The sequence below is a fragment of the Streptomyces sp. UG1 genome, from assembly GCF_049974585.1.
Lineage (GTDB): Bacteria > Actinomycetota > Actinomycetes > Streptomycetales > Streptomycetaceae > Streptomyces.
This window is the reverse complement of record NZ_JBNGGG010000012.1, coordinates 112012-168447: the sequence shown is the minus strand read 5'-3', so window position 1 is coordinate 168447 and position 56436 is coordinate 112012. Positions and strand designations below refer to the sequence as shown.

Sequence of the window (56436 nt, the reverse complement as noted above, 5' to 3'; positions counted from 1 at the left end):
CGCGGGAGGCCAGTTCGGCGGGGTCGATGAGGTCGCCCTGGAGGTGGAACACCGAGCCCTGTTCCAGGCCGCTGCCCATTTTGTGGATGCTGGTGACGCAGATGTCGGCGCCCGCGTCCATGGCCCAGGCCGGCAGATCGTCGTGGAAGGGCAGGTGCGCTCCCCATGCCTCGTCCACGATGAGGGGCTTTCCGTGCCGGTGGCAGACCTCGGCGATGCCGCGGAGGTCGGCCGCGGCTCCGTACGGTGTGGGGCTGGTGACCAGCGCCCCGTCGGCGTCCGGATGCTCCGCGAACGCCTTGTCGAAGGTGGCCGTGGCGGGCGGGTGGGCGAGGTGCCGGGCGGCGTCCCACTGGGGTTCCACCCACACCGGGTCGACACCGGACAGGATGAGTCCGGCCACCACCGACTTGTGCGCGTCGCGTCCGACGAGGAGCTGGTGGCCGGGGCAGGTCACCGCCAGCATGGCGGCCTTCACCGACAGGGAACTGCCGCAGGTCGAGAAGAAGGTGTGCTCCGCGTGCACGGCGTCGGCCATGAGTCCTTCGGCTCGCGCCAGCACCTCGCCCCGGGTGAGCCGGTCGTCCAGGCCCCCGTTGGCCAGGACGTCGCCGTAGAACACGGCGTCGCCCAGCACCGCGCGGGCGCGTGGATCCGCGCCGCGGGCCTGTTTGTGCCCCGGAGGCGTGAACGCCAGCTCGTCGGCGTCGCGGTAGCGGATGAGCGCGTCCAGAATCGGGGCCTCGGCGTGGTTCACACCCATGGCTGCCGGGTTCCCCACGGCCCGGCGGGCATGCGGGCCGCCACCTGGCGATGGCGGGCGCGAGCTGCTTCGGCGCGGAGGCGGGCGGGGGCGGGGCGGGCGTGGCTACGCGCGGTGCCCGGGAGCTGACCGGTATGCCGTCCGGGCGAGGCCGCTCTGCCGTCCAGGCGAGGCCGTATGCGATCCAGGCCAGGTCTTACGGCGTCCAGGCGAGGCCGCTCTGCCGTCCAGGCCAGGCCTTATGGCGTCCTGTCGGCCCAGGTCCGGCGCAGGCCCGCGGGCGGATCGCTTCGGCGCGGCGACGAGGGTGGGGCTACGCGCCGTTGCCCCAGAGTCGGCCGGTACACCGCCGCCCCGCCGTGACACCCCCTCGCGGTGCGGCGCCCGGCTCAGCAGCCGGGTGTCGGTCTGCGAGGGACAGCCTCCTCGTGAGGCCAGGCAGCGGGACCAGGCAGCGGACCCAGGCAGCCGGGGGGCCGGGCAGCCGGGGGGCCGGGCAGCGGGGCCAGGCAGCGGACCCGGGCAGCCGTGGGGCCGGGCAGTGGGGCCGGGCGGAGGCGCCGAGGGCTTCGGCTTCGGCGTCGGCTGCCACGGAGGCGTTTCTCAGTCCTCGCCCCGCACGATGTTCCACTCGGCGCTCGTATGGGCCGAGGGCGGGGAGCTTCTGTCGTCCTCAACGGCTGCGACGCAGGTGCGGATCGTCTTGCGGCGCAGATGACGGGCCTTGGTCCAGCCGGTCTCGGGCACGTTCAGGACTTTTCGTTCGGCGGTGCGCGCGGTCACGGCGCTTCAACTTCTCTCTGATCCGGCTCTCGCTGACATGCCACCCCGGGTTCCCCGCGACCCGGGGTGGAAACGGCGACCGCTCACGGCCGTGACCGCTCTCGGCCGTGACCGCCCTCGGCTACTGCCGCCAGGCCCAGTGCAGTCGGTCCAGTCCGCTCTGGTTGTTCACCTTCAGGGTGAGGTCGGTGCCCGTGCCCTGGAGGGTGGTGAGGGAGTAGGTGTCGCCGTTGCGCAGACCGGGCCAGTAGACCGAGCCCAGGCCCAGTTCGCGGATGGTGTCGGTCGCCGCCTGGATGTAGGCGATCTCGTGGGAGCCGTCGACCGGGCCGTTGTAGTTCAGCCCGGAGGTCATGGTGGCGCCGAACTCGTCCAGGACGGTGCGCGAGGCGCAGCTGCCGATGCGCTCCTTGAAGTCCTGCTTCCACTGGTCGTAGCCGGTCCAGTCGGTGTGCCAGAAGCCGTAGTTGTGCAGGGCAAGGCGGGTGCCGTCGAGCCGGCGGTCGGCGCATACGGGCTTGACGTCCTCGCTGTATTTGATCCCGCCGATGAGGATCCGGTCGCGGGGGACGAAGCGGTGGCCCGTCACCCACCGCGCGGCGATGTCGCGCCACTCCTGGGAGGTGTAGCCGAACGGCTCGTTCATCGGCTCGAAGTACACCTTGGAGTCACGCGCGTAGGCGGAGGTGAGCCGCGTCCACATCCGGTTCCAGTCCGCCCGGTCGTCGATCTTGCCGTCCTTGGCGTTGTCGGCCTCCCAGTAGCCCAGGATGACCTTGAACCCCTGGTCGGTGGCGGCGTCGATGGCTCCCCGGTACGACTTCCAGAAGGGGCCGTTGACGGAGGACGGATTGACCGGCAGCCGGACCGTGTTGGCGCCCAGCTCGGCGAACCCGGCGATGATCGCCTCCGACTTGGCGTAGGTGGTGGCGTAGCCGTCGGAGGTGGACAGCCCCGAGGGTACGACCTCGTCGTGGGCGAAGTTGTCGCGCGGGTCGGCCCAGTTGACCCCGCGGAAGTCGCTGACCGGCGGCACCGCGGTGGGGCCGTACGCGGACGCGGGGGTGGCGAGCGCTCCCCCGAATGCCGTGGCGCAGGCCAGCAACGCACCGAGGCAGGCTGTCCGGCGATTGTTCTCTCGTGGCACGGCATCCCCTTCTGAGCAGGCGCGTTCCGAAATCCCGAACACGGACCGACAGGTCGATTGGTTCGATGGGCCAATTGGCTCCCGCAAGCTAGAAGATGATCCGAACAGAGGTCAACACATCTGCACACAAGGGTCCATGCGCGCGGTTATGGCCCGTGAGGTCAGTGCGCCCGGCGCAGGCCCGCGATGAGGAGGTCGACCAGCCGGCGTGCGTCGTAGCGGGGGTCGCTGTCCGCGCCGACGCAGAGGTTCCCGACGCCGCGCATCAGTTCGTAGGCCTCGATGCCGGAGCGGATCTCGCCGGCGGCGGTGGCGGCCTCGAGCAACCGGGCGCACACGGGCACGAGGCGGTCGAGGAAGTAGGCGTGCAGCGCGTCGAAGCCGGCGCTGTCGGACCGCAGCACGGCGGCGAGTCCGTGCTTGGTGACCAGGAAGTCGACGAAGAGGTCGATCCACTGCCGTAGCGCGGCGTACGGGGTCGCGCTCGTCGTCAGCAGGGCCGGCCCCGCCTCGGCGCAGGCGTCGACCTGGTGCCGGTAGACGGCGATGATGAGATCCGCCCGGGTCGGGAAGTGCCGGTAGATCGTGCCCAGCCCGACGCCGGCCTCGGCCGCGATGTCGCGCACCGGCGCGTCCACGCCCTTCGCGACGAACACCGCGGCGGCCGCGTCGAGCAGCGTCTCCTTGTTGCGCCGGGCGTCCTTGCGCTTGGGCGCGGCCGTGCGCCCGGCGCCCTCGTCGTCCTTCACCGAGCCACTCCCTGTGCCGTCGCGCCGCGCCCTCACGCCGCGCCCTCACGCCGCGCCCTCTCAAGGTACGCCATCGCGCTTGCCAAAGCGGAACACGGTTCCGTATCGTCAATCCGGAACGGGGTTCCGCTTTCGCTTCTTCATTGTGTTCCGCTTGATCATGAGGAGATACGGTCATGCAGTACCGCACCTTGGGCCGCACCGGTGTACAGGTCAGCGCCCTCGCGCTCGGCGCGATGAACTTCGGCCGGATCGGGCGCACCACCCAGCAGGAGGCCACCGCCCTCGTCGACGCCGCTCTCGAGGGCGGGATCAACCTCATCGACACCGCCGACATGTACGGCGCCGGGGAGTCGGAGGAGATGGTCGGCAAGGCCATCGCCGGCCGCCGCGACGACATCGTGCTGGCCACGAAGGCGTCCATGCCGATGGGCGAGGAGCGCAACCACCGCGGCGGTTCACGCCGCTGGCTGGTCACCGCGCTGGAGGACAGCCTGCGCCGCCTCGGCGTCGACCACGTCGACCTCTACCAGATCCACCGATGGGACCCGAGCACCGACGACGAGGAGACCCTGTCGGCCCTCACCGATCTGCAACGCGCGGGAAAGATCCGCTACTTCGGCTCCTCGACGTTCCCCGCCCACCGCATCGTGCAGGCGCAGTGGGCCGCCCGCGAGCGTCACCTGAGCCGTTACGTCACCGAACAGCCCAGCTACTCGATCCTCCAGCGCGGCGTCGAGACCCACGTCCTGCCCGTGACCGAGCAGTACGGGCTCGGGGTGCTGGTCTGGAGCCCGCTGGCCTCGGGCTGGCTGTCCGGCGCGGTCCGCGCGGGCCGGCCCGTCACCACCAGCCGCTCCACCTTCATGCCGGACCGCTTCGACCTCACCCTCCCCGCCAACCGGGCCAGGCTCGACGCCGTCGAGCAGCTGGCCGGGGTCGCCGACGAGGCCGGCCTGACCATGATCCAGCTCGCCCTCGGTTTCGTGACCGCACACCCCGCCGTGACCAGCGCCCTCATCGGCCCGCGCACACCGGACCACCTCCAGGCGCAGCTCGCCGCCGCGGACACGGTGCTCTCCGACGACGTACTGGACGCCATCGACGCGATCGTCGCCCCCGGCACCGACCTCGCACCCCACGAGAAGTACGACATCCCACCCTCGCTGCTCGACCCTTCGCTGCGCCGCCGCCACTGACGTCCGAGGGAGACCAGGAACCCATGCCAGACCCACTCCACCCCACCTTCGGCATCATGACCGCACCGATGCAGGTCGGCTACGACGACGTCCTGCGCGTCTGGCGCGAGGCGGACACGATCCCGCAGATCGAGCACGCCTGGCTGTTCGACCACCTGATGCCGATCGCCGACGACCCGCTGGGCCCCGCCTATGAGGGCTGGACGCTCCTCTCGGCTCTGGCCGCCCACACCCGCCGCCTCCGCCTCGGCGTCCTGGTGACCAGCAACCGCTTCCGGCCGCCCGCGCTGCTGGCCAAGATCGCCGCGACTGTCGACATCGTGTCCGGCGGACGGCTCGACTTCGGCATCGGCGTCGGCTCCCGCCCCGGCCACCCGCTGGCCCGGCGCGAGTACGAGGCCCACGGCCTGCCCTTCCACGACACCGAGCACGCCGTGGCAAGCCTCGCCGAAGCCTGCGCGCTGATCCGCCGGCTGTGGACGGAGGAGAAACCGTTCGACTTCCACGGCACCCACCACCACCTCACCGGTGCCTTCGGCAACCCCAAGCCCGTCCAGCGCCCCCACCCGCCCATCCTCATCGGCGGACGCTCGCCCGCGACGCTGCGCGTGGTCGCCGAACACGCCGACCTGTGGAACATCCCCGGCGGCGACATCGAGGACGCCGTCCGCCGCGGCGCCCTGCTGGACCGCTACTGCGCCGAGATCGGCCGCGACCCCGCCGCGATCACCCGCTCGATCCACCTGCCCGTCTCCTACGACCGCCCCGCAGCCACCCGCACCGCGATCGGCGAGGCGCTCGACGCGGGCTTCCGCCATGTGGTCCTGGGCCTGCCGGCGCCGTACCCCGTCGCCGTCGCCCGGTGGCTCACCGACGAGATCATCACTCCGTTCCGATCCCATGTGATTGGCCCTCATATCCCTTGAATCACGGGAAAGTTGAACCGATGCTGTGATCCGGTCCGTGAACTCCTGATTCATGGAGGGACACACGTGTCATCCAACTCCCCACTGCTCCCGCGCGTGAAGGCGCGCGGGAAACTGGCCGTCGGCGCCCTGGTCACCACCTTGTTGGGACAGTTACTCGCGGGGACGGCCGTGGCCGCCGCCCCCACTGCCCCCGCCGCCCCCGGGCGAATAACCTGGGAACCCTGTGAATCCCCCTCCGGCCAGGGCGGGTTCGAGTGCGCCACCGTCGAGGTGCCCGTGGACTGGAGACAGCCGCACGGCGCCACCATCGACCTGGCCCTCGCCCGTCACCGGGCCACCGACCCCGAGCGCCGGATCGGCTCGCTGCTGATCAACCCGGGCGGTCCGGGCGGCTCCGGCGTGAGCTTCGCGTTCGCCGCCCCCGACGCCTTCTCGCCCGAACTGCTGGCGCGGTTCGACATCGTGGGCTTCGACCCGCGCGGCGTCGGCCGCAGCAACCCGCTGAAGTGCGACGCGGACCGGATCGACGCCCAGGAAGCGCTGCTCTACCCGGACAGCCCCGCCTCCTTCGCCGCCCTCCGCGAGGCCAACCGCGCGCTCGGCGAGAGCTGCCGCGACCTCACCGGCCCGCTGGCCGACCACATGGACACCGGCAGCGTCGTCCGCGACATGGACGCCATCCGCGCCGGCCTCGGCGAGCAGCGGATCAGCTACTACGGCGTCTCCTACGGCACCGCGATCGGCCAGCAGTACGCCGAGCGCTACCCGCACCGCGTCCGTGCGATGACCCTCGACTCCAACATGGACCACAGCCTGGGCAACTGGGCCTTCCAGAAGACCGAGACGACCGCGCTGGAGGAGGCGTACGGCCAGTTCGCCGACTGGTGCGCCCGTACGGCGTCCTGCGCGGTCCACGACGAAGACGCCCGCGCCCTGTTCGACTCGCTGTACAAGCGCGCGGAGGCCGGCGACCTGGTCCTGCCGGGCGACCCGCCGCAGACGGTCACCCCTCAGGACCTCCAGTCCTTCGCCCTGGGCCGCATGTACGACCCGGCCTCCTGGTTCGACTTCGCCCAGACCCTCGCCGACCTGGACGCCACCGCCCCCGCGGCGATCCGGCCCCTCCTCGGACACGGCGAGCCGACGCCGTACCCGTTCCTGTCGGTGATGTGCCAGGACTACGACCTCGACGTCCCCTCGTACGCCACCCTCGCCCGCTACGAACGCGCACTCGCCCGCCGCGCCCCCGTCACCCGCTTCAGCACGCTCGGCTGGACGGTCCAGACGGGCTGCCAGAACTGGCCGGCCGAGGTGACCAACCCGCAGCGCAGGCTCGACGTCGACGGCACCCCGCCGATCCTGCTGACCAACAGCCGCTTCGACCCGGCCACCCCGCACGCCTGGGCCGCAGGCGCGGCCCGCCAGATCGGCCGCGAGGCGGTGTTCCTCACCTACGACGGTGTAGGCCACGGCGACTACTGGCTCAGCCCGTGCGCCCGTGACGCCATCGACACCTACCTCACCACCCTCAAGACCCCCCGCAAGAACACCCACTGCCCCGCGGTCTGGCCCACCGCCCCCACCACCCAACGCCAGTCCCCGAACGGCGACCTCGTCAATCCACTGCCGGATCTGGTGGGCACGGGGACGTACCGATGAAGATGCGCAAGCCGTTCACCGGCTGAGTTCACGGTTCGTGTGTGGCGCCGCTTGCCCGGTTCACGGGTGGGCGGCGCCACATGCTTGTCCGGCTCTCCGGCCGATCCCGATCAGGTGCTTCGGGTAGGCCGACGGCCCGGGAGCGCGGCGCGTAGGAGGCGTCGGAAGCGGGTGACGGGCGGTACCTGGTCGTGGACGGTCTTTTCGATCGCTTCGCAGGCCTCCCACGCGGCGTCGGCGTTCGTGGCGTCGGGGCCGCGGTCCGCGTACTCGACCTCGTTGACCAGTGTGGCCAGGGCCGGCAGACGTCGGCCCACGCCGTCGCCCACGTGCTGTGCGCCGAAGGCGGCGATCTCCTGTGCCGTATGTGCTCCCGTGTCGGGCAGGCCGATCTCCGTGAGGCGTTCGGTGATCTGCTGCCAGGCGCCGAGGAGCCGGTGTCGCGCGTCCGGGGCGTTGCGGCGTCGGCTGCGTCGGTTGTACGGCAGCCAGAGGGCGTACAGGACGTATGCCGTGGTGAGCAGGAGCAGTGCGAGAGGGACGGTGAGCCATAGGGGTGGGCCGGCCCCGGGCGCGCCCTCGGTGATGGGGGATGCCTGGTCCGCTGTGTGTGCGGGTGTCGAGGGGCGGCGCGTCGGGGCGGTGCTGTCCCGGTCCGTCTTCCGGGCCGGCTCCTCGGGCTGCTGTGCGGACACCGCGGAGGAGCCGCCCTGCCCGGTCTCGCCGGGCGTCGGGTGGAACGGCACCCAGCCGACACCGCTGAACTTCACCTCCGGCCAGGCCAGTACGTCCCGCCCCCGCACCTGCCAGGTGTCGGAGCCGGTCCGCGTGCCCGGGCGGAACCCGACGGCCACCCGGGTGGGCAGACCCAGAGTGCGGGCCAGCACCGCGAACGACGCGGCGAACTGCTCGGACGTCCCGCCCGCGCCGCCCGCCAGGAAGAACTCCAGGCTCCGGTAGGTGTGGCCGGGCAGCGCCCCGGGGTCGAGGTGGTACGTCGTGCGCAGCCATTCGGCCAGTCGTACGGCCCGCTCGTACGGGTGGGTGCTGCCCCGGGTCACCCGCTCGGCGATCTTCTTGAAGGACCGTACGGAGGGGATGGGTTGCCCGGCCGCGTCGACGCGGGGGAGGGACACCTGCGCCGGGTCGGCGTCGGCGGCGGTGGTTGCGGCTGCGGCGTATCGGAGTCGTTCTGCGTCGTCGTACACGGGGAGCTGGGACGTCGCTGTGTACGTGAAGCCGCGGGGGACCGGCTCGCCCGTGGAGAGCACTCCGCTGGCCGGGTTGACGGACAGGGACGTGCCCTCGGGTGTACGAACGGACGTCGGTCGGTCGGCGACCGGGAGCCAGATGCCGGGCAGCGACTGCACGGTGAAACGCTGGTTGAGCGTCTTGGTGTCGTCTTTCCCGGCTGGATTGGTGGTCTCCTCCGGTGGGACCCGGCCGCCCGTGCGGGTCAGTCCGGCCGTGCTCGTCCACGTCGTGCCGTCGTATGTGTCGAGGACCGCCAGGCGGTAGTTGCCGGGGGCCGCGCCCGAGGTCCGTACCGTGAAGACCTTCTCGTCCCCGTTTCGCATCCAGGCCGCCACCTGGTCCAACGGGCTGGTGGAGCGGGGGCGTTCGGCCGGCGGGGTGGCCGCTTCCCCAAGGCGGTAGGGCGTGCCGAGGCCGGGCAGGTGCGGGCCCAGCAGTGCCGCGACCAGGCCGATCGCGGTCACGGCCGGCAGGCGTAGGGCCAGGGCGCGCGGTGGAAGCCGGGCCGGTGAGCGTACGAGGATCAGCAGCGCGGCCGCGGCGGCCAGCGCGCCCGCGGCCGGGTACGAGGAGCCGGGCCCGTCGGCGCCGAGCACCAGCGGGAAGCCGAAGGCGAGGACCGCGGGGAGGGCCGGGAGCAGCGCGGCGCGGGTGCGCAGGGCGAGTTCGGCGGAGACCGCGGTGGCCGTCCAGACCAGCGCGTGCGGCAGCACCAGCAGTTCGGGGTCGCCGGGGGCCGGCAGGATCGTGGACAGCAGGGTGTGCGGCGCGTCGAGCAGTGCGGACCACGCGGCACGCAGCGCCGGACCGCCGGGCAGGCCGTCGCTCACCTCGCGGAACAGGGTCGCGCTGACGACGACGGCCCATGCGGTCGCGGTCAGCAGCACGGATGGCCACAGCGGGAGGGTGGGGCGGCCGTCCCGGGCGGCTGGGCGGCGGCGGAGCAGCCCCGACAGTGCCGCCGACAGGGCGATCGGCGCGGACACGGCCACCGCCAGTACCGGAAGCAGGTCGGACGGCGGGAAGATCCGGGCGAATCCGTACCCCGAGGCACCGGACAGCGCGGCCACGGGAAGCAGTGACCACAGCCGCCCGGCCCGGTCCCGGTCCGTCTCTCCCGCGGTGCTCGTCGGGGCCGCGGCCGTAGGGCTCATCGCGTGGCCTCCCGGCGCCAACCGGCCAGCAGTTCGTCCAGCGACGTGACGCGCACCTGCGGTACGTCGGAACCGGCGCCGGCGGGCGTTGCTTCGGTGGCGCCGGCGCCGACGCGCACCATGGTCGCCCGGTCGAAGCGGCGCCGTACCCGGTCGACGGCGCCGAGACCCCGGGTGTCGCCGGTGCCGGTGACGACGACCAGCGCCCCGCTGCCGTGGTGGCTCTCCAGGCCGTCGAAGGCGGCGGCCACGGACATCAGTTCCGAGCGGCGCACCACGGCCAGCGCGTCCAGCAGGGCCTCGCCGTCCTGGCCCGAGCCGTCGGTGTGCAGGAGGGCCCCCGCCTCGCTGGTCAGGTGCACGGGGAAGTGGGAGCGGGCGGCCGCGTACGCGATGGAGGCCGCGCAGTCCACGGCCAGCTCGAAGTCGTCCTCCGAGGCGTAGGCGCGCCGCCGGGTGTCGAGCACGAGCGCGGTGTGCGGGAGCGAGACGTCCACCATCTGGCGGACCATCAACGTGCCGGTGCGGGCCGTCGACCGCCAGTGGACCCGGCGCAGGTCGTCGCCGAGGACGTACTCGCGCAGCGCGTGGAAGGTCAGCGTGCCGTCGTCGGCGCTGTCGGAGGCCGGGCCTTCGACGTGGTGCGCCTGCCCGGACGGCAGCACGGGCAGCGGGCAGATCCGGGGCCGTACGAGCAGCGTGTCCGCGGCGTCGTAGGGGCGCATGCGGCGGGCGAGCCCGAGGGGATCGGTACGTTCCAGCCGCAGCGGCCCCACCGGGACGCGGCCGCGGCGGGCGGTCGGCAGCGGGTACCGCACCTCGTGGGACGTACCCGGACGCAGCGGCGGCACCTCGACGGCGATGTCCCGCTCGCCGCACCGGTCGACGGCCCGCAGACCGCGCCGGGTGCGCCCCCCGGTGTTGGTGATCGTGACGACGCCCTCGGCGGGATCGCCCCGGCTCACCCGGCTCGGCGCGATCCGCCGCTCGGTGCCCAACGCGGGTGCGGGCAGCGCCCACAGCACGGCGACGGCGACGGCGAGCAGACAGGCGGTGCCGAGCGCCGCGGCCTCGCCGTACCCGAGCACATAACCGGTGGCGGTCAGCACCACACCCCCCACCAGCGTGCCCCACCCGGTGGCCGACAGCATCAGACGCGTGCCCCGCTCTTCAGCTCCACGGTGGCCAGCACTTCCTCGATCACGTCCGTGCCGGTACGGCCGCTCAGCTCGGCCTCCGGGGTGAGGATCAGCCGGTGCGCCAGAACGGGCCCGGCCAGCGCCTTGACGTCCTCGGGGAACACGTACGGCCGGGACTGCGAGGCCGCCCGCACCCGGACCGCGCGCAGCAGGGCGACGGAGCCGCGCGGCGAGGCCCCGAGGCGGACGTCGGGCAGGGTGCGGGTCGCCGCCACCACCCGCACCACGTAGTCGTACAGCGCGTCGGCCACCTGCACCTCGGCGGCGGCCTCGATGAGCTTCGCGATCTCCCGGGCGGTGGCGACGGGGGCCAGCGACTCGGGGGTGATGTCGGCGCGCGCCTCCTTGAGCACCGCGACCTCGGAGGCGTGGTCGGGGTAGCCGACGGTGATCCGCATCAGGAACCGGTCGAGCTGTGCCTCCGGCAACGGGTAAGTACCGCCCATGTCCACCGAGTTCTGGGTGGCGACCACCATGAACGGGCGGGGCACCGGATGCGTGGTGCCGTCGGCGGTGACGCGGCGCTCCTCCATCACCTCGAGGAGTGCGGACTGGGTCTTGGGTGAGGCGCGGTTGATCTCATCACCGAGCACGATGTTGGCGAAGACCGGGCCGGGGAGGAACTCGAACACACCGGTGTTCTGGCGGTACACCGTGACGCCGGTGATGTCGGACGGCAGCAGGTCCGGGGTGAACTGCACACGCGCGAAGTCGGCCTCGATGGAGGCGGCGAGGCAACGGGCGAGGGTGGTCTTGCCGGTGCCGGGGACGTCCTCGATCAGGAGGTGGCCTTCGGAGAAGAGGCAGGTGAGGGCGAGTTCGATGGTGTCTCGTTTGCCCTTGACGACGTGTTCTATGTTGTCGGCGAGGGTGTGGAAGCACTGGGCGAAGTGCTCGGTGCCGTTGGTGGGGGGTGGGGTCATGTGCAGTCCCAGACGTCGGGGTTGAGGCGGGAGTCCAGAAAGATGTCGGAGAGGTATCCGGTGGTGCTCTCGTAGGTGATGCGGGCCCAGACGTCGGTGTCCACCTCTGAATGCGGAGGCCTGCTGCCTTTCGTCTTGCAGTGGACGGTGACTTCGGGGTTCGTCATACCAGGGATTGAGCCTGCTCGGCCGCCCACCTCGTGGCTGGGCTGGTTGCGGATTCCGACGCTGTCGGCATTGTTATTGTTGCGAATGACGGTCATCGCCTGGCGAGGCGGGATCAGGTTCAACGTCCCGAACGCCGCGGGCCCCGATCCTGCAGCATTGCTCGCCGTCACCGACACCGGGTGGGGGTAGCCGTTCTTCAGATTCTTGTACGTGTGCGTGGCTTCCGTGGTCTGCGCCGTCCCGCCGGGCCCGCTGATCGTGTACGTCAACGAGCCGCCGCCCTGTGGTGCCTGCCATGTCGCCGTGCCGCCGTGTCCGCCCTGGTCGGGGGTCACGGTGAGTTCCTGGGGCGCCCCCGGCGCAATGCACGGCCTCGCGAACGCCGACGGCACGGACTCCTTGTCCGGCCTGCCCCCGCCGTACTCCGCCACCACGGTGAAGCTGTACTGCTCCTCGCACGACCCGCCCCTGACCTCGAAGGCGAACGGGCCGTCGGGCCCTACCGCCTCCGGGGTGACGGTCTGGTCCTGTTCCGCCCCCTTGAGCACATAGCGCTGCGGAGTCGCGCCCAGCGCCTTGGCGAAGGTGATCCGGATGGCGCCCGACCGCGACTCCGCCTGCGGCGCCCCCGGGGCCCCGGGCTCGGGCGCCGGCTGCGTCGGCCCGGGGCCGGGCCCGGGCGCCTCCGTGGACGGGCTGCCGGACGGGCTGCCGGACGCACCGCCGGAGGGGGCACCCGCACCCGATACCGGCGGAGCCGTCGCGCCCGGGACATCAGTCCGAGGTGGAACCTGCGGCGCGGCCGGCGGGCCCGTCGGGACGCTGTTCTCCACCGGCTCGTCCCCGGGCTTGCGCGCGGACGGCGCATCCGTCTCGTACTTGCCGATCCGCCGGACCTCGCCCTCGGCGTCGATCACCGCGGCCGCGGCGCCGTCCTGGTCGTTCACCCACAACAGGCCGTCGCGTACGAAGAGTTCGAGCTCGCCCGCCCCGTCGGTGACCCGTACCGGTTCGGTGAGCGCGGAGAGGGAGGTGTCGTACACCAGGAGGCTGCCGGTGGACTCGTCGGGGATGTAGACCCGCTTGCCCAGGAGCTGGGGTGCTCCCAGGTCGTGGCCTTGGGCCGGCACCCGGGCGCGTGTGGTCTGTCTGCTGCGGACGTCCACGACCACCAACTCCCCGCTGTTGGCGGCGAGCACCGGCACCGCGGAGCCGTCGGTGTCCGTAGGCACCAGGACGTCGGCCGGGTCCGCCCCGGCGAAGGCGCCGCCCAGTTCAAAGGAGCCCTGTACGCCTCTGACCGACAGCACCGTCATCGCGGCGGTGGTCCCGTCGGTCACCACGGGCCGCCCGTCGGCCAGGGTCAGCGCCAGTTCGTGGCCCGCTTCGGCCACCTTCACCGCCGTACCTTTGCGGCCCTCGACGAACGGCACCACCGTGCCCTTGTCCGGAAGCGGAACCCACAGCGTGCCGTCCCCGTCCACCACGGCGGCTCCGGGCTTTCCGCCCAGTTCCACGGATGCGCCCTTGGCCGTCGTCATCGCCGGGTCGATCCGCTGGACGGTGCCCTTCGCGGGGTCGACGACATACGCGTACGCGCCCCCGGAGACCAGTTGCAGCCCGGCCGCGCCGTAGTCCGCCGACTGCGCGGCGGTGAGCTGCGCAGCGTCGATCCGTACGACCCGGCCGGTCCGCTCGTCCAGCACCAGCGTGGTGTCGCCGTCCTGCGCGACCGAGACCGGATGGCCCGCCATCCCGGCCGGCAGCACGGCCCTGCCCTCCACCTCGCCGGTCAGCCCATGCGCGTGGACGACCTCGCCCTTCGCGCTGCTGGCCAGCCAGGCGCCGATGTCGGCGATCCTCGGCCGGGTGTCGGAGGCGCCGGCTCCGACGGCCAGCGAGCTGCCGATGAGCGTGCCGACCGCGCAGACGGCCAGGTAACCGGTGACGCGGTTGCCGGTCGGCCGCAGCCTTGCCCGGGCAGCGGTGACCAGTGCCGTGCAACGCTGTTGAACCCCCGGCATCTTCGCCCCCATTGGTGGTCAGCCAACCCTGCTTGGAGGCAGGGTAATTGACGTAACGCGAGGTCTCCCCGACAACGATGTGGAGGTACGGTCGTGATCCGGCCATACCGGGGCGGCAGGCTACAACGCCGCGCGCTGGAGCGCAGGTTGCCGGTGCCGCCACACCTCCTCCAGTCGCGACAGCGTTGCTTCGGGCTGCTGTCGCAGGAAGGCCACACGCCTGGAGTGGAACGGCAACGGCGGGCCGGTCGTGGGACCGGCCCGCGCTCTGTTGTCGTGGTGGATCACGGGGCCAGGGTGGCCTGGTGCAGGTCGCCGTTGGGGGTGGTGGCTGCGGCGATGGTGACGATGCGGCCGCTGGGGTCGGAGACGCTCGCCCCGGTCCACTGGCCGTCGGTGCCCCGCATGTTGTGGAAGACCCGGCCGTTGAGGAGTGTCAGCACGTGCAGGCGGCCGTCGCGGTCGCCGGCCGCAGCGATGTCGGAGATGGCGCCGTTGTCGTCGGCGACTTGGGCGCCGGTCCACTGGCCGTCGGTGGTTCGCATGTTGTGGAAGACGCGGCCGTTGAGCAGCGTCAAGACGTGGAGGTCATCGTTGGACGTGGTGGCCGCAGCGACTTTGGAGATGGCGCCGTTGCCGTCGATGAGGCTTGCTCCGGTCCATTGGCCGTTGGTGCCTCGGACGTTGTGGAAGACCTGGCCGTTGAGGAGTGTCAGCACGTGCAGGCGGCCGTCGCGGTCGCCGGCCGCAGCGATGTCGGAGATGGCGCCGTTGTCGTCGGCGACTTGGGCGCCGGTCCACTGGCCGTCGGTGGTTCGCATGTTGTGGAAGACGCGGCCGTTGAGCAGCGTCAAGACGTGGAGGTCATCGTTGGACGTGGTGGCCGCAGCGACTTTGGAGATGGCGCCGTTGCCGTCGATGAGGCTTGCTCCGGTCCATTGGCCGTTGGTGCCTCGGACGTTGTGGAAGACCTGGCCGTTGAGGAGTGGCAGCACGTGCAGGCGGCCGTCGCGGTCACCAGCCTCGGCGGTGTCGGTGATCTCGGCATTGCCGTCGACGAGACCGGCCCCCGTCCAGTTGCCGTCCGCAGCTGCACGCAGGTTGTGGAACACCCGCCCCTTCGTCGTCGGGGTCTGCACGCCGGTGGGTTTGACGTAGCCGGAGATCTTCAGGCTGTCCACTCCGCTGGTGGTCCTGCGGGGGTCGACGGTGCGGCGGGCGACCTTGTCGCCGTAGTTGCCGTCGACGGTGGTGAGGGTGCCATTGCTGTGCACTGCGGTGATGACCCCGATGTGCCCGCCGGTGGCGTTGGCCGGGGTGCCGTAGACGGCCAGGTCACCGACTTCGGGGTTGCCGATCCCGTCCGCGGGCCGAGGGCTGAACTGGCCGCGCTCTTGAGCCCACAGCCCGACTCCGCGGGCTGCGTAGGTGTCCGGCAGTTCGGTGATTCCCGCGGTCTTCCACACCCACTTGGTGAAGTAGGCACACCACGGCGTGGTGGTGCACGGCCCGAACTTCAGGCAGCTGCCGTCCGCCTCGTTCTTGCCGACCTCCGCCTCGGCGATCTCGGCGATGCGGGCGCGGGTGGTGGCCGCATCGCTGGTGCCGGTCCCGGCCACGAGGCCGGCAGTGACGATCGCCAGCATGATGGCGAGGTTGATGACGATCCGCGCGGCTCGGGCGAGTACGGGGGTGGCAGTCGGCGGGGCGGTGGCGATCGGGGGTGTCGTCTGCGGGGGGCGGCTCGCGGATATGTGCTGCGAGCTCGATGTTGTGATCATGACAGCTCTTGACAGCTCTCTCTTGGATACCGGAATACGCATTGATGGCTCTTTCCTGTTGGCCTGTTGGCCTGGTTGGTCATCGTGTGCCGGCTCGGGCTTCGCACGTTGAGCGGGCAGCGTGGTTCTTCAGCGGGCGGCCCGCCGGGTCTGGACGGTTCAGCAGGTCATCCAGCGGCCACGCCGACGCTCGCAGGGCGTTTCGGCGGCTGGCAACGAATCGCCGTCCGGTGGGATGCTGGGACGCCGAAACGTGTGGTGACCTTGCACTTCAGTCGGCCCGCTGGGACGCCGGTGGGACGGCGCGGTACGGCGGGTGGGCGCCGAGGGGGAAGAGCGAATGGGATCGCAGCCCGTGGAGTTCGACGAGTTCGCGGCCTGCCTGCGGGCGCTCAGGGAACGGGCGAACCTCAGCTATGACGCGCTGGCCCGCAGGACGCACATAGGCAGATCCAGCCTGCACCGGTACTGCTCCGGCTCGCACGTCCCGCAGGACTACGGCTCGGCCCACCGCATCGCCACGGCCTGCGGCGCGTCACCGGAGGAACTGCGCCGATTACACCGGCTCTGGGCCCTGGCGGACGCCGCCCGGGAGCCCGACCGTGGCGCGGACGAGGCCGCCCCGGCGCCGACCCCGGGCGTCGAGGCCGAGGAGAGCCCGGCTCCGGGCGCGGCCCAAGAGACGTCCCCGTCCACAGACACGCCCCCGTCCCCGTCCCCGTCCACAGACGAGCCCCCTTCCCCGACCCCCGCACTCACCCCCCGCCCACCCCGGCACCGCAGAAAGCCGTCGCCCCTCGCCGTGCTCGCGCTCGTCCTGGCACTGGGCGCGACGGCATGGGCCCTCGGATCCGCCCTCGGCGGTGGCGGCACCGCCGAGTATGAGGACGGCCTGTTGTTCTCGGCGGAGTGTGCCGAGCCGGTGAGCATGGGCCAACAGGGGGCCTGTGTACGGGAGGTGCAGCGGCTCCTGGGCCGGGCCGGGGCCGAGTTGGACGTCGACGGTGAGTTCGGGCCGGAGACCCTGCGCCGGGTGACCGCCTTCCAGGCGCTGTCGCGCATCAGCGTCAACGGGGTGGTGGACGAGGAGACGAAGAGGGCGCTGTACGCACCGGAGGTCCGGATGGACACCTGGTCGGCCGGGAAGGTGCGGGAGCGGGTGCGCAAGGTGTTCCGCGAAGTGCCCGACCACGCGGCCGCCATCGCCGACTGCCAGTCGTCCCTCGACCCGCTGTTCATCGTGCCGAACCCCAGCGGCACCCGGAACTGGGGCGTGTTCCAGATCTCCGACGCCACGCTGCTCAAACTCGGCGGCACCCCTCGCGAGGCGATGGACCCGGAGTGGAACATCCAGGCCGCGCACCGCCTGTGGAGCCGGGCGAAGAGCTTCGCCGACTGGCCGCACTGCGACGACGCGACCTCTCCCGAGGCCGTCGAACCGGCCCTGGTGCAGGCGGTCGGCGACCGGTCGGCACCGTCGGCGCACGACGACTCCTCGCCCGCGCCGTCCCCCACCGGCGCCTGCCCGGAGCCGGGTCAGCGGTTCAAGACGCCCACCGACGACCGGGTTTACCTGGTCGGCCCCGGCAGCCGCCTCTACTACATCCCCGACGCGACGGTCTACTTCAACCTGTGGAACGACTGGAACGGCGTCGCCGTCGTCAGCGGCGGCGTCTTCACCGACTGCGGGTGGGACAAGGCCCGCGAGTTGGCCAACGGGTTCCTGGCCAGGAAGAGCGGCAGCTCGCAGACCTACATCTGGGACGCGTGGTACGGCTACCGCGCGATCAGGGAGCGGGCCGTCTTCGACACGTACGGGTTCTCGGCGGCGAAGATCCAGACACGGTCGTCGCTGTCCCCCGTCAGCAGCGGCGCCCGATGGCAATGAGCCGTCACCACACGGGAAGCCGAAGGTGTGCCCCTGCTGCTTCAGCCACGGCAGGATCTCGCGCAGGGCGGCGACGGTCTGGGAGCGGTCTCCTCCGCCGTCGTGGAAGAGCCATCAGCGCTGCCGCAGCGTGGTGGCGTCGTCGAGCGAATGTTCCGGGCGTCACGGAGCAGGGTCGAGATCGCCCTGGCTTCTCCGGAGCCTGGCGGATCACCCCCGACGTCGCCGCCGTGGCAGATCGAAACGGCGTCCTATGCTGTGCCGTGATCTACGCCGGGAGGGGCAGCGTATGGCGACCTGGGGACTGATCGTCGAGACCACCGTGGGCATGGGGCAGAGAAAACACGTCGAGACGCAAGTGATGGCGCATGTGGAGGGTGCCCGAGAGGATGCTCTTGCGGAACTGGAGAAGCGTGCCCGGAACTACTCTCCGGAGCACCCCGGCAGTCCCCGGCGCCGTCGGCTCTTCCGGCACAGCGATGGCTTCGTCCTCGTCGTCGACGGTGCTTGGCAGTCCTTCGGTACTCGGTTCACGGTCGCGGAGTTGCTGGCCGACGACGCAGGGCTGTAGTGGGCAGAGCCGACGACGATGACCTGCTGTGTTCCGTCGGTCCGGGCGGCTCCCGGCCGCCCGCACAACATGCACGGCCGTGGCGCGAGCGCTGACCGGGAACCGGCGCAACGCGCCTGAGAAGCCCTGGACCTGGAGATCGCGTCCAACACCATCATCAACAACAACCGCCTGAACTCAGCAGCTCGTCGAACGCGGAATCCCGTCCGAGACCGGACATGATGCGCGCCCTGCTGGCGCCCGGACGCATCGGCGCCACGCCTGGACCTGCCAGTACACGAGGGCCGGCCGACGACCCGCGTGCGCTGCACCACCTTTCCTGCGAGCCTCTGGGTATGCCACACATCAGCCCGGCGGGGGCCGTCAACATCGAGTACAGCCACTTCTCCATCGGGGAGCTGTGGGAACCGGGCTTCGAACGACGGGATGTCAGGCCGGACTTTCAGACGAGCGAAGCGGTCGTCGTCCCTGGCCGCATCATCGTGAGATCACGAGTGCAGGAACACACCGCGCGCGTTGTCCTGGCCCTCGGCGGACAGCACGGCCAGGTGCCGGGGGCCGGGTGGGAACTGCTCGCGTCCGTGGCGTACCAGCCTGTCTACACGGGCCGCGTGGCTGCGTTCGACACGACGAACGGCCAGGCACGGAGTGCCGGCGAAGCTGTCAGGGTGTTCGGTCAGCAGGTCGACCCGGGCGAGCCGACCATCGAACTGGATCCGTCGCGCACGTATGACGTGCAGGTATGGGCTCAAGGCCGCTCCGACTCCCGCGAGCGGTTCGACGCTGCCGCGCCGGGCGCGGATACCGAGGGTTTCTCCGGCCTGGAGACGTATCTGATCGTGTTCACTCCCTCCGGCACTCAGGAACCCCTGCCACCAGCCGTCCCCGAGAGCCGACGAGACCGGCTGGCCCGTACTCATGGAAAGCCGCCCCTCAACTCCCGCTGACACGTCGTGGGAACGATGAGGGGGAGCACCCGGCGGGTAGTGCCCGAGCTCAAGAAGGCTTGCGGACAGCTTCTGTTCCCAAGCTCGGTGACTTGCTCTGACACGCGCTGGCTTCCTGCCGACCGCCTACCACCAGGGGGTGCAGGTGATGCCGGTGTCCCTGACGACGCTGGTCAACCGGCCGCACTGGATCCACGACGCGTTGTTGTCTGTCGCCGACGTTGCCCGTCTGCATCGCGTAGGAGACGACGGCCTTGGGTTTGCCGATGATCATGTCGTCACGACGGTTGCTGCTGCTACCCGACCGGAGCGTTCATGTCGCTCCTGCTCCAGCCGCCGTAGCGACCCTGACAGATGTCAGGGTGTGGCGCACGCCTCCTGGCCGCCACGGTGCACCGGAGCCGGGAATGCGATCGCCGGTTGACCTGGCAGAACAGCGGTCGCTGGTGCACAACCTTCGAGGTCTCCCGGACGTCCAACACCCCACCCGGTGCTACCCCATGGCGCCGGAGTTCTTACCCACGCATCCGGGAGATGCCATGAGTTCTGTCCCCGTCGGCCGTATACGGCGGCGCGGAGTTTGTGTCGCGGCCATTGGTGGTCTGGTGCTGGCCGCGCTCGGCGGCGGGGCCGCCGTCGCCGATGATGAGCCGCAGAGCGATCAGCTGTGGATCGAGGCGCCTTACGAGCAGACGGTCACCGTCGCTCCGGCGGGCGGCGTCGCCGCCTGGCGGTCGCTTGCGCTGGGGCTGTACCACGACAACAACAACTTCACCGTCACCGATGGCCGCATCAACGTCGACATCTCCGGGCTGGCGGGGGTCGCCGAGGTGGCGTGGCCCGACAACTGCACGGCTTCCGACGCCGGCACCACGGCCGTGTGCGTCACGGGGGACGTGCCCGTCGTCGCGAAGACGTCGTTCGAGGTGAAGGTGCGCGCCGTCGAGGGCGCTGCCCCGGGCGCCGAGGGCCTCATCAGCTACTCGGCGGAGGCCACCGGTGGTCCCGAGGGCAGGCTGAGCACGCCGGAGGGTTGGTCCGAGACGACCGTGCGCGTCGGCTCCGGCCCCGACCTGGGCATCGAGAACCCCGAGCGGCTCAAGGACGTCGCCCCCGGCACCGTCCTCACCGCGCCGTCCGCGATCACCAACACCGGCAACGAGCCCGCCCAGGGCTTCACCGTGTGGATGGCGGCGACGTACGGCATCGACTTCGTCACCAAGTTCCCCGAGTGCAGCTACCCCGAGGCCGGGGAGAGCGGTGATATGAAGCAGGTCAACTGCTCCTTCGACACCGTCGTCGAGCCGGGCGCCACCGTCGAGTTGCCTGAGCCGCTGAAGATCGCGGTGAACTCCCACGCCCTGTACGACCGTCTCGACATCAGCGTCCAGCCGGGTGGCGACGCCTCCGACCTGGACGGTCGCGACAACTACCGTGCCTGGGGCATCGACGCCAGCAACACCGCCGACTTCGCGGTGCGCGGCAGCAAGGTGAGCGGGGCGGCCGGGACGACCGTCGACGCCGGCTTCCGCTTCGTCAACCGCGGTCCGGCCTGGGTCTCCCACGTCTTCTCCGGTGACGCGCCCGCGCTGATCGACTTCACCGTGCCCGAGGGCACCACCGCGACCTCGGCCCCCGAACTGTGCCAGCCGCGCACCCTGGACGGCGCCTGGATCGGGCAGCGTCTCGGCGCCCCGCGCTACACCTGTTACCTGCCGTCGGCGGCCTTCCCGGGCCTCAACGTCGACTACGCGTTCAAGCTGCGCGTCGACCGTGTCGTCCCGAAGGCCACCGGTCGGGTCGTCGCCCACTCGGAGCGCGGCCTCGACGTCCCGTTCCCCTTCGACCCGACGCCGCGCAACAACACGGCCAAGGTCGTGGTGAACCCGTAGGCGCGAGGAGTGGGACGGCCGGGGACCCCGGTCGTCCCGTTGCCCACGTACGCGCCTACGGCGCCTTGAACAAGGCGCTTCTCGGGGGGCCTTGGAGGTGAATCGGGGGGCTTGAGCCGTCACCGCACGGGGAAGCCGAAGGTGTGCCCCTGCTGCTTCAGCCACGGCAGGATCTCGCGCAGGGCGGCCACGGTCTGGGAGCGGTCTCCTCCGCCGTCGTGGAAGAGCAGGGTCGGGCCGTTGGAGATCTCGTTCTTGACGGTGGCGACGATGGCGTTCGTGCCGGCGCGCTCGAAGTCCTTGGAGTCGATGTTCCAGCCGAGCGGGCGCATGCCGTGGGAGGCGGCGAGGTGGCGGCTGTAGGGCGTGAAGGCGCCTCCCGGGGCCCGGTAGTACAGCGGGCGGACGCCCCCGGACGCCTCGGTGATCATGCGCTCGGCGTCCAGGATCTGCTGTGCCTGGTAGGCCTCGGGCTTGCCGTCCATGGTGACGTCGTGCGAGACCGTGTGGTCGCAGAGGCGGTGCCCGGCCGCCACCACCGCCTTGACCAGGTCCGGGTGGGCGCGGGCCTGCGGGCCGATCATGCAGAACGTGGCCTTCACCCCGTTGTCCCGCAGTACCTGCAGCATCTGCGGGGTCCAGGTGGGGTCCGGTCCGTCGTCGATGGTGATGTTGACGCTACGGGCACCACCGTCCGAGGCGTGCGCGATGTCCGCCGAGACGGGCGCCGCCTTCCGGCCGCCCTGCGGCTGAGCGGGCGCCTTGGCAGGGGGCGACGATTTGCCTGCCTGGGCGGGCTGTCCCTCGCCGGAACCGGAACCGAACTGCCCGTTCCAGAACGCGGTCAAGACGGCCACCGCGATCACCCCGAGCGCCGCCGCGAGCACCTTGCCGAACCATCCCCATCCGCCGCTTCGCGCCATGTCTTCTGTTCCCTTGCCGTTGCTGTGGGGCCTTTGCATCCGGCAAGAGGGGGGAAAGGGGCCGAGGGATCCATCTGTTACCGATCACGGACAATTCCCCATGACGGTCCCGGCACGCTGCCGGTCCGACTCCCAGCGGATCCACAGACGTACCTCAGCTCAGCCTCAGCTCGGCGCCTGAGGATTGTCCCCGAGCTCGACCCGGGGGACAGCCAGGCACCGGAGCCCGGTCGCCGCGCCCACGCGAGCCGCCGTAACTTCACGCGCAAGGTCTTCTTCGCCTCCGGTGCCTGGGCCGCGATGGCCGACGACACCACGGGTACGGCCGAGGCGTTTTCTTCGGCCTGACCACCGACGGCAAGCGCATGGACGACCTGTTCACGGGCCACTCCACCGGCGTCGCGACCGCCACCGGTGAGGCGCACGGTCGATCGCCTCGGCCCGGCGACGGGCGGAGCGCTGGTCAGTGGTGCGTCGCCGCGCACCGCGCCAGTCGCGTCGCGAAACGGCCGTGCGGGGCCAGCGCGGCCACCGCGTCGGCGTCGGCGGCCGTGTCGACGTCCCGCAGGCGGGGCAGGTCGCGCACGCGCAGCCCGGCGGCGACGAGCCGCTGCCGCTGTACGGCCCCCGTCGACGGCGTCGACATGGGCACGCCCCGCAGCAGCGCGGGGTCGGGCTCGGCCAGTCCGAGGGCCCAGAAGCCGCCGTCCTGCGCCGGGCCGAAGTACGCGTCGCAGTCGGTGAAGTCGACGTCGAGCAGGTCGGGCGTCACCTGGGGGGTGTCCATGCCGATCAGCAGGGTGGGCCGCCCCGCGCATCGGGCGAAGGCGTCCGCGAGACGTTCGTCGAGGCCGCCCGTGCACTGCGGCACGACGTCGAAGCCGGGCGGCAGCCAGTCGCCGGGCTCCCCGTCGAGCATCAGCACCCGCTCGCGGACCGGCGCGGCCGCCACCGCCCACAGGGTGTCCTCGAGCGCGGCCTGGGCCAACTCCGCGGCCTCCACCGGGGTGAACGGCGGGGTGAGCCGCGTCTTCACCCGACCCGGCAGGGGCTCCTTGGCGATGACGAGGAGTGTGGTCATCGCATGCTCTTTCCGGCGGCCGTGGCTTCTGCCGGGGTGAGCCGGAGTTTCGCGTGGCCCGGCGGGGGTTCTTGGGTGATGGCGAGGGGCGTGGTCATCGCACGCCCTTTCCGGCGGCCACGGTCTCCACCGGGGTGAGCCGGAGCTTCACGCGGCCCGGCAGGGGTTCTTCGGCGATGACGAGGGGCGTGGTCACCGCACGCCCCTCCCGGCGGTCGGAGCCGTGTCCTTGCTGGGCACCTCGGCCAGGACGTTGCTCATGTCCCGTACCGCCTGCCAGGTGCCGCGCCAGGTGCCCGTCACCTTCGAGGTGCCGGTGCGCGGCAGGTACGGCACGTCGTGCTCGGCGATCCGCCAGCCGTCGTCGGCCGCGCGGACCACCATCTGGAGCGGATAGCCGCTGCGCCGGTCGGTCAGGCCGAGGGCGAGCAGCGGCTCGCGGCGGGCGGCGCGCAGCGGTCCGAGGTCGTGCAGCCGCAGCCCGGTGCGGCGGCGCAGCATCCGCGAGAGCGCGAGGTTGCCGGCCCGGGCGTGCGCCGGCCACGCGCCCCGGCTCTGCGGTCGGCGCCTGCCGAGCACCAGGTCGGCCTCGCCCGCCCGCACCTCGCGGACGAAGGGGACGAGGAGCGACGGGTCGAGGGAGGCGTCGCAGTCGCAGAAGCACACCACGTCGGCGGTGGCGGCGGTCAGCCCGGCGTGGCAGGCGGCGCCGAAGCCCCGGCGCGGCTCGTGCACCACGGTCGCGCCGAGCGCGCGGGCGACCCGGTCCGAGCCGTCGGTGGAACCGTTGTCGACGACGAGGGCGCGCCAGCCCGGCGGGATCCGTTCGAGCACCCAGGGAAGCGCCTCGGCCTCGTTCAGGCAGGGGAGCACCACGTCGACGTCGGGAGATGCGGATGATGTCGTCGCCACGCTTTCACCCTACGAGAGTGAATCGGACATAACGGACCGGCGCTCCTTACGAAACGCGGACGTCGGACGACGAAGCGGAGCCCGGGTGCGGCATCGGCGGCGGCGCGGTGCCAGGCTGGGGGCATGCAGCAGCAGCCGTACGAGCCCCTCGGGGCGCACGCCGCCGACGGGACCCCACGGATCCTGGTCGTCGACGACGATCCGACCGTCGCCGAGGTCGTCGCCGGGTATCTGGACCGCGCCGGTTACGTCGTCGACCGCGCCGACGACGGCCCGACGGCCCTCACCCGCGCCGCCGCGCACTGGCCGGACCTGGTGGTGCTCGACCTGATGCTGCCCGGCATGGACGGCCTGGAGGTGTGCCGGCGGATGCGCGGACGGGGGCCGGTCCCGGTGATCATGCTCACCGCCCGTGGCGACGAGGACGACCGCATCCTGGGCCTGGAGGTCGGCGCGGACGACTACGTCACCAAGCCCTTCAGCCCCCGTGAGCTGGTGCTGCGCGTGGAGTCGGTGCTGCGCCGCAGCCGGCCCGTCGCCACCGGGCACCAACTGGGCGCGGCCGGCCTGGCCCTCGACCCGGCGGCCCGCCGGGCCACCAAGAACGGCACCGAACTCGCCCTGACCCTGAGGGAGTTCGATCTGCTTTCGTTCTTTCTCCGGCACCCGGGGCGGGCCTTCAGCCGCGAGGACCTGATGCATGAGGTGTGGGGCTGGGACTTCGGTGACCTGTCCACGGTCACGGTCCATGTGCGCCGGTTGCGTGGCAAGGTCGAGGACGACCCGGCCCGGCCCCGTCTGATCCAGACCGTGTGGGGCGTGGGCTACCGCTTCGAGCCCACGGGAGAGGAGACCGGAGCGTGAGCGACATGCTGCTCATCGCCCTGTACGCCTTCGCCGGCGCCGCCGCCAGCGGCCTGGCCGGGGCGGGTGTGCTGCGCCTGATCCGGCGCCGTTCGCTGACCGCCTCGCTCGCCGTGGTCGCGGCGGTCGGGGTCGTCGCGATGCTCGCGGGCACCCTCGCCGTCGCCTGGGCGATGTTCCTGTCCGCGCACGACCTGAGCGTCGTCACGACCGTCGTCGCCATGGCGGCCGTCGTCTCCCTGGCCACGGCGCTGCTGCTGGGCCGCTGGGTCGTCGCCCGCAGCCGCGAACTCGCCCTGGCCGCGCGCTCCTTCGGCGACGGCGGGGACTTCGCCGCCCCCGTCGGACCGGCGACCGCCGAACTGGAGCACCTGAGCCGCGAGCTGGCGGCCACCAGCGCCAAGCTCGCCGAGTCCCGGGAGCGCGAGCGCGCGCTGGAGACCTCCCGGCGTGAACTCGTCGCCTGGATCTCGCACGACCTGCGCACCCCGCTGGCCGGCCTGCGCGCCATGTCGGAGGCCCTGGAGGACGGTGTGGCGGCCGACCCGCACCGCTACCTCCGGCAGATGCGCACCGAGGTGGAACGCCTCAACGACATGGTCGGCGACCTCTTCGAGCTCTCCCGCATCCACGCCGGCACGCTCGCCCTGGCGCCCACCCGGATGTCCCTGTACGACCTGGTCGGCGACGCGCTGGCGGGCGTCGACCCGCTCGCCCGGGAGCACGGGGTGCGGCTGGTGGGCGGCCGGATCGAGCCGGTGCCGGTGGAGGTGGACGGCAAGGAGATGAGCCGGGTGCTGGGCAACCTGCTGGTCAACGCGATCCGCCGGACTCCGGCCGACGGCACGGTCGCGATCGCCGCGGAGCGCTCCGCCGAGGGCGTGGTGCTGTCGGTGACGGACGGCTGCGGCGGTATCCCGGAGGACGACCTGCCGCGCGTCTTCGACACCGGCTGGCGCGGCACACACGCCCGCACACCGCCGGCCGGCGCGGGCCTCGGCCTCGCCATCGTCCGGGGCATCGTGGAGGCCCACCAGGGCCGGGCCACCGTACGCAACATCCCCGGCGGCTGCCGCTTCGAGGTGGTGCTACCGACGGCCGTCTCCTGAGCAGGCCGCGGTTCGGCAGCGCCCCCAAAGGGGCGCGGGGCTGTGTTGACCTGCGGCTACCGCCGCGCGGGCGCGACCAGCCACGACGAAGCCCGCAGACGTCCGACGGCCCATCGCGGCACTCCCGCGGAGCGCTACGCCTCGCGCATCCCGGCCCGGGCGAACTCCCCCATCCCCTCCTCGAACCCCACCTCCGGCTTCCACCCCAGTTCGTCCCGCAGCCGCGAGGAGTCCGCGGTGATGTGCCGTACGTCCCCGAGCCGGTACTCGCCCGTGACGACCGGCTCGGGCCCGCCGTACGCCGCGGCCAGCGCCCGCGCCATCTCGCCGACGGTGTGCGGCTCGCCGCTGCCGGTGTTGTACGCCGAGAGCGCGCCCCGGGCGCCCGCCGCCTCCAGCGCCGCCGCGTTGGCCGCCGCCACGTCCCGCACGTGCACGAAGTCCCTGCGCTGCCGCCCGTCCTCGAACACCCGGGGCGCCTCGCCGCGGGCGAGCGCCGAGCGGAAGAAGGAGGCGACACCGGCGTACGGGGTGTCGCGGGGCATGCGGGGGCCGTACACGTTGTGATAGCGCAGCGACACCGCCGACCCGCCCGTCGACCGGGCCCAGGCCGCGGCCAGGTGCTCCTGGGCGAGCTTGGTCGTCGCGTACACGTTGCGCGGATCGGCGGGGGCGTCCTCGCCGACAAGCCCGGGGGACAGATCCGCCCCGCACACCGGGCAGGCGGGCTCGAACCGGCCCGCGTCGAGGTCGGCGACGGCCCGCGGCCCGGGCCGTACGACCCCGTGCCGCGGGCATTCGTAGCGCCCCTCCCCGTAGACGACCATCGACCCGGCCAGCACGAGATGCCGTACGCCCGCCTCCGCCATGGCGGCGAGCAGCACCGCCGTCCCCAGGTCGTTGCGCGAGACGTACTCCGCGGCGTCCGCGACCCCGTTGCCGAGCCCCACCATCGCGGCCTGATGACACACGGCGTCCACACCGGACAGGGCGCGGCCTACGGCCGCGGGGTCCCGCACATCGGCGGCGGGATCGTCCCGTACGTCGAACACGAGCGGCTCGTGCCCGCGCGCCGCGAGCGCCTCGACCACATGGGACCCGATGAATCCGGCACCGCCGGTGACCAGTACACGCATACGGCCACGCTAGATCCGTACCGGCGCCGCGCCAGGGGGCCGCGCCCGTACGTCACGACTCCGTAAGGCATCCGAGGGCGCCGCCCGCCGGACGTAAGGGTTTCGTCATCCGAAACGGCCGCCTCTGACGGCCGCCCTGCCCGTATGAATGGGGGAGAGATCGAGTGACTCCCAGGAGGTGGCGTTATGGGGCGGGCGCGCAGGTCGCGGGTCAGGCCGTGGATGGTCGCCGTGCTGACGGTGGCGGTCGTCGGGGCGGGCTTCGGGCTGTACTGGTTCCAGCCGTGGAAGCTGTGGCAGGACACGACCGTGCAGGAGGCGCTGCCCGGGACGGTCGTCCCGACGACGCCGGCTGCCGAGGCACCGGCCGGGGAGTCGGCCGAGGAGCCGGCCGAGGAGCCGGCGGATGCGCCGTCCGATGCGTCCTCCCCGCCGGCCCCGGCCGGTCCGACGACCCTGGCGAGCGGCGAGCTGATCAGCCACGAGCACACCACGTCCGGCACCGTGAAGCTGGTACGGCTGCCCGACGGCGGCCATGTGGTGCGGCTGGAGAACCTCGACACCAGCAACGGGCCGGACCTGCGCGTGTGGCTGACCGACGCGCCGGTGAAGGAGGGCCGGGCCGGCTGGGGGGTCTTCGACGACGGGAAGTACGTCAGCCTCGGCAAGCTCAAGGGCAACAAGGGCAGCCAGAACTACACCGTGCCCGCGGACGTCGACCCGGCCCGCTACAGCAGCATCAGCATCTGGTGCGACCGCTTCAACGTCTCCTTCGGCGCCGCGGAACTCGCCCGTGCCTGACGCGAAAGTCAGTGGTCGGAGCGCTGTACGCCATTGCGGGATCGATACTGCGGCCCGTTGCCCCGAGCCGATCGGCCGATAGGCTGTTAAGAACGCGTCAGGGGCGCGGGGTGTGCCGGGAAGTCTGGTCGGCGATGTATTGGGGCATTGAGCCCGCTGTCGTCGATGCCCGGAGGTTTGGCTGCCATGGTCGGTGCCCCGCGTCCCCGTCCCCGTCCCCGCTCCTACTTCCTCGGGGTGCTTCCGCTCCCCGAGCGGCAGGAGGTCACCCGGGCCCTGCGGACGGAGACGGTGGGTGGCCTGGTCCTGCTGGTGGCCGCGGTGATTGCCCTGGCATGGGCGAACAGTCCCTTCGGGGACTCCTATGAGCGAATACGCGACTTCCACTTCGGCATACCGGCCCTAGGACTGGACCTGTCGGTCGCCCACTGGACCGCCGACGGGCTGCTGACCGTGTTCTTCCTGTTCGCCGGCATCGAGCTCAAGCGCGAACTCGTAGTCGGCGAGCTGCGTACCCCGGCCACGGCCACACTGCCGGTGGTCGCCGCCCTGTGCGGCATGGTGGTGCCCGCCGCCGTCTATACGGCCACCGCGGGCTTCGGCGGCGGCAGCCTGGGCGGATGGGCGGTGCCGATGGCCACCGACATCGCCTTCGCCCTCGCCGTCCTCGCGGTCCTGTCCACCCATCTGCCCGCCGCGCTGCGGGCCTTCCTGCTCACCCTGGCCGTGGTCGACGACCTCGGTGCGATCCTGATCATCGCCGTCTTCTTCACCGACGATCTCAACCTGTACGCGCTGGCGGGAGCCTTCGGGTGCCTGGTCGTCTTCCACCTGCTCCAGCGGATGCGGGTGACCGGCTGGTGGTGGTACGTGCCCCTGGGGATCACGACCTGGGCGCTGATGTACAACGGCGGGGTGCACGCCACCGTGGCCGGTGTCGCCATGGGCATGATCCTGCGCACCGTCCGCGACAAGGACGAGCAGGAGTCGCCGGGCGAGCGCACGGGGCACCTTCTGCACCCCCTGTCCGCGGGCATCGCCGTCCCGCTGTTCGCCCTGTTCGCCGCGGGCGTCAGCGTCTCCGGGAGCGCCCTGGGCGAGGTGTTCACCTCCGCGGAGATGCTCGGCGTGGTCCTGGGCCTGGTGCTCGGCAAGACCTTGGGCGTCTTCGGGGGCACCTATCTCGCGGTCCGCTACACCCGTGCCCGGCTCAACCCCGACCTGGCCTGGGCCGACGTGTTCGCGCTGGCCGTCCTGGCCGGGATCGGCTTCACGGTCGCCCTGCTCATCGGCGACCTCTCGTTCGCCGGGGTCACCCAGACCGAGCACGTCAAGGCCGCCGTCCTCGTCGGCTCCCTGGCCTCCGCCCTCCTCGCCTCCGTGCTGCTCCTGCGCCGCAACCGGGTCTACCGGGTCCTGTACGAGAAGGAGACCGTCGACGCGGACGCCGACGGGATTCCCGACATCTACCAGCGGGATGCCGAGGGCGCGGAGGATGCCGAGGACGCGGCCGGGGTGGACGAGCAGGACCGGGCGGCCGGCTGACGATCCGGCGGACTCCCGCGCCGTTACGCCTCGGTAAGGCCTTCCGGGCCGGCATGCCGTGAGTCTTGACGCCTTCCTTACGCAGTCCGGCATGGAGGGGGAGGGGAAGATTGCCGGAATACGGCAATGCGGTGCGGGTCTCAGAACGGCAGGATAAGGATCGAGGGGAGCACGCGGGACGGCCCCGATGCCGGACACCGGCAGGTGGCTGCATCGGGGCCCGGAGGACGTGCCGCCGCCGTTACGGACAGGATGATCGGGGGTCGGGAATGCGGACGTTCGTCGAAGCCGCCACCGGCTTCCCGACCTTCTTCTTCACCGTCGCCCTGGTCGTCGTCGCGGGCGCCACCGGCTCCGACTGCTACGACGAAAACGTGGACGCCGATGCCTGGGGCCTTGGGGCCTTGGGGCCTGGCGAAGTCGGCTGCGGTTCGGCAGCGCCCCGAAAGGGGCGCGGGGCTGTGTTGACGTGCGGCTACCGCCGCGCGGGCGCGACCAGCCACGACGGGCCGACAGACGATCGACGGCCCATCGCGGCACTTCCCGCGGAGCGCTTGGCGGCGGTGGCCGCCTGGTGCGCGACCCGGCTGCTGGTACGGCCGTTGCATCGGCTCTTCCCCGATGAACGCGGGCCGTCCCGGACGACGGCCTGAGCGATCTGAGCGACCTCGCCGCTCGACGCCGCGACTTCTCCAGCCCTGAGGGGGCTCACACCCTCCCTACCTGCCAAGGACCTCACTGATGATTGCCATGACCGTGGGCATCGGCGCGCTCGTCGCGCTCTGCCTGATCGCCGTACTCGTCGTCTCCCTGCTGTTCCGCAAGGTGGAGCAGGGCAAGGCGCTGATCGTCTCCAAGATGCGCAAGGTCGACGTGACCTTCACCGGGCAGGTCGTGCTGCCGGTGCTGCACAAGGCCGAGGTGATGGACATCTCGGTGAAGACCATCGAGATCACCCGGGCCGGCAAGGAAGGCCTGATCTGCCGGGACAACATCCGCGCCGACATCCGGATCTCGTTCTTCGTCAAGGTCAACAAGACCGTCGAGGACGTCGTCAAGGTCGCCCAGGCCGTCGGCACGGCGCGGGCGAGCCACCGGGAGACGCTGCAGGAGCTGTTCCACGCGAAGTTCTCCGAGGCGCTGAAGACCGTCGGCAAGCAGATGGACTTCACCGACCTCTACACCAAGCGCGAGGAGCTCAGGTACCGGATCATCGAGGTCATCGGCGTCGACCTCAGCGGCTACCACCTGGAGGACGCCGCGATCGACTACCTGGAGCAGACGCCGCTGTCCCAGCTCGACCCGGCCAACGTCCTCGACGCCCAGGGCATCCGCAAGATCACCGAGCTGACGGCGATCGAGCACGTGCGCACCAACGAGTTCCAGCGCACCGAGGAGAAGGAGATCACCCGGCAGAACGTCGACGCCCGCGAGGCCATCCTGGAGCTGGAGCGCCGGCAGGCCGACGCCGAGATCAAGCAGCGCCGCGAGATCGAGACCGTACGGGCCCGCGAGGAGGCCGAGACCGCGCGGGTGGTGGAGGAGGAGCGGCTGCGGGCGCAGGCGGCGTTCCTGCGCACCGAGGAGCAGCTCGGCGTCCAGCGCGAGAACCAGGCCCGCGAGGTCGCCGTCGCCGCGAAGAACCGCGAGCGGGTCATCGCCGTCGAGAACGAGCGCATCGAGAAGGACCGCCTCCTGGAGGTCATCGCGCGGGAGCGGGAGACCGAGCTGACGCGGATCGCCGCCGAGAAGGAGGTCGAGGGGGAGAAGCGGGCGATCGCCGAGGTCGTGCGCGAGCGGGTCGCCGTGGACCGTACGGTCGCCGAGCAGGAGGAGTCCATCAAGAAGCTGCGCGCCGTCGAGGAGGCCGAGCGCGAGCGTCAGGCCGTCATCATCGCCGCCGAGGCCGAGGCGCAGGAGAAGCTGGTCAAGGACATCAAGGCCGCGGAGGCCGCCGAGCAGGCCGCCGTGCACCGCGCCGCCGAGGAACTCACCCTCGCCGAGGCCCGGCTGAAGAGCGCCGACCTCGACGCACAGGCCAAGCTGCGGCTCGCCGAGGGCGTCCAGGCGGAGTCCGCCGCCGAGGGGCTGGCCGCCGTCCAGGTCCGCGACAAGGAGGCCGAGGTCATCGAGAAGGCCGGCCGCGCGGAGGCCGAGGCGACGCAGGCGCGCATGCTGGCCGAGGCCGAGGGCGCCAGGGCCAAGGCGCACGCCGAGGCGGCGGCGATCGGCGAGAAGCTGAAGGCCGAGGCCGCGGGCCTGACCGAGAAGGCCGCCGCGATGGCCGCGCTGGACGAGGCGTCCCGTACGCACGAGGAGTACCGGCTGCGCCTGGAGGCCGAGAAGGACATCCGGCTCGCCGGCCTCGACGTGCAGCGGCAGGTCGCCGAGGCGCAGGCCACGGTGCTGGCCACCGGCCTGGAGAGCGCCGACATCAACATCGTCGGCGGCGAGTCGGTCTTCTTCGACAGGCTGATGTCCTCCATCGCGCTCGGCAAGGGCGTCGACGGCTTCGTGCAGAACTCCGAGACCGCGCAGGCGCTCGCGAAGCCCTGGCTGGACGGCACGTCGAGCTTCACGGACGACCTCAGCCGGATCCTCGGCTCGGTCTCCACGGGTGATGTCCAGAACCTGACGGTGTCCGCGCTGCTGATGAAGCTGATGAACGGCGGTGGCGGCAACGCCGGGCAGCTGAAGCAACTGCTCGACAAGGCGGGCGAGCTGGGCCTCGCCGACACGCCGCTGGCCGCGCTCAACGGCACCGCGAAGGCCTGACCCACCGGGCCTGACAGACCCGCGGTCCGGAGCTGCCGCACAGGGGACGGCGGCTCCGGACCGCGACCTTTCCGACGCCGGGAACGTGACCTTTCCGATGTCGGGAAAGGGACCGACTTCTTGAGAGGGACCCATGACCACCGGCCTGGACCACGGCACGAACGACGCGCTCGACACCGGCACCTACGAGGTGCTGCGCGACCGGCTCACCGCGCAGTCCGCCGAGCTCGCCCGGCGGGCCGAGGCGCTCAACGCGCGTCGTGTCGAGGAGTTCGGCTCCACCCGGCTCGAACTCGGCGGCACCGAGCGGCTGCGCACCGAGCAGGCCTGTGTGCCCCGCGACCTCGTGGCCGTCGGTGACGTGCTGCTCTTCGGCTACAACGGCGTCCTCGGCGCGAAGCCGGAGACCGCCGTGGGCGACGTCCTCGCCCTGCACGACCGCGACCTGAACCGGCTGCCCGACGACGCCGTGCCCGGCCTGCTCGACGACCCGGACTTCCTGCGGGAGTTCGCCGCCCTGCACCGCTACTACCGCCAGGCCCGCCTGCTCCAGCTGCGCCGCGTCGACGGCAAGCTGCTGGCCGTCTTCCAGACCGGCGACAAGCCCGGCGACATCCGCGTGCTGCGCTGGTCGCTGTCCGACGACGGTCAGGCCGCCTTCCTGGACGCGCGCGGCGACCGCGACCACGTCCTCCCGCCCTCCCACGACTTCGCCTGGACCGCGACGACCCGCGAGGACCACGTCCTCGGCCGCCACCCGCACGTGTCCATCGAGGGCGAGGTCTTCGTCGAGACCCTCGGTGGCACCCTGACCGTCAAGGTCGAGGACGACACCGAGACGGGGGAGGGGATCCACGCCGAGCCGGTCGACGAGCCGCTGCAGTCCCTCGCGGACGCCGACATCGCGTACGCGCGCGTGGGCGCCCTGATCCTGCTGCGCGTCCGCCCGTACAAGGAAGACGCCGACCGCCACCTGGTCTTCAACACCCTCACCAGGACCGTCGTCCGCCTCGACGGCATCGGGCAGGCCTGCCGCCGACTGCCCGAGGACCAGGGCATCGTCTTCCCCGGGGGCTACTGCCTGGCCACCGGCAGCCACAAGACGTACGAACTCGACACGGCGGAGCTGGAGTTCGAGCGGGAGGTCCGCTCCCCGAACGGCGAGGACGTCCTGTTCGCGTTCCACGCGCGCGCGGCGGGCCGCACCCTGCTGCTGCCGTACAACCTGATCCGCAAGGAGATCGCCAACCCGCTGTCCTGCCACGGCTGGGCGCTCTTCGACGACGGCACGCTGATGGTGCTGCGTTCCGGCAACGACGAGCCGCAGCGCGTCCACCCCGTCCAGCGGTGGAACTCCCCGTACGTCGCCGACACCCACGCCGCCGCCCGGACCGCCGGCACCGGACCGCTGGCCCGCGTCGGCAACGCCGACCTCGTCCGGGGCATCTCCGACTGCCTGTCCCTCACCCGCGCCGCCGCCGAGACCACGCCGACGAGCGAGATGTACGAGGCGCTGCTGGCCGCCTGCGTCCGGGCGGCCGACACCCACCACTGGCTCGCCGAGCCCGAACTCGGCGACCTGCACACGCCGTTGACGCAGGTGCGGGCCACCGCCGAGCAGGTGCTGGCCGAGTTCGAGACCGTGCAGACCCTGACCCGGCAGGCGGCCGACGCGCTGGAGACGGCCGCCGCCCGCCTCGCCACGGTCGTACGGCGCCTGCGCGGCGAGGCGCCACGCGGGGCCGCCGCCTGGGTGGCCGGGCTGACCGAGCTGCGCCAGGCGCAGGGGCATCTGCTGACGCTCAAGGAGATGCGGTACGCGGACACCGCCCGCATCGACGCGCTCGCCGCCGACACCGAGGCCGACCTGGCGGACTTCGGTCAGCGGGCGGTGGCCCACCTGGCGCGCGAGGACGCCTTCGCCGGCCACCACGCGGACGTCGAGCGGCTCGTCGCGGACGCCGAGGCGATCGGCACCGTCGCCGAGGCCGCGCCCCTCGCGACCCGCCTCGACGAACTCGCCGAGGACATGGGCGCGGTGACCGAGGTGGTCGCCGGGCTCGACATCGGCGACGCCACGGTCCGCACCTCCGTGCTGGAGCGCATCGCCGAGGTCCTGGGCGCCGTCAACCGGGCCCGCGCCGTTCTCGACACCCGCCGTCGTGCCCTCCTCGACGGGGAGAGCCGGGCCGGGTTCGCCGCCGAGATGGCGCTGCTCGGCCAGGCGGTCACGGCCGCGCTCGCGGTGGCCGACAGCCCGGACGCGTGCGACGAGCAGCTGGCCCGCCTGCTGGTCCAGGTGGAGAACCTCGAGTCCCGCTTCGCCGAGTTCGACGACTTCCTCGGCGCGCTCGCCGACAAGCGCGACGAGATCCACGAGGCGCTCTCCGCCCGCAAGCAGACCCTCGCCGACGCCCGCGCCCGCCGCGCCGAGCGCCTCGCCGACTCCGCGGCCCGCGTCCTGCGCACGGTCACCCGGCGCTCCGCCGCGCTCGCCGACGCGGACGCCGTCGCCACGTACTTCACCTCCGACCCGATGCCCGCCAAGGTGCGCCGTATCGCCGCGGAACTGCGCGAACTCGGCGACCAGGTACGCGCGGAGGAGCTGGACGGCCGCCTCGACGCGGTCCGCCAGGAGGCGTCCCGCGCCCTGCGTGACCGCACCGACCTGTACGCCGACGACGGCCGCACCCTGCGCCTGGGCAACCACCGCTTCGCCGTCAACACCCAGCCCCTCGACCTCACCCTGGTCCCCCAGGGCGACGCACTGGCCTTCGCGGTGACCGGCACCGACTACCGCGCCCCGGTCACCGACCCGGACTTCCTGACCACCCGCCCCTACTGGGACCGGCTCCTGCCGTCCGAGTCGCCCGAGGTCTACCGCGCCGAACACCTCGCCGCCCGCCTGCTCGACGAGCACGGTCCGGCCGTGCTCGCGCAGGCCGACGACCTGGCGGCCTTCGTGCGCAGGGCGGCGGAGGAGGCGTACGACGAGGGCTACGAGCGCGGCGTCCACGACCACGACGCGACGCTGATCCTCGCGGCTCTGCTGCGTCTGCTCGACGGCGCGGGGCTGCTGCGCCATGAGCCGGGGGTGCGTGCCGCCGCCCAGATGTTCTGGGCGCACGGGACGACGGCCGAGGCCCGGCAGGACTGGCGGCGGCGTGCGGTGTCCCTGGCCCGCGCCCGTGACACGTTCGGGCTGGCACCCGCGATCGCCGACCTGCGGGAGGAGCTGGCGCGGGCGATCGGCACAGGGAGCGCGAGCGTCGCCGCCGCCGACGGCGCGGAGAGCGCGAGCATCGCTGCCGCCGACTACCTCTTCGACGAGCTCACCACCGGCCCCGACGGCTTCGTCGTCAGCTCCGGCACCCGCATGCTGCTGGACAAGTTCCGCCGCACGGTGGGCGGTTCGGCCTACGACGATGACCTCGCCGCCCTCGGTGACCTGGCCGCTCGCCGCCAGCTCGTCGAGGCGTGGCTCACCGCCTACACGACGTCCACCGGCACCGACACCACCCCCGGCGACCTGGCCGAGGCGGTGGCCGCGGAACTCTGCCCCGACCTGCCCCGCTACGAGTCGGACGCCCCGCCGGCCGAGACCGTTCAGGGACTGCTCGGCACGCACCCGCGCATCACCGGCCGTGCGCTCACTGTGCGCGTCGACGAACTCCTCGCCCGGACCGCCGCCTTCCGCGCCCAGGACGTGCCCGGCCACCGCGCCTACCAGCACCGCCGCGGCACCCTCCTGGACGGCGAGCGGTCCCGGCTGCGCCTGGACGAGTACCGCCCGCGCGTGATGTCCGCCTTCGTCCGCAACCGGCTCATCGACGAGGTGTACCTCCCGCTGATCGGCGACAGCCTCGCCAAGCAGATCGGCTCCACGGGAGAGGAGTCGAACCGCACCGGAAGCGGCGGTCTGCTCCTGCTCATCTCCCCGCCCGGCTACGGCAAGACGACGCTCATGGACTACGTCGCCGACCGCCTCGGCCTGATGCTGGTGAAGATCAGCGGCCCGGCGCTGGGGCACGGAGTGACCTCGCTCGACCCGGCCGAGGCGCCGAACGCCACCGCCCGCCAGGAGGTCGAGAAGATCAACTTCGCGCTGGAGGCGGGCAACAACACCCTCCTCTACCTGGACGACATCCAGCACACCTCACCCGAGCTGCTGCAGAAGTTCATCCCGCTGTGCGACGCCACGCGCCGCGTCGACGGCGTACGGGGCGGTGAGCCGCGCACCTACGACCTGCGGGGCAAGCGCTTCGCCGTCTGCATGGCGGGCAACCCCTACACCGAGTCCGGCAGCCGCTTCCAGGTCCCCGACATGCTCGCCAACCGGGCCGACGTGTGGAACCTCGGCGACGTCCTGACCGGCAAGCAGCACGCCTTCGCGCTGAGCTTCATCGAGAACGCCCTCACGGCCAACCCGGTCCTCGCCCCGCTCGCCGGCCGCGACCGGGCCGACCTCGACCTGCTCATCCGCCTCGCCGAGGGCGACTCGACGGCCCGCGCGGACCGGCTCACCCACCCCTACTCCCCGGTCGAGCTGGAGCGCGTCCTGTCCGTCCTGCGCCACCTGCTCACCGCCCGTGCGACGGTGCTCGCCGTGAACGCCGCGTACATCGCCTCCGCCGCCCAGACGGACGCCACCCGCACGGAGCCGCCGTTCCAGCTCCAGGGCTCGTACCGCAACATGAACAAGATCGCCCAGCGGATCCAGCCGGTCATGAACGAGCCGGAGGTGGCGGCCCTCATCGACGACCACTACCGGGCCGAGGCCCAGACCCTCACCGCCGGAGCCGAGGCCAACCTCCTGAAACTCGCCGAGCTGCGGGGCACCTTCACCGCCGAACAGGAAGCCCGCTGGCAGGAGCTGAAGTCGGCGTACGTCCGCACCCAGGCCCTCGGCGGCTCGGAAAGCGACCCCCTCACCCACGCGGTGGCCGCCCTCAGCCTGCTCGCCGACCGGGTGGCGGCCGTCGAAACAGCCATCCGCCACGCCACCGACCCCCGACACCTCATGGCCAACCCCACCGCCCGCCACGCGGCACGCCCCGTGCCGGGGGACGGGCAGCACTGAAGCGGCGGCGGTACGCGTGCCGTGTGGGCCGACGGCGGGGGTGGGCCGTTGGGACGATGTTCCGCGGCGGTGCCTCGAGCAGGGGCATGGCAGCACTGAGGCCGCGGTGCGGCAGCGCCCCAAAGGGGCGCGGGGCTGTGTCGATCAGCGGCTCCGCCGCGCGGGCGCGACCAGCCACGACGGCGCCGCAGTTGATCGACGGCCCATGGCGGCCCCGCGGCCCCGCGGCACAGCCGCTGATCGACGCAGCCGGCGGAGCGCTCAGCCCGTGCGCCGGGGGCTCGGGTGAGGGTGGCGGCCGAGGAGTTCGGCCAGGCCCTGGCGGGTTGCGGCGAGTACCACGCGGTCCTGGGGGCGCAGTACGTAGCCGGGGTGGATGTCCCAGATCAGGCCGGCCGGGCGGGGGGAGCCGTCGTGGGTGGGGGTGGCGGACAGGTCGGGCATCCGCTCGTCCGGTGCGGAGGTGTCGAGGGCCAGGACGCGCCAGGCGCCGGCGCGGAAGGACTCGGCGAGGGTGCGGCCTTCGAGCTGGGGATGACCGGCGACGTCGAGGGCCGCGAAGAGGAGTACGCGCCGCTCGACGGGGATGGCGCCGAGGATCTGGCGGCCCATCATGGCTCCGGCGAAGGCGGGCGCGGCCAGCGTGGAGACGCTGCGGCTGCGGGTCAGGGCCTGCGGGTGGGTGGCGCGCAGGGTGCGGTGGACGGCCGTGGCGAAGTCGTCGTCGTACAGCCGCAGCGCGACCCGCAGACCGGGTTCGACGGAGCGTGCGTACAGCACGGCCTCCAGGTTGGTGGTGTCGCTGCTGGTGAGGGCGAGCAGGGCGTGCGCGCGGTGGATCTTGGCGGCCTCCAGGACGCCCTCCTGGGTGACGTCCCCGATGACCGTGGGCACCCGCAGCCGGCGGGCGAGCGGCACGCCCCGCGCCTCGGGGTCCTCCTCCACGCACACCACGGGGATGCCGAGCTCCCTCAGCCGGGACAGCACCCGGGTGCCGACCTTGCCGAGGCCGAGCAGCACGACATGCCCGGACAGGCCGCGCGGCGGGCGGCGCAGCGCGGAGGCGGTGCGGAAGGTGCCGAGCGCCTCCAGGACCGCCGCGAGCAGGACGGGCAAGAGCAGCAATCCGGCGAGTCCGGCGAGGAGTTGGAGCACCTGACGGGCGGGGGGATCGTCGAGCGCCGGGTCGTTGATCGCGAAGAGGTCGAGCAGGATGACGTATCCGGCGTGCAGCGGATGGACGTTGTCGGCGGTCAGCCAGGTGGCCACGGCCAGGCCCAGCAGGCAGGAGACCAGCCCGGCCAGCGACCAGCGCAGCCGGCGCGAGAACAGTGAGCCCAGCGGCGCTCCCCGGCCCGCCAGGCGCCCCGCCGGCTCCGGCGGGCCGGTGTGCGTGACGGCCTGCAGGATCACGGTGCCGCGCCCGGTGGCGGCGGCCACCGTGTCCTCGTCCGGCAGCAGCGCCGGCCCCGCTTCGCCGCTGGCGTCGGAACCCTCCTCGCCGGACGGGTCGTTCGTGGTCGACGACAGCAGGGCGAGGGTGCACAGGCCGGGGTCGGCCACCTGGCCGGGGCCGGGCGGGGTGCGTTCCGCGGCGCGCAGCAGCAGCCCGTCGGCCTGGACGACCTTGCTGGTGCCGGCGATCGCGGTGGCCGCCAGCGCCGGGGCGGCGGTGTCCGCGTCCGACAGGACGGTGGTGGAGGTGTCCAGCGCCTCCGGGTCCAGACCGGGCACGGCGAGCGCGGCGGCCTGGTCGAGGAGTTCCTCCAGGTGCTGGCCGAGCTTGCGGTTGTAGAGCCGGATGACCAGGCGCAGCCGCGGGTTGAGGCGGCGGGCGGCCAGCGCGGCGCGGATGTTGGTCTCGTCGTCGTCATGGACCAGCGCCATCGCGGCGGCCTCACGCACCCCGGCTTCGGCCATGACGGACTCGTCCAGCTCGTGGGCCTGAAGCACCCGGGGCCGGTCGGCACCGTCGTCGGCGGACGGCCCTCCCATCCGGTTCACCAGGGCCTGCACCGGGCCGGACAGGGTCCAGGACCGCCCCCGCCCGGCGGCATCGCTCTGCCGCGCGGGCGGCAGGACGAGGGTCACCTGCTCCCGGTACACCGTGGTGAGTTCGGCGGCCAGCCGTTCGGCGAGCGCGTCGTCACCACAGACGATCATGTGACTCGGCCGGGGGAGACCGCGTGTCGGCTGGGGGAGGAGGGCCATACCGTTCCTCTACCCCCGGTCGCGGACCGACACGGCGCGCGTCTCCTCCTGGGCGGTGCGCGGCGCCGGAGTGCCGCCGTCGACACCGGCGATGTCCTCGACGTGGAAGATTCGGGCGATCGGTACGTCGGTGGAGCTGTGCGCGATGATCGAGAAGGCGATGCACACGGCGATGAGGGTGAACGCCTCCTCGCCCTGCGGGATCCCGGCCTGCAGCACCAGCAGCCCGTACACCACGGACGCGAATCCCTTCGGGCCGAACCAGGCCGCGACCAGCTTCTCCTGCCGGGTGAAGCGCGTGCCCAGCAGCGACAGCAGCAGCGAGGCGGGCCGGATCAGCACGATGGCCAGCACGACGGCCGCGTACCCGCCCAGGGACAGGTCGCCGAACAGCTGCGGCGTCAGCAGCGCGCCGAACACCAGCAGCGCCGCGAACTTGGCGAGTTCGGCCAGCGACTCGCCCAGCGGCTCGAACGCCTCCTTCGCCTCGAGGGAGCGGGCGGTGAGCACGGCTCCGGCCGAGAACGCGGCGAGGTAGGGGTTGGCGTGGGTCAGGTGGCAGGCGGCGTACAGGATCACGCCGATCGCCAGCGGCAGCAGCGGCTGGAGCTTCGGCTCCGCCCCCAGCAGCGGGAAGCGTACGAGCTCGATCACCACGAAGGGCAGGACGACACCGAAGACCAGCCCCAGGACCAGCTCCAGCGCGATCGCCCCGAGGTCGGCCTCGGCGTGCCCGGAGGTGGGCCCGGCCGCGGCGATCAGGATGAGCACGACGGGCAGGGCGAGGCCGTCGTTGATGCCGCTCTCGACGTTCAGCAACTGCCGCAGCTTCGCGGGGACTTCCTTGCGCCCGACGATGGCCGAGGCGAACACCGGGTCGGTGGGCGCCAGCACGGCGCCGACCAGGAAGGACGTCGTCCAGTCCAGGCCCACCAGGAAGTGCGTGATCAGCGACATGCCGATGAACGCGAGCGGCATGCCGAGCCCGAGGGCGCGGGCGGGGTTGCGCCAGTTCTCCCGCAGCTTCGGGAAGGAGACGTGCATGCCGTCGGTGAACAGCACCGCGAACAGCGCCAGATCGGCGGTGACGGAGACGATCTCGCTGTCCTCGGTGATGTGGATCAGCCCGAGGAACCCGTCACTGACGAGGGCGCCGCCGACCAGGAAGAGCAGGGACGTCGACAGGACGGTCCTGGCGGCGAGACCGGACAACAGCACCGCGATGAGCAGTGCCACTCCGAAGACAACGACGAGCACCATGACCCGCACCCCCGATCGGCGAAAGGACTTCTGTCAATGACCGCCGACCCGACTTCCCGGCACACCAGAGGGAACCGTACACGTTCTTTACGCTCCGTTGACAGCCCCGTGAGGCGCACTGTCGTGGGTCCGACGCTGCCGGGTCACGGCAATGTCGCGACCGGCGCCCTTGGACGCGATCTCCGCGCCGGGATGCGTTAATAGGGCGTCAATGCCAACGACGTATTCGAATCCGGGGGCCGCGCATGATGAGCCGGGACGTGTCCGACGAGTACCTGGACGGGTTTGCCGGCATCCTCGCGGACGCCTCCGCGACCGGTCGTCGGCTGACGCGTGAGGAGATCGACTCCCGCCGGGTGCTGGGCGAGCAGGCCGCGGAGGCCGGTCACGGCCTGCGTGCCCTGGTGGCCGCCCACTTGTCCGAGACCCGGGCCAACTGGCCGACCGCGAACGGCGTCACCACCGACAGTGTGCTCGCCGCCGTGGCACAGGCCCTCGACGCCTTCGCCGAGGGCTACGAGCGGGCTCAGCGGCTCGCCGTGCGCCAGGAGGAGGCCGCCCGGCGCGAGTTCGTCGACGACCTGCTCTACGGCCGCAGCGACCTGGGCCGGCTGGCGCAGCGGGCGGAACGCTACGGGCTGCGGCTGTCGTACGAGCACGCGGTGGCCGTGGCGCGCGGCGACGTCCCCTACGACGAGGGCGACCCGGTGCCCCGGGAGGTGGAGCGCGCCCTGATAGGCCGGTTCGGCGACCGCAGCATCCTGCTCACCACGAAGGACGGCCGGCTCGTGTGCGTCGCCCCGGGCGACCAGGACGACGTCCTCACCTACTTCGCCAAGCAGGCGTACGCCGCCACCGGGGGCGGCCAGGTGGCGATCGGCCGCTCGCAGCCCGGCGCGGCCGGCGTGGTCCAGTCCTACGAGCAGGCCCTGAACGCCCTGGACCTGGCCGAGCGCCTGGAGCTCGAGGACCCCGTCCTGCACGCCTCCGACCTCCTCGTCTACCCCGTCCTCACCCGGGACCGGCAGGCCATGGCGGACCTCGTGCACAGCGCGCTGGGCCCGCTGCGCCAGGCCCGGGGCGGGGCGCGCCCGCTCCTCGACACCCTCACCGCCTACTTCGACTCCGGCTGCGTGGCCGCGGAGGCCGCCCGCCGGCTCTCACTGAGCGTGCGTGCCTTCACCTACCGCCTGGAGCGCATCCACAAGCTCACCGGCGCCGACCCCTCCGACCCCGTGCACCGCTACACCCTCCAGACCGCGGTGATCGGCGCGAGGCTCCTGGACTGGCCGGAAAAGCCGCTCTGAGCCGGAAGCCGCCGGTCCTCAAGCCCTGCTCAGCAGCCGGCCCATGGCCGCGAGCACCGACGGCTCGACCCGGTAGTACACCCAGGTCCCGCGCCGCTCGGACGTCAGCAGCCCGGCGTCCTTGAGCTTCTTCAGGTGGTGGGAGACGGTCGGCTGGGAGACCCCGACGTCGGAGATGTCGCAGACGCACGCCTCGCCGCCCTCGTGCGAGGCGACCGCGGAGAACAGCCGCAGCCGCACCGGATCGCCCAGGGCCTTGAACATCCGCGCGGCCGTCTCGGCCTCCTCGGCGGTGAACGGGCGCTCGGTCAGCGGCGGGCAGCACGGCGCCACAGCCCCACCGTCGGCGGGTTCCAGCAGCGGCAGCACCTCGGTGTTCGACATGCTTCTATATTGACACTCGTCGAACCAAATGCCAAGCTGGCCGGACAAGACATCGACAAACATCGAATCAAGGGGGATTCCAGTGAGGATTTCAATGGGGATTCCAGTGAACGCGCCCACCGACGACCGGCTGCCCGTCGTGGTCATCGGCGCAGGCCCGATCGGCCTCGCCGCAGCCGCCCACCTCATCGAGCGGGACATCGAACCGCTGGTCCTGGAGGCGGGCCCGTCCGCCGCCACCGCCGTACGCGACTGGGCGCACGTGCGGCTGTTCTCCCCGTGGGCCGAGGTCACCGACCCCGCCGCCGAGAAGCTGCTCGCCCCCACCGGCTGGGTCCGCCCCGACGGGGCCGGCTATCCGACGGGCGGCGACTGGGCCGAGCGGTACCTCCAGCCGCTCGCCGACACTCTCGGCGACAAGATCCGCTACGGCGCCACGGTGACCGGCGTCGCCCGCGCCGGCCGGGACCGGATCGTCGACTCCGGTCGCGAGGAGCAGCCCTTCACCGTGCACATCGCCGGCCCGGACGGCAGCGAGGAGCGCATCACCGCCCGCGCGGTCATCGACGCCTCCGGCACCTGGTCCGTGCCGAGCCCGATGGGCGCGAACGGCCTGCCCGCCCTCGGCGAGAAGCGGGCCGCCGACCGCATCTCCTACCGCGTCCCCGACCTCAACGACCCAGCTGTCCGCGCCCGTTACGCCGGCAGGCGCACCGCCGTCATCGGCTCCGGCGCCTCCGCCTTCACCGCCCTGGCCCACCTCGCCGACCTGGCCGAGGAACAGGACGGCACGCATGCGGTGTGGATCCTGCGCCGCGGCATCACCGGCTCCACCTACGGCGGCGGCGAGGCCGACCAGCTCCCGGCCCGCGGCGCCCTGGGCCTGCGCGCCAAGGCCGCCGTCGAGGCCGGCCACGCCGACGCGGTCACCGGCTTCCGTACACAGGCTGTGGATCGCGACGGCGAGCGACTGGTACTCGTCTCCGAGGACGGCCGCCGCCTGGGCCCGGTCGACGAGGTCATCGTGCTCACCGGCTTCCGCCCCGACCTGTCCTTCCTCTCCGAGCTCCGCCTCGGCCTGGACGAGCGCCTCCAGGCCCCGACCGCCCTGGCCCCGCTGATCGACCCCAACGTCCATTCCTGCGGCACCGTCTACCCGCACGGCGTGCGGGAGCTCTCCCACCCGGAGAAGGGCGTCTACCTGGCCGGCATGAAGTCCTACGGCCGCGCCCCGACCTTCCTCGCCATGACCGGCTACGAACAGGTCCGCTCCATCGCCGCCGCGATCGCCGGCGACCAGGACGCGGCGGAACGTGTGGAGTTGACCCTGCCGGAGACCGGAGTCTGCGGCGGCTCCGGCCTGTACGACGACCCCGACGCCGCCCAGAGCGGCAGCGACGGCGGCGGCTGCTGCGCCGCCCCGGCCACCCTCCGGATCGGCATCGGCGCCCCCACCACGTCCGGCGGCTGCTGACCTCATGGCCGTGCCCGGCAGGCGGTGTCCCGGGCGGGCAGCCGGCCCTCCGTCAGGCAATGTTCACCATGTCGGTGACGCAGGCAGGGGAGGCACCGGGGAAGCGGGCGCCCGGCCCTGGTCTGGGGGGAGAGAGCGGGCCGGGCGCCGTGGCTCCACCCTCCCGTCCGGCACCCCTCCTCCGCCTCGGCCGAACGGCCATGCTCCGCCCGGCCTTGGACCGTCACGTCGGCCGAATGGCTGAGTGCCGGCACCACGGGCCCCGCGTCAGGGCGCTGCCGAACCGCAGCGGACTTCTCCCGACCCGCTCAGTCGCGGTCGCTCCTCGCCCGACTGCCACTGACCTTCCCGCTCCCGTTCCCGGCCCCGGCGGGCGGGGCGAGGTCGCGCGGCTGCGTGAGAGGAAGGCTGGGCGGATAGAACTGCGCGTACCAGCGACGCAGCGCCTTGATGCCCTTTTCGTGGGGCAGCAGGACCGGGCGCGGCTGATGGATCTTGTGGTCCCAGATCCGGACCTCCTCGCGCACCTCGCCCAGGGCCTCCCTGCGGAAGACGAGCTTGAGCACGGGCGTCAGGAGCGGGAACCGGGCCGGCTTGCGGAGGTAGTACAGCATCCGCATCTCGCTGGTGCGGTCGTCGACCGGGGTGGTGAGGGCGACGGCCGTCACGGAGAGGGCCGGCCCGTGGGTGCGGACCACCATGACACCCGGCCCGTACATGAACGCGTCGAAGGTGTTGTCGATGTCCCGCCCGAGAACGCGTCGCAGGATCCGGCCGCGGGCCTCCGCGAAGGGACCGTCGGATCGCCAGTCCTGGACGAGGGGTTCGCTCTGGCCGTGGAGGAAGTGGAAGTGGGACTCGTCCACGATGTTCTCGCGCATTTCCTGGATGTGGATGCGCGCGCGGCAGGTGTCGTCGATCGGAGTGGCGTACCGCCCGGACTTCGCCTCCGGGATCTCCGGCACCTCCCATGACGGCTCGTCCGGACCGACGTGGACGAAGATGAGCCCGCTGTGCTCACGGACCGGAAAGCCGCCGAGGGACACCTTGGGGTTCCGGTGCGCGAACGGTGCCTTCACACACCGCCCGTCCGGCCCGAATCGCCAGCCGTGGAACGGGCATTCCACGGCGCCGTCCACGACCCTGCCCCCGGCGCCGAGGTGCGCGCCGTAGTGGGGGCAGTGCGCATCCCGTACGGCCGCCCGGCCATCGGCTCCTCGGAAGGCGATGAGCGCCCGTCCGAAGTAGTGGAGGCTGACGACCCTGCCCGGGCGCAGTTCGGCGCTGCGGAGCACGGCGTACCACCCGTAGGGAACAGCCGGCATCGGGTAGAAGTCGGCTCGCCGATCGCGCGGCAGCGCGGCGAGTTTGTCATGGCTCCGACGTAAAGGCATGAGGAGATGCTAGGGCTTGTACGGCAGATCGGGCTCTGACCCAGCGGCGGGTGGCGGCTAGTCGGTCTCTCGTTCCAGGACGCGGCGTGCCGCCTCGGCCTCCGCCGCCGGTGGTGACAGTTCGTCGAGGGTGTCGAGTTCGTCGTCCGATTCCAGTTCCCGCTCCCAGGCCGCCGCGAGGCGCTCCTGCTCCTGGCGTGGCTTGCCGCCCACGGCCTCGCGCTGCCGCGGGTCCAGTGCTGTCAGGAATCGTCCGACCGGGTCCGTGGGCATACGGTGCTCCTTGTCGCAGGAAGGGATGCCCCCTGGTCCCAGCATGGCTGAACGCTCCCGCCGCCGGCCGCCCGACACCGCCGGGGGACACCCCGTTGGCCTCCTCGGCCGCGCCGAGTGGCACGGTCGGCGTGGTGTTCTGCCGGGGAAATGACGGATCCTTTGACGGCCGCGCGAGCACACCGCCGCCACCAGCTACCCGAGGAGCGACCCGTCATTGGTTAACTTCCTGCATGCCCTGCGCCGCCGTCGCCGGGCCAAGCAGCCGACCCCCCACTTCGGCGCCGACCAGCACGGGGACCAGCGGGTCGCCGTCATCGGCCTCGGCCGGTTCGGCAGTTCGCTCGCCAACGAGCTGATGCGCCGCGGCTGGGACGTCCTGGGCGTCGACACCAGCACCCAGATCGTGCAGCGCCTGAGCGACGACCTCACCCACACCGCCGTCGCCGACTGCACCGACCCCGAGGCCCTGCGCCAGCTCGGCGTGCACGAGTTCACGAGTGCCGTCGTCGGCATCGGCACCGACATAGAGGCCTCCATTCTGATCGCCTCCAATCTGCTGGAGGCCGAGGTCCCCAACATCTGGGCCAAGGCCATCAGCCGTCAGCACGGGCAGATCCTGGAGCGTCTCGGCGTCCACCACGTGGTCCTGCCGGAGCACGAGATGGGCGAGCGGGTGGCCCACCTGGTGACCGGCCGGATGCTGGACTTCATCGAGTTCGACGACGACTACGCCCTGGTGAAGACCATCGCGCCGGAGATCGCCACCGGGGTGGCGCTGGGTGAGAGTGAGGTCCGGTCCAAGTACGGGGTGACGGTCGTCGGGATCAAACGGCCGGGCGAGGGGTTCACGTACGCCACCGCCGAGACGGTCATCGCCAAGGGCGACGTCATCATCGTCACCGGCAGGACCCAGGCCGTGGAGTCCTTTGCCGAGTTGAGTTGAGCCGAGCGACAGAAATCCCTTACAGGAGTCTGACGCGGCCCTCGTTCCGCACCGGCACCCCGTTCCCTCTGGTCACTCTGGTCCCATCCGCAGCCGCGATGGCCTCGCACCGACACGACGGACACAGAGGAATGGGACATGGACATGCACAGCGGTTACAGCGACCACAGCCGCCCGAGCCGGCACTCCGGCACGCGCCACGGGCACCGCGCGAAGCGCAGGACACGGCGCGTCGTCCTGGCCGGCGGCGCCCTCGCCACCGTCGCGGCGGCCACCGTGGCCGTGACCGTGGCCTCGGCCGGCCAGTACGCCGGGAGCGCCGCCGGGGCCGATCACGCCGTCTTCGTCCAGGGCAACGAGCTGGACGGCAACACCATCCATGTGTTCGCACGGGGCGACGACGGCAAGCTCAAACCCGCCGGCACCTACGAGACCGGCGGCAAGGGCGGCGACCAGATCGACGCCCCGACCGACTCGCTCGCCTCCCAGGGCTCACTCGTCTACGACGACCGCTCGGGGATGCTGCTGGCGGTCAACGCCGGGAGCGGCACGGTGACCTCGTTCCGTGCCGAGGGACAGGAACTGAGGGACCGGAAGGTCGTGAGCTCCGGTGGGGAGTTCCCGTCGAGCATCGCCGTGCACGGCGAGATCGCGTACGTCATGAACGCGGGCGGCGAGGGCAGCGTCCAGGGCTTCCGGATCACCGGCGAGGGCCTTCGGCCGCTGGAGGGGTCCCACCGCTCGCTGGGCCTGGACAACGAGGACATACCGCGCTTCGACACCTCGCCCGGCGAAGTCGAGTTCACCCCGGACGGACGCAATCTGGTGGTCACCACCAAGGGCAACAACACCGTCGAGGTCTTCCCGATGAAGAGCGACGGTCTTCCGGCCGTCGACGAACCGGTGGTCAGTGAATCGGCCGGCGGTGTCCCCTTCGCGATCAGCTTCGACGCGACCGGGAAGCGGATGCTGGTCGCCGAGGCGGAGAAGTCCACCGTCACCACGTACAAGGTCAAGCACGACGGCAAGCTGAAGGTCCTTCAGCAGCCGCTGGCCAGCGGGCAGGAGACCCTGTGCTGGCTGGAGCGCGCGGGCGACTTCTTCTACGGCGGCAACACCGGCAACTCCACCGTCACCGGCTACCGCATGGACGAGCAGGGCAAGCTCTCGCTGACCAACGACGTGGGCATCGCCACCCCGCCCTCCGCCGATTCCCAGGGCGTGATCGACCTCGCCGTCACCGAGGACGAGAAGTTCGTCTACGTCCAGAACGCCGTCTCCGGCACCGTCGACGGCTTCCGCGTCGAGGCCGACGGCGCCCTCACCAAGGTGACGACGGCCGAGGACCTGCCCGTCTTCGGCGAGTCCGGGATGGAGGGGATCGCCGCGGTCTGAGCCACGGCCCGGGGGAATGGGGGGGGCTCCGGAACGGGTGACACATCGCACCGGCCGTGCGCTATGGGAGTAGCCAACCCCATCCCTCTCTCCGTGCCGCACTCGCTCCCCCCGAAGCGGCAAGGAGAGACGGGGGGCGGCCGGAGCCCCTCCCACGCACGCGGGCCCCGGCCGCCGGCCGCTCCGGGCCGGCCGCCGCCGCAGGCCTCCTCGGCACTCACCGGCCGGTCGTTCCTCAGCCCGCCGAAGAGCCGCTCCGCCTTCGCCGCGTCCCACTTCACGGCGCTGCCCTTGGAGGTGTTGAAGCCGGGTCCGGCCACGGGGACGTTGAGCTGTCTGCCGTTGCCGGCGGAGACGCCGTGCATCGCCTGGAAGAGGGACGCGAGGGTGGGCAGGTCCATGTCCTTGTCCACGACCAGGGTGTCCAGCGCGGCGTTCAGCAGCGGGTAGGTGTCGAAGGGGTTCAGGGCCGTGCCGGGAGCGGCCGCCTTGCCGGCCAGGGCGGAGAGGAACTTCCGCTGGTTGCGGGAGCGGCCCAGGTCGCCGTCGGCCTCCTGGTGACGCTGGCGGACGAACGCGAGTGACTGGGCGCCGTCCAGGGTGTGACAGCCCTTCGTCAGGTCCAGCCCGGACTTCTCGTCCCTGATGTTCCGGTCCACGCACATCTCCACCCCGCCGACCGCGTCCACGACGCCGACGAAGCCCCCGAAGCCGATCTCCGCGTAATGGTCGATACGCAGGCCGGTGTTCAGCTCGACGGTGCGGACCAGGAGGCGGTCATCGAGGCGGGCGGCCCCGCTTCGTTCCAGGCCTTCCTGAACCGCGACTTGGACATGCTGCTCTTCTTCCGTTCCCCCGGCGGAGGCCTGAGCCCCGTGATCCGCACGACCGAGCCCGAGGCCGGGTTCGGCGACGAATACACCGAGTCGGGCTCCGGAGCCGGGAACTCCGCCGCCGCGGCCGGTCCGGTGGCGACGGAGAAGGTCGTCATGGCGCTGCTCAACGGCCCGCGGGAGCAAGACCGAGCCGCCGGCCTGAGCACCGCCCTCCCCGCCGCCCTCCCCGGCCGGACCGTCGAGGTCGAGTCCGTCCCGGGCGGCCGGGTCACAGCCCGCCTGCCCCTCGCCCTGGAGGGCCTGGGCAGCACCGCGCTACGCCAGCTCACCTGCACGATCGCCTACAGCCGGGACGCCGAGGGCCAGGTCGAGGTGGAGCTGACGGGGCTGGACGGGGCGTCGAGGTCGGGCACCTGCGGGCTCGCCGTCGGCGCGCGGGGCTGAGAAGCGAGGCTGAGAACTCGTCAAGGGGAAGCAGGGGTTCCCGCAGTGCTCAGCGCCCGGACGATGCGGGCCAGGTCGGCGGGGGCCGCCGCGAGGTGGACCGGGCGGCCCGCGTCGTCGAGTTCGGCGACCTGCCAGCCTCTGGGGACGCCGTCACCGTCGCCGCCGCGGGGGCGCCGTACGTCCTTGACGGTGAGCCGCTCCACCGGGATCCGCTTCGCCGCGAACCGGCCCGGGCCGGGGTGGGGCGTGACGGCGGGCGGGCCGCCGCCGAGGACGATGTGGGTGCCGAAGTTGTTCGGGTTGTAGTCGGTGGACTCCAGGAAGCGGGCGGCCAGGAAGACCTCCTCGTCCTCGTCGGAGGGCTTCTGGAGCGTTTGAGTCGCAGCCGCGGCCTTCTCGGGCGTACGGACGCGGGTCGCGCGCCAGGCCCGGATGAACAGGCACAGCGAGACGAGCGATCCCGCGACCGCCCAGGTGAGGGCCCCGGGGGAGGTCGGCGGGGACGTGGGGTGGAGGTAGCAGAGCGGCAGCAGCCACAGGGCCGTGGCGACCAGGGCGCCCGCGAACGGGAGCGCCGACGGCAGGACCTCGTCGGCGGGCAGCCGGCGCCCGCGTCGGCGCAGCAGCACCAAGGAGGCGGGGTAGCCCGCGGCGAGCGCGCACCCGGCGGCGATGACGGCGACGTCTCCGCCGCCGGGGAAGTGCTCGCGCCAGACGTGGTGTTCGCCGGTGACCTCCCTCACCTCGCGGCGCCAGACGGTGAGTTCGACGCGGTCGCCGGGCTGGAACCCCCGGGCGCCCTCCTGCGAGACCGACAGCCGCTCCAGCGGCCGGCCGTCGGCGAAGTACAGCCAACTGCGCTGCTTCCCCGAGCCGACCTCGACCCGTGTGATCACGGCCGGCAGGGTGGTCAGGCACTCCCGGGAGGGCGCATCGGCGGCGCACGGGGCAGCCGACTCCCACGCACGCTTCAGCGACTCCGTGGCCGGCACGAACCAGGCGGCCAGACCGGCGCCCGCGAGCAGCAGCACGCACAGGCTCAGCGGCACGGCCGTACCGCGCCCGGCGGTGCGCTTGGAGATGACGGCGACGTGGCTCGACTCCGGGGTGCCGTACCTGCGGTGCAGCGCGCGCAGCGCGTCCAGCTTGGCGTCGAAGTCCGCCCGGTCGTTCGAGGACGCGCTGGCCGGCAGGGGCAGGCGGCGAGTGCGTCCGCCGCGCAGCACCACCTCGACGCGGTGGATCTCCTGGCCGTTACGCCCGTACTGCACGTACACGCGCAGGTCGGCGATGTCGTGCCAGGGCACGCGGCGGCGGCGCAGCAGCGTCCGGGAGCGCACGCCGTACGCGTCGGCGCTCACCTGGGCGACGGCCCCGTACAGGAACACGACGCCGAGCAGCGCGGCGAACAGGCCCACGTAGACCCACGCGTCCGCCGGCCCGCCCCCGTACGCCACGCGCACCACGGCCGGCCCCGTCCCGGCCAGGATCACCCCGGCCGATGCGAACACGACGAACCGCCGCACGGAGCGCTTCAGCTGAGGACGGCACGTCACTTCCGGGACACCACTCATGCGCGGAATCGTGCCATCGGCCGGGTTGCGCCTGCTTGTGCGGTGTACGGCAGATTTCCGGGCCGCGACGCTGCCGGGTCGGCCACCTCGCCACAACCCTGGCGCTGTCCCGTGGGTCTAGCCGTTGCTTCAGCGGTCGAGAACGATCGAGCACGGTCGAAGAGAGGACTCCCATGCCGGGTCTCAGAGGTACGTCGGTGATAGCGGTGGTGGGTTTCGGGATCCTGGCGTTGGCAGGGTGCCAGGAGGCGTCGGATTCCCCCACCGGCTCGGACACACCCGCCTCCGCCTCGGCCTCCCCTTCCCCTACTTCCACGCCCTCGCCCTCGCCTTCCGCACTGGCCCCGACGCCGACCGGCACCCCTACGACCAGTCCTGCCACCCCGAGGGCCACATCCCCCACTCCCGTCGTGAGCGTCAGCGGGCCCGCAGAGCGCCCGGGCTGCCGCAACCTGAGCGCCGGCAGCCAAGTGAAGGCCGCCGTGACGGAGGCGTACCGGCGTAGCTTTCCGCGGTTCGTCCATATTCGGCCGGCGCCGGGGCAGTTCTACTACGGCCAGTGCGGCGGCGTCCGTTACGCCGCCACCAGCTTCGAGGCCACTGCTGGCGCCACCCACGACGAACTGGTGGGCATGCAGGACGAGGGCAGCGCCACCAAGTACTTCCGTGGCACCTCCGCCGGCGGCTGGGCCTACCTCACCAGCGACGGCTTCCCCCGTGGGGCACGAGGCTGCGGCGATATCGCGCAGATCCCCGAAGTCCTCTCCACGCTCTGGGGGAACTGCCCGGCCGGGCGGTGAGCGCCGAACGCCCGCGACGTTCGCCGGGCCGCCAGGCAGTCGGGCCGCCCGGAGACTTCCGGATTCCGGCAGTGACGAGGGGGTGGGCGCGAGGGCAGACTTCGCGTCGGGGAGCAGGGGAAAGGGGCGGGACGTGGTGGTTTTCCTGTGGATCTCGATCGGGCTGTTCACGCTGGTACTGCTGCCTTTCGGCATCGCCATGCTCCGTGGCTGGTCGCCGATGAGGGTGCGTGCGCGGTGCTCCCCGGCACGGATCCGGGTGAACGGGGTCGCCGCGCTCGTGCTGTGGGTGGGTGGCCTGGTGCCCCTCGTGGCCGGGCTGGCCGGCCTGCCCCGTGAGGCCGCCTCCACTCTGCTGGCCGCGATCACGCCCCCGCTGGTGTTTCTGAGCCTGGGGCTGCAGCTCGGCGCGGCCCTCTCCGACTGGTTCGCAAGGCGCGGACCCTTGGTGCAGGACCCACGGGACCCGAGGGAGTCAGGGTGCTCAAGAGCCGGGTGAAGGCGAAGTGCACAGAGCAGTGGACGTCTCCCGCGGCGGCCCGGCGGCGGGCGCGCCGCTGGACCGCCTTCGCCGTGGCGCTCGTGGCGTCGCCCTTCGCCACGCTCGCCGTCGCGGCAACCGGTCTGTTTCCCGCAGAGGTGGCGATCGTGGCGATGATCGCGGGACTGGCAGGATCCCTGCTGCTCTCCGAACTGAACACGGAGAAGTCGCGGCCGCGCCGCCCCAGAAACCTCATGATCGCGCGGACTCTGACCGGTGAGCGCACCGTGGACCTGTCCCGCATCGAGCGGGTCCGGCTGCTGACCTATTTCTCCACCGGCGGTGTCTCGGAACGCGTCCTGCTGGTGCGCGACGCCCACGGCACCTCCCTCGGCCTCACCGAGCCGGCCTCCCAAAGGGCGCTGCGCCGAGCCCTCGAACGCCTGCCCAAGCACGGGCCCCAGCCCCGGGTGAGCAAGGCGGCCCTGGTCCACCTCGGCATGCTCCCGGCCCCCGGCCGGCTCGCCTTCCACACCATCACCGTCTGGCTCGGCACCGTGCTCGGACTCTGCGGTTACGTGGGCGCCGTGCTCAAACTCGCCAATTGAGCCTCGAACCGACGGTCTGCCCCACCTCCCCGCGGCGGGAGCGGACCAGGGCCAGTCGGCCCAGGACCGTGGCGGCCAGTCCCAGCACCAGGGCCATGGCGCCGCCGACCACTCCGTTGCCGGTGCCGGGGCCGCCGTCGGCGACGGCCAGGTTCAGCGCGCCGACGGTCATGCCGGCCAGGCCCGCCACCAGGGACACTACGGGTGCCCGCTTCGCGTTGCCGCCCCGCCCGGCGGACCGGGACCGGGCCAGCGCCAGCCCGCCGATGATCACACCGGCCAGCGCCACCAGTGCCGCCGCGGTGCCCACGAACCGGCCGGCGGTCAGTTCGTAGGCATCGGCGGCCACCGACTCAAATCCAACCGACTCAAATCCGACAGACATGTCTCCTCCTGTGACTGGACGTGGTCCGATACGACCGGACGTGGTCCGAGCATGTCCGCCGCACCCACCGCCGGTCGTCCCGCGGACGGACGCACTTCCCGCTACCGCGAGCGCTGCGGAAGCCGGCGAAGTACCACGTGTGCGGTAGTCGGCCGCTCGTCCGCGAGCGGGACTCGCCCGCGGCGGCGCCCGGCTAGGGTGCGGCTATGAGGACGGGGCTCTCCGGTGTCCGCGCCAGGGTCACAGACTGGGCGATCGCCATCGGCGTGGCGGTGACGCTGCTGGTCACCGGGCTGTCCGGGCCGCAGTCCGCCACCGGCCCCGACCTGCTCGGCTACGCACTGCTGACGGCCGGCGGCCTGGCGCTGGCCGCGCGCCGCCGGGCTCCGGTCGTCGTGCTGGCGGTCACCGGGCTGTGCGCGGCGGGCTACCAGGCGGCCGGTTTCGACGTGCCCGCCGTCGCGTACCTGTTCGCGGTGTACGCGGCCGTACGGGCCGGACACCGCACCCTCACCATCGCCGCGAGCGTGGCCCTGCTGGCCCTGCTGCCCCTCGCGGCCCTGGTCTCGGGTCTGCACGACACGGGCGAGGCGTTCGCGCGGGCCCGCGGCGCCCTGGAGATCGCCTGGCTGATCGCCGCCGGCGCCGCGGGTGAGGCGCTGCGGCAGGCCGAGCGGCGGGCGGACGAGGCCGAGCGCACCCGGGAGGAGACCGCGCGGCGCCGCGCCGACGACGAGCGGCTGCGGATCGCACGGGAGCTGCACGACTCGCTCACCCACCAGATCTCGATCATCAAGGTGCAGTCCGAAGTCGCCGTCCATGTGGCCCGCAGACGCGGCGAGCAGGTGCCGGAGGCGCTGCTGGCGATCCAGGTGGCCGGCCGGGAGGCGAGCCGTGAGCTGCGCGCGACGCTTCAGGCGCTGCGCGACGACGACACGACCCCGCCGCGCGGCCTCGACCACATCAAGGAACTCGTGGAACGAGCCCGTACGTTCGGCCTGGACATGACGCTGACGATCGAGGGACCGCGGGGCGAGATGCCGGCCGCGGTGGAGCGGACCGCCTACCGGATCGTCCAGGAGGCGCTCACCAACGTCGCCCGGCACGCGGACGCGAGCGCGGCGTCGGTCCGGATCGACTGCCGTGCGGACACCCTCGCGATACGCGTCGACGACGACGGCAGGGCGACGCCGGACAGCGCTCCGGTGCCCGGCGTCGGGCTGCTCGGCATGCGCGAACGCGTCACCGCCCTGGGCGGCCGCCTGCGCGCCGCGCCCCGTGACGAGGGCGGCTTCACCGTCCAGGCCGAACTCCCCGTGGAGCAGACGTCATGATCCGGGTCCTGCTGGTCGACGACCAGCCGCTCATCCGCAGCGGATTCCGCGCACTGCTCGACCTCGAGGACGACATCGAGGTGGTGGCCGAGGCCGCCGACGGCAAAGAGGGCCTGTCGCTGGCCAGGCGGCATCTGCCCGACATCGCGCTCGTCGACATCCAGATGCCGGTCATGGACGGCATCGAGGTCACCCGGCGCGTCGCCGCCGACCCGGCCCTGGAGCGGATGCATGTCGTCATCCTGACCAACTACGGCATGGACGAGTACGTCTTCGACGCGCTGCGCGCCGGCGCCGCCGGATTCCTCGTCAAGGACATCCTGCCGGAGGACCTCCTGCACGCCGTCCGCGTCGCGGCGCGCGGTGACGCCCTGCTCGCACCCTCGATCACCCGCAAGCTCATCAACCGCTACGTCACCCAGCCGCTCAACTCCGGCCTCGACAAGGCGCTGGAGGAACTGACCAACCGCGAACGCGAGGCGGTCGCCCTGGTCGCACAGGGCCTGTCCAACGACGAGATCGCCGGCCGCATGGTGATCAGCCCGCTCACGGCGAAGACCCACGTCAACCGGGCCATGACCAAACTCCACGCCCGGGACCGCGCCCACCTGGTCGTCCTCGCCTACGAATCCGGCCTGGTGACCCCGCGCGACTCCTGAGGGGCGATCTCCTCGAGCAGTCCCTCGACGAGCTTCTTGATCTCGTCCCGGATGGGACGCACCGCCTCGACACCCTGGCCGGCCGGGTCGTCCAGCTTCCAGTCCAGGTACCGCTTGCCGGGGAAAACCGGGCAGGTGTCGCCGCAGCCCATGGTGACGCAGACGTCGGACTCCTGGACCGCGTCCACGGTGAGCATCTTCGGGACCTCGGCGGAGATGTCGATGCCGACCTCGGCCATGGCCTCGACGGCGGCCGGGTTGACCTGGTCGCCGGGGTTGGAGCCGGCGGAGCGGACCTCGACGCGGTCCCCGGCCAGGTGGGTCAGCCACGCGGCGGCCATCTGGGAGCGGCCGGCGTTGTGGACACAGACGAACAGCACGGAGGGTTTGTCGGACATCACGGTCTCTCTTGTCGTGTCAGTCACCGATGATGTGAAAGTATCAGTCCATGCTGACGTCAGTCGACACTGACCTGATCCGGGTGCTGGCCGACCCGCTCAGGCTCCGGATCGTGACCCTGCTCGCCGAAGAGACGCTGTGCACCACCCACCTGGTGGAGGAGACGGGCGCCCGTCAGACCAACCTCTCCAACCACCTGAGAGTGCTGCGCGAGGCCGGGGTCGTCGAGACGGAGCCGTGCGGCCGGTACACGTACTACAAGCTGCGCCCGGACGTCATCGCCTCGGTCGCCGACCGGTTCGCCGACCTGGCCGAGTCCGCCCGCACGGCCGCCGGCAACAAACGGGCCTGTCCCTGACCGGCACTTTCCCGTCCCCGAGACCACCGAGGAACCCCGTTGACCACCACGCACGAGAGCGCCGCGGAGCCCGCCGTACCGGTGGCCGAGCCCGCGCCCGGCACCACCGCGCCACCCCGGCCCCTCACCGCGCGAGCCGCGGCCGAACTGGTCGGCACCGCGCTGCTGGTGGCGGTCGTGGTCGGTTCCGGTATCCAGGCCACCGAGCTGACGGACGACGTCGGGGTGCAGCTGCTGGCCAACTCCCTGGCCACCGTCTTCGGCCTCGGCATCCTGATCCTGCTGCTCGGCCCGGTCTCCGGCGCGCACTTCAACCCGGCCGTCACGCTGGCCGAGTGGTGGTCCGCCCGGCGTGGCGGCGCCGGGGTGACGCTGCGTGAGGCGGCCGTGTACGTCCCGGCGCAGATCGCCGGCGCGATCGCCGGTGCCGTCCTGGCGGACGCGATGTTCGGCGAGCCGCTGGTGAAGTGGTCCACGCACGACCGCTCGGCGGGAAACCTGCTCCTCGGCGAGATCGTCGCGACGGCCGGCCTGATCCTGCTGATCTTCGGCCTGGCCCGCACCGACCGCCTCCGCTTCGCCCCCGTGGCCGTCGCCTCCTACATCGGCGCCGCCTACTGGTTCACCTCCTCCACGTCCATCGCCAACCCGGCGG

At 72.1% G+C, this 56436-nt stretch carries 46 protein-coding genes and 3 pseudogenes (2 of these 49 cut by a window edge); 26 read left to right on the top strand and 23 right to left on the bottom strand.

Features of this window, described 5'->3' with window-relative positions:
• The 4 genes from ACP4J3_RS15930 to ACP4J3_RS15915 form a co-directional block, all read right to left on the bottom strand.
• Nucleotides 1-763: the 5' portion of an aminotransferase class I/II-fold pyridoxal phosphate-dependent enzyme gene (locus ACP4J3_RS15930; RefSeq protein WP_426534704.1), read on the bottom strand. The gene continues 710 nt to the left of window position 1, outside the view; the window shows 763 of its 1473 coding nt (coding positions 1-763); its start codon is at nt 761-763; its stop codon lies beyond the left edge, outside the window.
• 603 nt (nt 764-1366) lie between these two features.
• Entirely contained in the window at nt 1367-1546 is a 180-nt protein-coding gene (locus tag ACP4J3_RS15925; protein WP_426534702.1) for a hypothetical protein, read from the bottom strand.
• A 121-nt stretch (nt 1547-1667) separates the two neighbouring features.
• Nucleotides 1668-2693 carry a glycoside hydrolase family 5 protein gene (locus ACP4J3_RS15920; protein ID WP_426534700.1) on the bottom strand — a complete coding sequence of 342 codons (1026 nt, stop codon included), beginning with the start codon at nt 2691-2693 and terminating at the stop codon, nt 1668-1670.
• A gap of 161 nt (nt 2694-2854) precedes the next feature.
• Entirely contained in the window at nt 2855-3442 is a 588-nt protein-coding gene (locus tag ACP4J3_RS15915; RefSeq protein WP_426534698.1) for a TetR/AcrR family transcriptional regulator, read from the bottom strand.
• Nucleotides 3443-3618: 176 nt separating this feature from the next.
• On the opposite strand from ACP4J3_RS15915, the gene ACP4J3_RS15910 reads away from it, so the two are divergent.
• From ACP4J3_RS15910 to ACP4J3_RS15900, 3 genes are all read left to right on the top strand, one after another.
• On the top strand, nt 3619-4641 hold the full coding sequence (locus ACP4J3_RS15910; protein ID WP_426534696.1) for an aldo/keto reductase: 1023 nt from the start codon (nt 3619-3621) through the stop codon (nt 4639-4641).
• A 23-nt stretch (nt 4642-4664) separates the two neighbouring features.
• Entirely contained in the window at nt 4665-5567 is a 903-nt protein-coding gene (locus tag ACP4J3_RS15905) for an LLM class flavin-dependent oxidoreductase (protein ID WP_426534694.1), read from the top strand.
• A gap of 66 nt (nt 5568-5633) precedes the next feature.
• Nucleotides 5634-7229, top strand: coding sequence for an alpha/beta hydrolase (locus ACP4J3_RS15900; protein WP_426534692.1), 1596 nt, complete (start codon nt 5634-5636; stop codon nt 7227-7229).
• Nucleotides 7230-7339: 110 nt separating this feature from the next.
• Here ACP4J3_RS15900 and ACP4J3_RS15895 read toward each other — a convergent pair whose 3' ends face one another.
• The 5 genes from ACP4J3_RS15895 to ACP4J3_RS15875 all read right to left on the bottom strand — a co-directional run bounded on the left by ACP4J3_RS15895 (nt 7340) and on the right by ACP4J3_RS15875 (nt 15732).
• Nucleotides 7340-9637 carry a DUF3488 and transglutaminase-like domain-containing protein gene (locus tag ACP4J3_RS15895; protein WP_426534690.1) on the bottom strand — a complete coding sequence of 766 codons (2298 nt, stop codon included), beginning with the start codon at nt 9635-9637 and terminating at the stop codon, nt 7340-7342.
• Nucleotides 9634-10788 (bottom strand): DUF58 domain-containing protein, encoded by a 1155-nt coding sequence (locus ACP4J3_RS15890; RefSeq protein ID WP_426534688.1) that lies wholly within the window; start codon nt 10786-10788, stop codon nt 9634-9636. Before ACP4J3_RS15890 ends, ACP4J3_RS15895 begins: the two co-directional genes overlap by 4 nt.
• Nucleotides 10788-11759 (bottom strand): AAA family ATPase, encoded by a 972-nt coding sequence (locus tag ACP4J3_RS15885; RefSeq protein WP_426534686.1) that lies wholly within the window; start codon nt 11757-11759, stop codon nt 10788-10790. Before ACP4J3_RS15885 ends, ACP4J3_RS15890 begins: the two co-directional genes overlap by 1 nt.
• Complete coding sequence (locus tag ACP4J3_RS15880) at nt 11756-13951, bottom strand: hypothetical protein (protein WP_426534684.1); 2196 nt, start codon at nt 13949-13951, stop codon at nt 11756-11758. Before ACP4J3_RS15880 ends, ACP4J3_RS15885 begins: the two co-directional genes overlap by 4 nt.
• Before the next feature lie 284 nt (nt 13952-14235).
• Nucleotides 14236-15732 (bottom strand): CHAP domain-containing protein, encoded by a 1497-nt coding sequence (locus tag ACP4J3_RS15875; RefSeq protein ID WP_426534682.1) that lies wholly within the window; start codon nt 15730-15732, stop codon nt 14236-14238.
• 340 nt (nt 15733-16072) lie between these two features.
• Between ACP4J3_RS15875 and ACP4J3_RS15870 the strand changes: the two genes are divergently transcribed.
• Complete coding sequence (locus tag ACP4J3_RS15870; protein ID WP_426534680.1) at nt 16073-17620, top strand: helix-turn-helix domain-containing protein; 1548 nt, start codon at nt 16073-16075, stop codon at nt 17618-17620.
• 12 nt (nt 17621-17632) lie between these two features.
• Here the strand turns inward: ACP4J3_RS15870 and ACP4J3_RS15865 are convergent.
• Nucleotides 17633-17731: pseudogene (locus ACP4J3_RS15865) on the bottom strand (polysaccharide deacetylase family protein); the annotation flags it as partial.
• Between the two features lie 178 nt (nt 17732-17909).
• On the opposite strand from ACP4J3_RS15865, the pseudogene ACP4J3_RS15860 reads away from it, so the two are divergent.
• From ACP4J3_RS15860 to ACP4J3_RS15850, 3 genes and pseudogenes are all read left to right on the top strand, one after another.
• Nucleotides 17910-18182 (top strand): annotated as a pseudogene (locus ACP4J3_RS15860) (hypothetical protein); the annotation flags it as partial.
• A gap of 344 nt (nt 18183-18526) precedes the next feature.
• The gene (locus tag ACP4J3_RS15855; protein ID WP_426534678.1) at nt 18527-19138 is read left to right on the top strand and encodes a hypothetical protein; all 612 of its coding nucleotides are present in this window, start codon (nt 18527-18529) and stop codon (nt 19136-19138) included.
• A gap of 539 nt (nt 19139-19677) precedes the next feature.
• Nucleotides 19678-21030 (top strand): hypothetical protein, encoded by a 1353-nt coding sequence (locus ACP4J3_RS15850; RefSeq protein WP_426534676.1) that lies wholly within the window; start codon nt 19678-19680, stop codon nt 21028-21030.
• Nucleotides 21031-21149: 119 nt separating this feature from the next.
• On the opposite strand, the gene ACP4J3_RS15845 is transcribed toward ACP4J3_RS15850, so the two are convergent.
• From ACP4J3_RS15845 to ACP4J3_RS15835, 3 genes are all read right to left on the bottom strand, one after another.
• On the bottom strand, nt 21150-21953 hold the full coding sequence (locus ACP4J3_RS15845) for a polysaccharide deacetylase family protein (protein WP_426534674.1): 804 nt from the start codon (nt 21951-21953) through the stop codon (nt 21150-21152).
• 463 nt (nt 21954-22416) lie between these two features.
• Entirely contained in the window at nt 22417-23034 is a 618-nt protein-coding gene (locus tag ACP4J3_RS15840) for a TIGR04282 family arsenosugar biosynthesis glycosyltransferase (RefSeq protein WP_426534672.1), read from the bottom strand.
• Between the two features lie 192 nt (nt 23035-23226).
• On the bottom strand, nt 23227-23946 hold the full coding sequence (locus tag ACP4J3_RS15835) for a glycosyltransferase family 2 protein (protein ID WP_426534670.1): 720 nt from the start codon (nt 23944-23946) through the stop codon (nt 23227-23229).
• Nucleotides 23947-24069: 123 nt separating this feature from the next.
• On the opposite strand from ACP4J3_RS15835, the gene ACP4J3_RS15830 reads away from it, so the two are divergent.
• On the top strand, nt 24070-24810 hold the full coding sequence (locus ACP4J3_RS15830) for a response regulator transcription factor (protein WP_426534668.1): 741 nt from the start codon (nt 24070-24072) through the stop codon (nt 24808-24810).
• Nucleotides 24807-25919 (top strand): sensor histidine kinase, encoded by a 1113-nt coding sequence (locus ACP4J3_RS15825; protein WP_426534667.1) that lies wholly within the window; start codon nt 24807-24809, stop codon nt 25917-25919. Before ACP4J3_RS15830 ends, ACP4J3_RS15825 begins: the two co-directional genes overlap by 4 nt.
• Nucleotides 25920-26053: 134 nt before the next feature.
• Here ACP4J3_RS15825 and ACP4J3_RS15820 read toward each other — a convergent pair whose 3' ends face one another.
• The gene (locus ACP4J3_RS15820) at nt 26054-27055 is read right to left on the bottom strand and encodes an NAD-dependent epimerase/dehydratase family protein (RefSeq protein ID WP_426534664.1); all 1002 of its coding nucleotides are present in this window, start codon (nt 27053-27055) and stop codon (nt 26054-26056) included.
• A 186-nt stretch (nt 27056-27241) separates the two neighbouring features.
• On the opposite strand from ACP4J3_RS15820, the gene ACP4J3_RS15815 reads away from it, so the two are divergent.
• The 5 genes from ACP4J3_RS15815 (at nt 27242) to ACP4J3_RS15795 (ending at nt 37256) form a co-directional block, all read left to right on the top strand.
• Nucleotides 27242-27856: a DM13 domain-containing protein gene (locus tag ACP4J3_RS15815; RefSeq protein WP_426534662.1), complete on the top strand. Its 615-nt coding sequence runs from the start codon at nt 27242-27244 to the stop codon at nt 27854-27856.
• Nucleotides 27857-28042: 186 nt separating this feature from the next.
• On the top strand, nt 28043-29401 hold the full coding sequence (gene nhaA, locus ACP4J3_RS15810) for a Na+/H+ antiporter NhaA (protein ID WP_426534660.1): 1359 nt from the start codon (nt 28043-28045) through the stop codon (nt 29399-29401).
• Between the two features lie 269 nt (nt 29402-29670).
• Nucleotides 29671-30054, top strand: coding sequence for a hypothetical protein (locus ACP4J3_RS15805; RefSeq protein ID WP_426534658.1), 384 nt, complete (start codon nt 29671-29673; stop codon nt 30052-30054).
• A gap of 88 nt (nt 30055-30142) precedes the next feature.
• Nucleotides 30143-32176 (top strand): flotillin family protein, encoded by a 2034-nt coding sequence (locus ACP4J3_RS15800; RefSeq protein ID WP_426534656.1) that lies wholly within the window; start codon nt 30143-30145, stop codon nt 32174-32176.
• A gap of 133 nt (nt 32177-32309) precedes the next feature.
• Nucleotides 32310-37256, top strand: coding sequence for a DNA repair ATPase (locus ACP4J3_RS15795; RefSeq protein WP_426534654.1), 4947 nt, complete (start codon nt 32310-32312; stop codon nt 37254-37256).
• Between the two features lie 261 nt (nt 37257-37517).
• Here the strand turns inward: ACP4J3_RS15795 and ACP4J3_RS15790 are convergent, their stop codons facing one another.
• Together ACP4J3_RS15790 and ACP4J3_RS15785 are read right to left on the bottom strand one after the other, a co-directional pair.
• On the bottom strand, nt 37518-39419 hold the full coding sequence (locus ACP4J3_RS15790) for an NAD-binding protein (RefSeq protein ID WP_426534652.1): 1902 nt from the start codon (nt 39417-39419) through the stop codon (nt 37518-37520).
• 57 nt (nt 39420-39476) lie between these two features.
• On the bottom strand, nt 39477-40727 hold the full coding sequence (locus ACP4J3_RS15785) for a cation:proton antiporter (RefSeq protein ID WP_426534650.1): 1251 nt from the start codon (nt 40725-40727) through the stop codon (nt 39477-39479).
• Nucleotides 40728-40972: 245 nt separating this feature from the next.
• Between ACP4J3_RS15785 and ACP4J3_RS15780 the strand changes: the two genes are divergently transcribed.
• Nucleotides 40973-42034, top strand: a complete 1062-nt coding sequence (locus ACP4J3_RS15780; protein ID WP_426534648.1) for a PucR family transcriptional regulator — start codon at nt 40973-40975, stop codon at nt 42032-42034.
• An 18-nt stretch (nt 42035-42052) separates the two neighbouring features.
• Here the strand turns inward: ACP4J3_RS15780 and ACP4J3_RS15775 are convergent, their stop codons facing one another.
• Nucleotides 42053-42418 (bottom strand): ArsR/SmtB family transcription factor, encoded by a 366-nt coding sequence (locus tag ACP4J3_RS15775; RefSeq protein WP_426534646.1) that lies wholly within the window; start codon nt 42416-42418, stop codon nt 42053-42055.
• A 106-nt stretch (nt 42419-42524) separates the two neighbouring features.
• On the opposite strand from ACP4J3_RS15775, the gene ACP4J3_RS15770 reads away from it, so the two are divergent.
• Nucleotides 42525-43892: an NAD(P)-binding domain-containing protein gene (locus tag ACP4J3_RS15770; RefSeq protein WP_426534644.1), complete on the top strand. Its 1368-nt coding sequence runs from the start codon at nt 42525-42527 to the stop codon at nt 43890-43892.
• Between the two features lie 308 nt (nt 43893-44200).
• On the opposite strand, the gene ACP4J3_RS15765 is transcribed toward ACP4J3_RS15770, so the two are convergent.
• A complete protein-coding gene (locus ACP4J3_RS15765; protein ID WP_426534642.1) occupies nt 44201-45286 on the bottom strand; it encodes a Rieske 2Fe-2S domain-containing protein in 1086 nt (361 codons plus the stop codon).
• Nucleotides 45287-45343: 57 nt separating this feature from the next.
• Nucleotides 45344-45559 (bottom strand): hypothetical protein, encoded by a 216-nt coding sequence (locus ACP4J3_RS15760; protein ID WP_426534640.1) that lies wholly within the window; start codon nt 45557-45559, stop codon nt 45344-45346.
• A 217-nt stretch (nt 45560-45776) separates the two neighbouring features.
• On the opposite strand from ACP4J3_RS15760, the gene ACP4J3_RS15755 reads away from it, so the two are divergent.
• Both ACP4J3_RS15755 and ACP4J3_RS15750 read left to right on the top strand, forming a co-directional pair.
• Entirely contained in the window at nt 45777-46505 is a 729-nt protein-coding gene (locus tag ACP4J3_RS15755) for a potassium channel family protein (RefSeq protein ID WP_426534638.1), read from the top strand.
• Between the two features lie 138 nt (nt 46506-46643).
• A complete protein-coding gene (locus ACP4J3_RS15750) occupies nt 46644-47900 on the top strand; it encodes a lactonase family protein (RefSeq protein ID WP_426534636.1) in 1257 nt (418 codons plus the stop codon).
• Nucleotides 47901-48109: 209 nt separating this feature from the next.
• Here the strand turns inward: ACP4J3_RS15750 and ACP4J3_RS15745 are convergent.
• Nucleotides 48110-48673, bottom strand: a pseudogene (locus ACP4J3_RS15745) (LCP family protein); the annotation flags it as partial.
• Here ACP4J3_RS15745 and ACP4J3_RS15740 point away from each other — a divergent pair.
• On the top strand, nt 48626-49180 hold the full coding sequence (locus ACP4J3_RS15740; RefSeq protein WP_426534809.1) for a hypothetical protein: 555 nt from the start codon (nt 48626-48628) through the stop codon (nt 49178-49180). The pseudogene ACP4J3_RS15745 and the gene ACP4J3_RS15740 sit on opposite strands and share 48 nt — an antisense overlap.
• A 20-nt stretch (nt 49181-49200) precedes the next feature.
• On the opposite strand, the gene ACP4J3_RS15735 is transcribed toward ACP4J3_RS15740, so the two are convergent.
• Complete coding sequence (locus tag ACP4J3_RS15735) at nt 49201-50757, bottom strand: PH domain-containing protein (RefSeq protein ID WP_426534634.1); 1557 nt, start codon at nt 50755-50757, stop codon at nt 49201-49203.
• A 410-nt stretch (nt 50758-51167) separates the two neighbouring features.
• On the opposite strand from ACP4J3_RS15735, the gene ACP4J3_RS15730 reads away from it, so the two are divergent.
• From ACP4J3_RS15730 to ACP4J3_RS15720, 3 genes are all read left to right on the top strand, one after another.
• Entirely contained in the window at nt 51168-51557 is a 390-nt protein-coding gene (locus ACP4J3_RS15730) for a hypothetical protein (RefSeq protein ID WP_426534632.1), read from the top strand.
• 133 nt (nt 51558-51690) lie between these two features.
• Complete coding sequence (locus ACP4J3_RS15725; protein ID WP_426534630.1) at nt 51691-52056, top strand: hypothetical protein; 366 nt, start codon at nt 51691-51693, stop codon at nt 52054-52056.
• Nucleotides 52038-52646: a hypothetical protein gene (locus ACP4J3_RS15720; protein ID WP_426534628.1), complete on the top strand. Its 609-nt coding sequence runs from the start codon at nt 52038-52040 to the stop codon at nt 52644-52646. The genes ACP4J3_RS15725 and ACP4J3_RS15720 overlap by 19 nt, the downstream gene beginning before the upstream one ends.
• Here the strand turns inward: ACP4J3_RS15720 and ACP4J3_RS15715 are convergent.
• The gene (locus tag ACP4J3_RS15715) at nt 52630-53031 is read right to left on the bottom strand and encodes a DUF6223 family protein (RefSeq protein ID WP_426534626.1); all 402 of its coding nucleotides are present in this window, start codon (nt 53029-53031) and stop codon (nt 52630-52632) included. The genes ACP4J3_RS15720 and ACP4J3_RS15715 overlap by 17 nt on opposite strands.
• Nucleotides 53032-53237: 206 nt before the next feature.
• On the opposite strand from ACP4J3_RS15715, the gene ACP4J3_RS15710 reads away from it, so the two are divergent.
• Together ACP4J3_RS15710 and ACP4J3_RS15705 are read left to right on the top strand one after the other, a co-directional pair.
• Nucleotides 53238-54365, top strand: coding sequence for a sensor histidine kinase (locus ACP4J3_RS15710; RefSeq protein ID WP_426534624.1), 1128 nt, complete (start codon nt 53238-53240; stop codon nt 54363-54365).
• Entirely contained in the window at nt 54362-55024 is a 663-nt protein-coding gene (locus ACP4J3_RS15705; protein ID WP_426534622.1) for a response regulator, read from the top strand. Before ACP4J3_RS15710 ends, ACP4J3_RS15705 begins: the two co-directional genes overlap by 4 nt.
• On the opposite strand, the gene ACP4J3_RS15700 is transcribed toward ACP4J3_RS15705, so the two are convergent.
• Complete coding sequence (locus ACP4J3_RS15700) at nt 54988-55422, bottom strand: arsenate reductase ArsC (RefSeq protein ID WP_426534620.1); 435 nt, start codon at nt 55420-55422, stop codon at nt 54988-54990. The two genes, ACP4J3_RS15705 and ACP4J3_RS15700, sit on opposite strands and share 37 nt — an antisense overlap.
• A gap of 50 nt (nt 55423-55472) precedes the next feature.
• Here ACP4J3_RS15700 and ACP4J3_RS15695 point away from each other — a divergent pair, with 50 nt between their 5' ends.
• Both ACP4J3_RS15695 and ACP4J3_RS15690 read left to right on the top strand, forming a co-directional pair.
• Nucleotides 55473-55781 carry an ArsR/SmtB family transcription factor gene (locus tag ACP4J3_RS15695; RefSeq protein WP_426534618.1) on the top strand — a complete coding sequence of 103 codons (309 nt, stop codon included), beginning with the start codon at nt 55473-55475 and terminating at the stop codon, nt 55779-55781.
• A gap of 39 nt (nt 55782-55820) precedes the next feature.
• Nucleotides 55821-56436, top strand: partial view of an aquaporin gene (locus ACP4J3_RS15690; protein WP_426534616.1) — the 5' portion only. 182 nt of this gene lie beyond the right edge of the window; 616 of the gene's 798 nt are visible here — the first part of the coding sequence; it begins with the start codon at nt 55821-55823; its stop codon lies beyond the right edge, outside the window.

Excerpts from the sequence above, each read along its gene's own strand:
- ACP4J3_RS15910 (WP_426534696.1), top strand. The coding sequence starts at position 3,619 with ATGCAGTACCGCACCTTGGGCCGCACCGGTGTACAGGTCAGCGCCCTC.
- ACP4J3_RS15905 (WP_426534694.1), top strand. The coding sequence starts at position 4,665 with ATGCCAGACCCACTCCACCCCACCTTCGGCATCATGACCGCACCGATG.
- ACP4J3_RS15895 (WP_426534690.1), bottom strand. The coding sequence starts at position 9,637 with ATGAGCCCTACGGCCGCGGCCCCGACGAGCACCGCGGGAGAGACGGAC.
- ACP4J3_RS15890 (WP_426534688.1), bottom strand. The coding sequence starts at position 10,788 with ATGCTGTCGGCCACCGGGTGGGGCACGCTGGTGGGGGGTGTGGTGCTG.
- ACP4J3_RS15885 (WP_426534686.1), bottom strand. The coding sequence starts at position 11,759 with ATGACCCCACCCCCCACCAACGGCACCGAGCACTTCGCCCAGTGCTTC.
- ACP4J3_RS15880 (WP_426534684.1), bottom strand. The coding sequence starts at position 13,951 with ATGCCGGGGGTTCAACAGCGTTGCACGGCACTGGTCACCGCTGCCCGG.
- ACP4J3_RS15875 (WP_426534682.1), bottom strand. The coding sequence starts at position 15,732 with ATGATCACAACATCGAGCTCGCAGCACATATCCGCGAGCCGCCCCCCG.
- ACP4J3_RS15870 (WP_426534680.1), top strand. The coding sequence starts at position 16,073 with ATGGGATCGCAGCCCGTGGAGTTCGACGAGTTCGCGGCCTGCCTGCGG.
- ACP4J3_RS15855 (WP_426534678.1), top strand. The coding sequence starts at position 18,527 with ATGCCACACATCAGCCCGGCGGGGGCCGTCAACATCGAGTACAGCCAC.
- ACP4J3_RS15850 (WP_426534676.1), top strand. The coding sequence starts at position 19,678 with ATGAGTTCTGTCCCCGTCGGCCGTATACGGCGGCGCGGAGTTTGTGTC.
- ACP4J3_RS15845 (WP_426534674.1), bottom strand. The coding sequence starts at position 21,953 with ATGGCGCGAAGCGGCGGATGGGGATGGTTCGGCAAGGTGCTCGCGGCG.
- ACP4J3_RS15840 (WP_426534672.1), bottom strand. The coding sequence starts at position 23,034 with ATGACCACACTCCTCGTCATCGCCAAGGAGCCCCTGCCGGGTCGGGTG.
- ACP4J3_RS15830 (WP_426534668.1), top strand. The coding sequence starts at position 24,070 with ATGCAGCAGCAGCCGTACGAGCCCCTCGGGGCGCACGCCGCCGACGGG.
- ACP4J3_RS15820 (WP_426534664.1), bottom strand. The coding sequence starts at position 27,055 with ATGCGTGTACTGGTCACCGGCGGTGCCGGATTCATCGGGTCCCATGTG.
- ACP4J3_RS15815 (WP_426534662.1), top strand. The coding sequence starts at position 27,242 with ATGGGGCGGGCGCGCAGGTCGCGGGTCAGGCCGTGGATGGTCGCCGTG.
- nhaA (WP_426534660.1), top strand. The coding sequence starts at position 28,043 with ATGGTCGGTGCCCCGCGTCCCCGTCCCCGTCCCCGCTCCTACTTCCTC.
- ACP4J3_RS15805 (WP_426534658.1), top strand. The coding sequence starts at position 29,671 with ATGCGGACGTTCGTCGAAGCCGCCACCGGCTTCCCGACCTTCTTCTTC.
- ACP4J3_RS15800 (WP_426534656.1), top strand. The coding sequence starts at position 30,143 with ATGATTGCCATGACCGTGGGCATCGGCGCGCTCGTCGCGCTCTGCCTG.
- ACP4J3_RS15795 (WP_426534654.1), top strand. The coding sequence starts at position 32,310 with ATGACCACCGGCCTGGACCACGGCACGAACGACGCGCTCGACACCGGC.
- ACP4J3_RS15790 (WP_426534652.1), bottom strand. The coding sequence starts at position 39,419 with ATGATCGTCTGTGGTGACGACGCGCTCGCCGAACGGCTGGCCGCCGAA.
- ACP4J3_RS15785 (WP_426534650.1), bottom strand. The coding sequence starts at position 40,727 with ATGGTGCTCGTCGTTGTCTTCGGAGTGGCACTGCTCATCGCGGTGCTG.
- ACP4J3_RS15780 (WP_426534648.1), top strand. The coding sequence starts at position 40,973 with ATGATGAGCCGGGACGTGTCCGACGAGTACCTGGACGGGTTTGCCGGC.
- ACP4J3_RS15775 (WP_426534646.1), bottom strand. The coding sequence starts at position 42,418 with ATGTCGAACACCGAGGTGCTGCCGCTGCTGGAACCCGCCGACGGTGGG.
- ACP4J3_RS15765 (WP_426534642.1), bottom strand. The coding sequence starts at position 45,286 with ATGCCTTTACGTCGGAGCCATGACAAACTCGCCGCGCTGCCGCGCGAT.
- ACP4J3_RS15760 (WP_426534640.1), bottom strand. The coding sequence starts at position 45,559 with ATGCCCACGGACCCGGTCGGACGATTCCTGACAGCACTGGACCCGCGG.
- ACP4J3_RS15750 (WP_426534636.1), top strand. The coding sequence starts at position 46,644 with ATGGACATGCACAGCGGTTACAGCGACCACAGCCGCCCGAGCCGGCAC.
- ACP4J3_RS15740 (WP_426534809.1), top strand. The coding sequence starts at position 48,626 with ATGGTCGATACGCAGGCCGGTGTTCAGCTCGACGGTGCGGACCAGGAG.
- ACP4J3_RS15735 (WP_426534634.1), bottom strand. The coding sequence starts at position 50,757 with ATGAGTGGTGTCCCGGAAGTGACGTGCCGTCCTCAGCTGAAGCGCTCC.
- ACP4J3_RS15715 (WP_426534626.1), bottom strand. The coding sequence starts at position 53,031 with ATGTCTGTCGGATTTGAGTCGGTTGGATTTGAGTCGGTGGCCGCCGAT.
- ACP4J3_RS15710 (WP_426534624.1), top strand. The coding sequence starts at position 53,238 with ATGAGGACGGGGCTCTCCGGTGTCCGCGCCAGGGTCACAGACTGGGCG.
- ACP4J3_RS15705 (WP_426534622.1), top strand. The coding sequence starts at position 54,362 with ATGATCCGGGTCCTGCTGGTCGACGACCAGCCGCTCATCCGCAGCGGA.
- ACP4J3_RS15700 (WP_426534620.1), bottom strand. The coding sequence starts at position 55,422 with ATGTCCGACAAACCCTCCGTGCTGTTCGTCTGTGTCCACAACGCCGGC.
- ACP4J3_RS15695 (WP_426534618.1), top strand. The coding sequence starts at position 55,473 with ATGCTGACGTCAGTCGACACTGACCTGATCCGGGTGCTGGCCGACCCG.